The sequence below is a fragment of the Psychrobacter sp. M9-54-1 genome, from assembly GCF_016613355.1.
GTDB lineage: Bacteria > Pseudomonadota > Gammaproteobacteria > Pseudomonadales > Moraxellaceae > Psychrobacter > Psychrobacter faecalis.
Map to the genome: position 1 here is coordinate 173,015 of NZ_JADGFW010000006.1, position 57,671 is coordinate 230,685.

41 protein-coding genes (2 of these 41 running past the window's edge) are annotated in these 57,671 nt (G+C 44.7%); 26 read left to right on the top strand and 15 right to left on the bottom strand.

Annotation, left to right across the window (positions count from 1 at the left end; translation table 11 throughout):
* From lysS to IQ457_RS04200, 4 genes are all read left to right on the top strand, one after another.
* Positions 1 to 1,395, top strand: partial view of a lysine--tRNA ligase gene (gene lysS, locus IQ457_RS04185; protein ID WP_200662197.1) — the 3' portion only. The gene continues 144 nt to the left of window position 1, outside the view; only the last 1,395 of its 1,539 coding nucleotides appear in the window; its start codon lies off the left edge, out of view; the stop codon is at positions 1,393 to 1,395.
* A 113-nt stretch (positions 1,396 to 1,508) separates the two neighbouring features.
* Positions 1,509 to 2,900 carry a hypothetical protein gene (locus IQ457_RS04190; RefSeq protein ID WP_200662198.1) on the top strand — a complete coding sequence of 464 codons (1,392 nt, stop codon included), beginning with the start codon at positions 1,509 to 1,511 and terminating at the stop codon, positions 2,898 to 2,900.
* 116 nt (positions 2,901 to 3,016) lie between these two features.
* A complete protein-coding gene (dnaX, locus tag IQ457_RS04195; protein ID WP_200662199.1) occupies positions 3,017 to 5,194 on the top strand; it encodes a DNA polymerase III subunit gamma/tau in 2,178 nt (725 codons plus the stop codon).
* A gap of 252 nt (positions 5,195 to 5,446) precedes the next feature.
* Positions 5,447 to 6,346: a LysR family transcriptional regulator gene (locus IQ457_RS04200; protein WP_144296197.1), complete on the top strand. Its 900-nt coding sequence runs from the start codon at positions 5,447 to 5,449 to the stop codon at positions 6,344 to 6,346.
* 116 nt (positions 6,347 to 6,462) lie between these two features.
* Here the strand turns inward: IQ457_RS04200 and IQ457_RS04205 are convergent, their stop codons facing one another.
* Together IQ457_RS04205 and IQ457_RS04210 are read right to left on the bottom strand one after the other, a co-directional pair.
* On the bottom strand, positions 6,463 to 7,644 hold the full coding sequence (locus tag IQ457_RS04205) for an aspartate aminotransferase family protein (protein ID WP_200662200.1): 1,182 nt from the start codon (positions 7,642 to 7,644) through the stop codon (positions 6,463 to 6,465).
* A gap of 64 nt (positions 7,645 to 7,708) precedes the next feature.
* Positions 7,709 to 7,921, bottom strand: coding sequence for a DNA gyrase inhibitor YacG (locus tag IQ457_RS04210; RefSeq protein ID WP_068405332.1), 213 nt, complete (start codon positions 7,919 to 7,921; stop codon positions 7,709 to 7,711).
* A 234-nt stretch (positions 7,922 to 8,155) separates the two neighbouring features.
* Between IQ457_RS04210 and IQ457_RS04215 the strand changes: the two genes are divergently transcribed.
* Positions 8,156 to 8,824 (top strand): DUF938 domain-containing protein, encoded by a 669-nt coding sequence (locus IQ457_RS04215; RefSeq protein ID WP_200662201.1) that lies wholly within the window; start codon positions 8,156 to 8,158, stop codon positions 8,822 to 8,824.
* A gap of 177 nt (positions 8,825 to 9,001) precedes the next feature.
* Here IQ457_RS04215 and IQ457_RS04220 read toward each other — a convergent pair whose 3' ends face one another.
* Positions 9,002 to 10,411: an ABC1 kinase family protein gene (locus IQ457_RS04220; protein WP_200662202.1), complete on the bottom strand. Its 1,410-nt coding sequence runs from the start codon at positions 10,409 to 10,411 to the stop codon at positions 9,002 to 9,004.
* Between the two features lie 394 nt (positions 10,412 to 10,805).
* Positions 10,806 to 12,140, bottom strand: a complete 1,335-nt coding sequence (gene purD, locus IQ457_RS04225; RefSeq protein ID WP_200662280.1) for a phosphoribosylamine--glycine ligase — start codon at positions 12,138 to 12,140, stop codon at positions 10,806 to 10,808.
* A gap of 377 nt (positions 12,141 to 12,517) precedes the next feature.
* Between purD and IQ457_RS04230 the strand changes: the two genes are divergently transcribed.
* Positions 12,518 to 17,326: an NAD-glutamate dehydrogenase gene (locus IQ457_RS04230; RefSeq protein WP_200662203.1), complete on the top strand. Its 4,809-nt coding sequence runs from the start codon at positions 12,518 to 12,520 to the stop codon at positions 17,324 to 17,326.
* A gap of 126 nt (positions 17,327 to 17,452) precedes the next feature.
* Here IQ457_RS04230 and IQ457_RS04235 read toward each other — a convergent pair whose 3' ends face one another.
* The 3 genes from IQ457_RS04235 to IQ457_RS04245 all read right to left on the bottom strand — a co-directional run bounded on the left by IQ457_RS04235 (position 17,453) and on the right by IQ457_RS04245 (position 24,155).
* A complete protein-coding gene (locus tag IQ457_RS04235) occupies positions 17,453 to 18,520 on the bottom strand; it encodes a WG repeat-containing protein (RefSeq protein ID WP_200662204.1) in 1,068 nt (355 codons plus the stop codon).
* 30 nt (positions 18,521 to 18,550) lie between these two features.
* A complete protein-coding gene (locus tag IQ457_RS04240; protein ID WP_200662205.1) occupies positions 18,551 to 22,558 on the bottom strand; it encodes an AAA family ATPase in 4,008 nt (1,335 codons plus the stop codon).
* Between the two features lie 79 nt (positions 22,559 to 22,637).
* Complete coding sequence (locus tag IQ457_RS04245) at positions 22,638 to 24,155, bottom strand: exonuclease SbcCD subunit D C-terminal domain-containing protein (RefSeq protein ID WP_200662206.1); 1,518 nt, start codon at positions 24,153 to 24,155, stop codon at positions 22,638 to 22,640.
* A 413-nt stretch (positions 24,156 to 24,568) separates the two neighbouring features.
* Between IQ457_RS04245 and IQ457_RS04250 the strand changes: the two genes are divergently transcribed.
* Entirely contained in the window at positions 24,569 to 25,207 is a 639-nt protein-coding gene (locus tag IQ457_RS04250; RefSeq protein ID WP_200662207.1) for a hypothetical protein, read from the top strand.
* A gap of 320 nt (positions 25,208 to 25,527) precedes the next feature.
* Here IQ457_RS04250 and cysG read toward each other — a convergent pair whose 3' ends face one another.
* Positions 25,528 to 27,138, bottom strand: coding sequence for a siroheme synthase CysG (cysG, locus tag IQ457_RS04255; protein WP_200662208.1), 1,611 nt, complete (start codon positions 27,136 to 27,138; stop codon positions 25,528 to 25,530).
* Positions 27,139 to 27,397: 259 nt separating this feature from the next.
* Positions 27,398 to 28,348 carry an acyltransferase gene (locus IQ457_RS04260; protein ID WP_200662209.1) on the bottom strand — a complete coding sequence of 317 codons (951 nt, stop codon included), beginning with the start codon at positions 28,346 to 28,348 and terminating at the stop codon, positions 27,398 to 27,400.
* Between the two features lie 356 nt (positions 28,349 to 28,704).
* On the opposite strand from IQ457_RS04260, the gene IQ457_RS04265 reads away from it, so the two are divergent.
* Positions 28,705 to 29,361 carry an SDR family NAD(P)-dependent oxidoreductase gene (locus IQ457_RS04265; RefSeq protein WP_200662210.1) on the top strand — a complete coding sequence of 219 codons (657 nt, stop codon included), beginning with the start codon at positions 28,705 to 28,707 and terminating at the stop codon, positions 29,359 to 29,361.
* Between the two features lie 94 nt (positions 29,362 to 29,455).
* Here IQ457_RS04265 and IQ457_RS04270 read toward each other — a convergent pair whose 3' ends face one another.
* The 3 genes from IQ457_RS04270 to IQ457_RS04280 form a co-directional block, all read right to left on the bottom strand.
* A complete protein-coding gene (locus IQ457_RS04270; protein WP_068405362.1) occupies positions 29,456 to 30,094 on the bottom strand; it encodes a phosphoadenosine phosphosulfate reductase domain-containing protein in 639 nt (212 codons plus the stop codon).
* A gap of 66 nt (positions 30,095 to 30,160) precedes the next feature.
* On the bottom strand, positions 30,161 to 30,757 hold the full coding sequence (locus IQ457_RS04275; protein ID WP_200662211.1) for a DUF934 domain-containing protein: 597 nt from the start codon (positions 30,755 to 30,757) through the stop codon (positions 30,161 to 30,163).
* Positions 30,750 to 32,435, bottom strand: a complete 1,686-nt coding sequence (locus tag IQ457_RS04280; RefSeq protein ID WP_193030465.1) for a nitrite/sulfite reductase — start codon at positions 32,433 to 32,435, stop codon at positions 30,750 to 30,752. The genes IQ457_RS04275 and IQ457_RS04280 overlap by 8 nt, the downstream gene beginning before the upstream one ends.
* A 266-nt stretch (positions 32,436 to 32,701) precedes the next feature.
* On the opposite strand from IQ457_RS04280, the gene sat reads away from it, so the two are divergent.
* On the top strand, positions 32,702 to 33,949 hold the full coding sequence (gene sat / locus IQ457_RS04285) for a sulfate adenylyltransferase (protein ID WP_200662212.1): 1,248 nt from the start codon (positions 32,702 to 32,704) through the stop codon (positions 33,947 to 33,949).
* Between the two features lie 110 nt (positions 33,950 to 34,059).
* Here sat and IQ457_RS04290 read toward each other — a convergent pair whose 3' ends face one another.
* The gene (locus IQ457_RS04290; protein WP_200662213.1) at positions 34,060 to 34,593 is read right to left on the bottom strand and encodes a hypothetical protein; all 534 of its coding nucleotides are present in this window, start codon (positions 34,591 to 34,593) and stop codon (positions 34,060 to 34,062) included.
* 573 nt (positions 34,594 to 35,166) lie between these two features.
* Here IQ457_RS04290 and IQ457_RS04295 point away from each other — a divergent pair.
* From IQ457_RS04295 to IQ457_RS04315, 5 genes are all read left to right on the top strand, one after another.
* Positions 35,167 to 36,189 (top strand): sulfate ABC transporter substrate-binding protein, encoded by a 1,023-nt coding sequence (locus IQ457_RS04295; protein ID WP_200662281.1) that lies wholly within the window; start codon positions 35,167 to 35,169, stop codon positions 36,187 to 36,189.
* 236 nt (positions 36,190 to 36,425) lie between these two features.
* Entirely contained in the window at positions 36,426 to 37,526 is a 1,101-nt protein-coding gene (locus IQ457_RS04300; protein ID WP_200662214.1) for a sulfate ABC transporter substrate-binding protein, read from the top strand.
* A gap of 213 nt (positions 37,527 to 37,739) precedes the next feature.
* Positions 37,740 to 38,621: a sulfate ABC transporter permease subunit CysT gene (cysT, locus tag IQ457_RS04305; RefSeq protein ID WP_144296177.1), complete on the top strand. Its 882-nt coding sequence runs from the start codon at positions 37,740 to 37,742 to the stop codon at positions 38,619 to 38,621.
* The gene (gene cysW / locus IQ457_RS04310) at positions 38,621 to 39,622 is read left to right on the top strand and encodes a sulfate ABC transporter permease subunit CysW (RefSeq protein WP_200662215.1); all 1,002 of its coding nucleotides are present in this window, start codon (positions 38,621 to 38,623) and stop codon (positions 39,620 to 39,622) included. Before cysT ends, cysW begins: the two co-directional genes overlap by 1 nt.
* Before the next feature lie 69 nt (positions 39,623 to 39,691).
* The gene (locus IQ457_RS04315; RefSeq protein ID WP_082894303.1) at positions 39,692 to 40,414 is read left to right on the top strand and encodes a sulfate/molybdate ABC transporter ATP-binding protein; all 723 of its coding nucleotides are present in this window, start codon (positions 39,692 to 39,694) and stop codon (positions 40,412 to 40,414) included.
* Positions 40,415 to 40,552: 138 nt separating this feature from the next.
* Here IQ457_RS04315 and IQ457_RS04320 read toward each other — a convergent pair whose 3' ends face one another.
* Positions 40,553 to 40,876, bottom strand: a complete 324-nt coding sequence (locus tag IQ457_RS04320) for an ArsR/SmtB family transcription factor (protein ID WP_068405491.1) — start codon at positions 40,874 to 40,876, stop codon at positions 40,553 to 40,555.
* A 286-nt stretch (positions 40,877 to 41,162) separates the two neighbouring features.
* On the opposite strand from IQ457_RS04320, the gene IQ457_RS04325 reads away from it, so the two are divergent.
* From IQ457_RS04325 to bfr (IQ457_RS04335), 3 genes are all read left to right on the top strand, one after another.
* Entirely contained in the window at positions 41,163 to 41,354 is a 192-nt protein-coding gene (locus tag IQ457_RS04325) for a (2Fe-2S)-binding protein (protein WP_068405488.1), read from the top strand.
* Positions 41,355 to 41,824: 470 nt separating this feature from the next.
* On the top strand, positions 41,825 to 42,313 hold the full coding sequence (gene bfr / locus IQ457_RS04330; RefSeq protein WP_200662216.1) for a bacterioferritin: 489 nt from the start codon (positions 41,825 to 41,827) through the stop codon (positions 42,311 to 42,313).
* Positions 42,314 to 42,391: 78 nt separating this feature from the next.
* Entirely contained in the window at positions 42,392 to 42,874 is a 483-nt protein-coding gene (gene bfr / locus IQ457_RS04335) for a bacterioferritin (RefSeq protein ID WP_102076432.1), read from the top strand.
* A 144-nt stretch (positions 42,875 to 43,018) separates the two neighbouring features.
* On the opposite strand, the gene IQ457_RS04340 is transcribed toward bfr (IQ457_RS04335), so the two are convergent.
* On the bottom strand, positions 43,019 to 44,395 hold the full coding sequence (locus IQ457_RS04340) for a DHA2 family efflux MFS transporter permease subunit (RefSeq protein WP_068405478.1): 1,377 nt from the start codon (positions 44,393 to 44,395) through the stop codon (positions 43,019 to 43,021).
* A gap of 318 nt (positions 44,396 to 44,713) precedes the next feature.
* Here IQ457_RS04340 and yghU point away from each other — a divergent pair, with 318 nt between their 5' ends.
* From yghU to rhuM, 9 genes are all read left to right on the top strand, one after another.
* Entirely contained in the window at positions 44,714 to 45,595 is an 882-nt protein-coding gene (gene yghU, locus IQ457_RS04345; RefSeq protein WP_144296173.1) for a glutathione-dependent disulfide-bond oxidoreductase, read from the top strand.
* A 454-nt stretch (positions 45,596 to 46,049) separates the two neighbouring features.
* Complete coding sequence (locus tag IQ457_RS04350; protein ID WP_242465349.1) at positions 46,050 to 47,126, top strand: DUF1176 domain-containing protein; 1,077 nt, start codon at positions 46,050 to 46,052, stop codon at positions 47,124 to 47,126.
* Between the two features lie 618 nt (positions 47,127 to 47,744).
* The gene (locus IQ457_RS04355; RefSeq protein WP_191689842.1) at positions 47,745 to 49,409 is read left to right on the top strand and encodes a DEAD/DEAH box helicase; all 1,665 of its coding nucleotides are present in this window, start codon (positions 47,745 to 47,747) and stop codon (positions 49,407 to 49,409) included.
* A gap of 224 nt (positions 49,410 to 49,633) precedes the next feature.
* Complete coding sequence (locus tag IQ457_RS04360; RefSeq protein WP_200662217.1) at positions 49,634 to 50,878, top strand: DUF819 family protein; 1,245 nt, start codon at positions 49,634 to 49,636, stop codon at positions 50,876 to 50,878.
* A gap of 142 nt (positions 50,879 to 51,020) precedes the next feature.
* Positions 51,021 to 51,968 carry an EamA family transporter gene (locus IQ457_RS04365; protein WP_200662218.1) on the top strand — a complete coding sequence of 316 codons (948 nt, stop codon included), beginning with the start codon at positions 51,021 to 51,023 and terminating at the stop codon, positions 51,966 to 51,968.
* Between the two features lie 362 nt (positions 51,969 to 52,330).
* Entirely contained in the window at positions 52,331 to 54,094 is a 1,764-nt protein-coding gene (gene capB / locus IQ457_RS04370) for a caprolactamase subunit beta (protein WP_200662219.1), read from the top strand.
* Between the two features lie 40 nt (positions 54,095 to 54,134).
* Complete coding sequence (gene capA, locus IQ457_RS04375) at positions 54,135 to 56,216, top strand: caprolactamase subunit alpha (RefSeq protein ID WP_200662220.1); 2,082 nt, start codon at positions 54,135 to 54,137, stop codon at positions 56,214 to 56,216.
* Between the two features lie 225 nt (positions 56,217 to 56,441).
* A complete protein-coding gene (locus tag IQ457_RS04380; RefSeq protein WP_200662221.1) occupies positions 56,442 to 57,455 on the top strand; it encodes a helix-turn-helix transcriptional regulator in 1,014 nt (337 codons plus the stop codon).
* Positions 57,456 to 57,561: 106 nt separating this feature from the next.
* A protein-coding gene (gene rhuM, locus IQ457_RS04385; RefSeq protein ID WP_200662222.1) for a RhuM family protein crosses the window boundary here: on the top strand, positions 57,562 to 57,671 show its 5' portion. 883 nt of this gene lie beyond the right edge of the window; the window shows 110 of its 993 coding nt (coding positions 1-110); its start codon is at positions 57,562 to 57,564; its stop codon lies beyond the right edge, outside the window.

A 57,671-nucleotide genomic window follows, 5' to 3' on the forward strand; every position in this document is an offset into this window, starting at 1 on the left:
TATGCTCAGGATTTACAAACGGCTTTTGATGGTATCTCAAAGCAAGAAATCGAAGATAAAATTGCCAATGGTGAAAAAACTCAAGTAAATGTTGCTGGTCGCGTGATGCTAAACCGCGGCGCGTTTATCGTGATTCAAGATATGACCGGTCGTATTCAGTTATATGTGGCACGCAAACAGCTAGACCCAGAGACGCTTGCGACGATTAAATCGCTAGATTTGGGCGATATCATTGGGGTATCTGGTTATATCGGTCGTTCTGGCAAAGGCGACTTATATGTCCATATCGAAGCGTTGAGCTTATTGACCAAAGCCCTACGTCCGATACCAAATAAGTTCCATGGCTTGGCCGATGTCGAAGCACGCTATCGCAATCGTCACCTTGATTTGATGACCAATGAGACCACGCGCGATACTTTTGTGATTCGCAGTCAGGTTATCAGCGGTATTCGCAAATTTATGCTAAACGAGCGTTTTATGGAAGTTGAAACGCCGATGATGCATCCTATTCCAGGCGGCGCGGTTGCGCGTCCGTTTGTGACCCATCATAACGCCTTAGATATGCCGTTATATCTGCGTATCGCGCCTGAGCTGTATCTAAAACGCCTAGTGGTTGGTGGTTTTGAAAAAGTATTTGAGATTAACCGCAGTTTCCGTAATGAAGGCGTCTCAACCCGTCATAATCCTGAATTCACCATGATTGAGTTTTATCAGGCATATGCCGATTATCATGACTTGATGGATTTGACCGAGCGCTTGTTCAATGAGCTGGCGATGGATATTTTGGGCACCACGGAGCTGACTTATCAAGGGGAAGCGATTAGCCTAAAAGCCCCATTTATCCGCTTGTCGATGTCTGATGCCATCGCTAAATATGCCGAAAACTTCGATATATCGCGTATCAACGACCGTGATTATCTTGCAGAATACGCCTCAACGACGCTTAAACAACAAGTCAAAGACGTCTTTGGCGTGGGTAAATTGCAGACCATTATCTTTGAAGAAACCGCTGAGCATCAGTTACGTCAGCCGACTTTTATCACCGAATACCCAGCTGAAACTTCACCGCTGGCACGCCGTAGCGATGACAATCCTGACATTACCGATCGCTTTGAGCTATTTATCGGTGGTCGTGAACTGGCAAATGGCTTTAGTGAGCTCAATGACCCTGCCGATCAAGCTGAGCGTTTCCATGGCCAAGTCGCTGAAAAAGACGCTGGCGATGATGAAGCGATGCATTTTGATGAAGAATATATCGAAGCCTTGTCTTATGGTTTACCGCCGACTGCAGGTGAGGGTATCGGTATCGATCGTTTAGTGATGCTATTTACTGACTCGGCCAGTATTCGCGATGTAATTTTATTCCCACATATGCGCCGCAAGTTCGAAAGCTAGACTGCTTTACTTGCCATAAATCGATGCTGGGACTAAACTGAACATAAGAAGGTTTTTTGTACTTTTAATGGAATGGTCTCAAGTTTTTATGAGACCTTATGGATAGGGATGTTATGGACACTCAGCAAGTACCAGCGTCGATTTGGCAGCAGATGATTCAGCAAAACTTTTTATCTTTGTACGATTTAACTCCAGACAAAATCACTGCCTCTGAATATCTTCAGGGGTATGATTTTGTCTTTGAGTTTTCTAATGCTGTGGTCTACCTTATCGTCAATGATGTGACGATACAGGCTGATAGACATGATATCGATAGCACTCAGGTGCGTACGTGGAGAAAAGACGTTGTCAATCAGCTGATTAAGCAACACGCTCAGTTGTATCTTAAGAATGATCAGGCGCTTGCCTATCAAAATGTTTCTAAAAACCAGTCTAAAAATAAGTTGGCATCTGGCCAAAGGCAAACAGTAGACAAGGCGATTTATTTTATTGGTTTGACCGCACTTTCGGTTCAGCATCAAGAGATTGCTGAGATAAATGCTGAAAAGAATAATGCTCAAAACCTTTATCAAAACCGCTATCAGAATAGTTATCGTAATAGCCAACAGAGTAAACCTGTAGAAACCGCTTCATATGCGGTTGGCTATGAATATGGTAGTCAGTTTTTTGCAGAAGACTGTGTGTTAGATTTGGATGATGAAGAAAGCGTCTTGCAAGTCTTTAGCTATCAGAATTTCACTGAGATACTCAAGCAATTGGTAACGCCCAGTGATTTGACGGCATTTCTAGACTTTCACCGCCGTAAGCTTGCCGGATTTGAAGCCTTTCAAGACGAATCAACCTTGCTTGCCCAGTTTTTACAGTCGCCAGATTTTCACCGAAGGGCGATTGAGGTTCAAAAACAACTGGTCAGCCATAATTTGATAGCAGAGATTGAACCAAGATTGCTAAAAGCGGCAGAGCCTGAGCAGGCAGAGTTTGCTCAAGCGTTGATGGCAGAGATTCAAAAAAACACGCGCATGTGGTACAAGCTGTTTAATAGCTTAGTCAAAGAGTGTTATGCCGCCGGTACGCCATTGCCAAAAGAGCAGGTTGATATTTTGGTCGATGAGTCCATGTATACCTATGCTTGTTTGGTAGAGAAAATATTGGCGCATAGAACGATTGACCAAGATTCACGCTGGAGTGGCTACGTGCGTCATGAGCACTCTTATAATGTCTTTGGGCGTCATTATCTGCTGGTTTTTTATGCGCAAGATGACAGCAGCTCGTTAAGTGCGGACAAAGTGCGTGCCGGTCATCAAGATTTATTATTTGAGCTCAATGCACAAATGCAGCAGCCAGTCATGCAAGATCTGTTTTTAATCGGTGTCGATGTCAGACCCTGTGACGACAGCGTAAATACCGAGGTGCATCTTGACGCATTTCATCAGCAAGGCTCGCTTATCGATGCTAATACCCAACGTTTGTATGAACAGCTGGCTGAGTTACGGGCGCAATCCTAACTTGTGCTAGAACCCAGTTTCGACGTTTGGTTTCAATACCTACTTTGGTCGTTAGTTTTAAGCTAAATCGCTGATTTGAAGCTTTATTTACATTATTACTCACGTTGGCATTCATTATGACGCAGCAATATCAAGTTTTAGCGCGCAAATACCGTCCAAAAAACTTTCACGAGTTGATTGGGCAATCGCACGTCTCGCAAGCACTGATTAACGCGATTGATTATAATCGCCTGCATCATGCTTATTTATTTACGGGTACACGCGGCGTTGGTAAAACGACCATCGCCCGTATTTTGTCTAAATGTTTAAACTGCGAGACGGGTATTACCAGTACTCCATGTGGCGTCTGTGATAATTGCGTGGCGATTGATCAAGGACGTTTTATTGATTTAATCGAGATTGATGCCGCCTCGCGCACCAAAGTTGAAGACACCCGCGAGCTACTTGATAATGTGCCATATGCGCCAAGCCAAGGTCGCTACAAGGTATACCTGATTGATGAGGTGCATATGCTGTCGACACACAGCTTTAATGCGCTGCTCAAAACCTTGGAAGAGCCACCTGAGCATGTAAAATTCTTACTAGCCACCACCGACCCACAAAAGCTGCCCATCACGATTATCTCGCGCTGTTTGCAGTTTGTGTTGCGTCCTTTATCGCAAAGCCTGCTTAGTGAGCATCTAGCCAATATCTTAAATCAAGAGCAGGTGGATTATACCCAGCCTGCACTTTGGCAATTGGCCAGTGCTGCCAAAGGCTCGGTGCGTGATGCGTTGTCATTGACCGATCAAGCGATTGCATTTGGACAAGGCGCGCTCGATGATGTAACAGTTAATGCCATGCTTGGCTTAATTGATGCCGCTGATTTGGTGCGCTTAATTACAGATATTTATAATCATGATAAATCAGCAGTCGCCACACATATCGAGCAGATGCGTGCACAAATGGTCGATGCCACTAGCATGTTTGATGGCTTGGCTGAGCTGTTACATCAATTGGCATTGACGCAACTGCTGCCTGAGGTTGCGCTTAACGTAAACGAAGCACAAGCGCAGCAGATTAATCAGCTTGCGCAGCACATGAGTCCTGACGTTTTACAGCTATATTACGAAATCGTCGTGCAGGCGCGTGAAGGCGTAAAGCTGGCTAGTACACCGATGCAGGCGCTTGAGATGTGTATTTTACGTCTATTGGCGTTTCGACCTTTACCCGTCGATGAGATTTTAGTAAACGTACCGGATACTACTATATCTTCTGTCCCTAGAGCATCTAGCTCTGTATCATCTGTTTCTAGAGGCTCGATAGAAACTAACACTGCCGATAATGCTAAGGCTGAACTCAATACAGTATCAATAAGTGCCAGTACTGCTGATGCAGCAAACACCACTGCGCTTTTAAATACAGCTGAAAATATAGCGCCTTCATTAGAGCAGACCTTAGCAGTAGTAGAAGCGCTATCAGAATCGCAGCTAGAACCACACTTAGAGCCAGCAGCGGACTCAATACTGCCCCTACCAGGCTATGATACTGATTATCAGACCTCAAGTCAAAATGAGGTCGAGCCATACAATACAAGTTATGATGATGCTGAATTTGACCAATATAATAGCTACGGTAATGATGAAGGATTGGATTTATTAAGCAGCAATGTTATCTCTGAGCCTGTTGTTGAGCCTGAGCCTGTTGTTGAGCCTGAGCCTGTTGTTGAGCCTGAGCCTGTTGTTGAGCCTGAGCCTGTTGTTGAGCCTGAGCCTGTTATTGAGCCTGAACCTGTTATTGAGCCTGAACCTGTTATTGAGCCTGAACCTGTTATTGAGCCTAGCGCAAATGATTCTCAATTAACTGCGCAAGTGGATGATCCGCGTACTTTATTACGCTGTGCGCCGCAAGAATTAACGGGCGAGTGGACGCCAGAAAAATGGGACTACTGGCTACAATGCGCCCGTGAAGCTGGGAGTTTGGCGCCCGATGAATTGGCACTGGCACGTCAAGGAATGATGACCGGGCACTGTAACGCTAAAGCGGTCTTTGTTACGGCGGTGGATAGTAAGCATCTGCAAGCTACTTTTCAGCAGCTGGCGGCAAAATTACAAGAACAGTTTACGCAAGCAGACATTAGCTTGCAGATAAATGGCAGTATTATGCAAGCCGATGATAAGACGCCTGAACGTCGTCAACAAAAACGCCTTATTGAAGCGCGTACAGTGGCAGAGTCTAGATTGCTTAATACGCCCGTTATGCAGTATTTGACGGAGCGCGGTGAAGGAAAAATGGGTAAGGTTCAGTTATATTAAAGCGTTCAGTTATATTAAACAATGTTCAATTTTATGATTGGCAATCTTTAATCAGTAAACCTTTATATATTTTATTATAATTCTCCAAATATCAAGGCGACATTAATTTATCGCCTTGATATTTTTCGTTTTATTAATGACTAAATAGCTTTAGATGACTAACAGAGTTATAGTAAAAAACTGTAAGATTTATTATAATCCGCTATAATGGTTAAGTTATATTAAAAACTAAAAAGCAGCTTAGGTGGGAATATGTTAGATAATTTACGTGGTATGGCTGTGTTTGCCAGTGTGGTCGGACACGGCTCTTTTAGTGGTTCAGCTCGCGAATTGGGTATCACAACCAGTGCGGTCAGCCAGCAGATACGCGCTCTAGAAAACGAGCTTGGCGTAGTACTCCTACATCGCTCAACTCGTAAGCTTAGCTTAACAGAAGCGGGCGCAAGCTTTTATGAAGCGGCAAAAGACGTGGTTAGCGCTGCTGAACAAGGGCGTATTAAAGTCAATCAATTACGCGATGAGCTCGCTGGTAGTTTGCGTATTGCAACGACGCCTGAGCTGGGCGTTCACCATATTTTGCCCGCTCTATCGACTTGGATGTCGGCGCACGATGACCTTAGCATTACTTATTTTGCCGACAATCATTATATCGATATGATTGATGAGCGTATCGATATTGCGGTACGTATGAGCCCTAATATCAACGACTCAACCTTGAGCAATTACCCATTATCTGATGTGCGTCAACTGTTGGTCGCCTCACCGCAGTATTTACGTCAGCATAAAAAGATTGAAACGCCAAAAGATTTGGCAGACCATCAGCTGATTTGCATCGATATTATGAAAGACGCAAGTCATGTCGAGCTTACTCAGACCGAAACAGGCAAGAAAACACGCATCAAAATGAATTCGCGTATCCACACCAACAACGTCTTTATGGCGATGACTTTAGCAAAGGAAGGTCACGGCATCATTCGTATCATGGAGATGGACGTCAAAAGAGAGCTTGAAAATGGCAATTTGGTCGAAGTGTTGACCGGTTATCAGCTGCCAAGTTTTGTGCTATATGCTGTCACCTTAAACCGTGATCAGCAACCAGCAAAAATCACCCGTTGCTTAGAAGTATTAAAAAAGTACTTTCACGCCAATTAAGTTAAGTATTTAGTAATATCTGATTAAAATGCTTTTAAAGTGTTAAAAGGCAAAAAGCCTATAGATAATGTATCTATAGGCTTTTTCTAGTTTTAAACTTTGATTAATTCAACCGTTTAAAACGAAGGTTTCAATAAATTAACCAAACGCTCAACCACTTGTGAGCTTTCATCACGGCTCATATTAAGCGGCGGCAATAGACGAATCACATGCCCGCCTGTGACATTAATGATTAATTTTTGCTCATCACGGGCACGGTCAACCAATTTGTTACAATCCATCTCTTCTGGTAGCGCGATACCAATCATCATCCCTGCGCCGCGAGTGCTAACGCCATATCGTCCAAGCGCATTAATCACGCCTTCACGGATGAACTGTCCTTCGGTGACGGCATTGTCCATGATACTGTCATCAGCAAGCACTTCATAAACGCTATGTACTACGCGACTGGCTAGCGGCGTGCCACCATAGGTTGAGCCGTGACTACCGGCGCCAAACAAGCCATTGGCACGCCCGCGTACCATGCAAGCACCTACAGGGAAACCATTACCTAAGCCTTTGGCCGTGGTTAAGACATCAGGGCGCGCATTGCTATGCTGATACGCAAAGTACTTGCCCGTACGACCGTTACCGGTTTGTACTTCATCGAGCATAAATAACCAATCATGACTATCGCATATAGCTTGTAGTTGCTCAAGATACGTAAAGCCATTGGCTGCGGTATTTAAACCACCTTCGCCTTGGATAGGCTCGACAAATACCGCACAGATATCATCATGGTCATGAGCGGCTTGTTCAATCGCGGCGATATCACCAAAGGGCACACGAATAAAGTCTTCATCCAAGGTATAAAAACCTTCACGGGCTTTAGGGTTGGCAGTTGCTGATAACGATAGCAAGGTACGACCATGAAAAGACTGTTCCATAACGATAACTTTTGGGCGTTTAAAACCTTGCTGATGCGCATAGAGTCGTGCCAGTTTTAATGCCGCTTCATTGGCTTCAGCACCACTATTAGCAAAAAATACGCTGTCCATTTGCGCGGCATTACATAGAGCTTCGCCAGCTCGCTCTTGCCAATCAATGCCAAATAAATTACTGGTATGCACTAAGGTTGCTGTTTGCTGCTGAATAGCCTCAGTTACTTCTGGATGACAATGCCCCAAGCCGCATACTGCGATACCCGTCAAGGCATCTAAGTAGGGCGTCTCATCTTTGGTATAAAGCCAGCTTCCTGAGCCGCGGGTAAAACTGATAGGTTGACGAAGATAAGTGGGCATCAGGTAAGTAGCAGACATGTAAAACATCCTTGGCATAATAAAGAGTTAGAGGGTAAAAAGTTTAATGGGAGTGAATAGATAATTAGAGTTCATCAGAAAACGGCGTCGATTCGGCAGGTAAGGTATATTCTTCACTTGCCCATGCGCCTAAGTCAATAAGCTTGCAGTGATGACTACAAAATGGCTTATATTTATTGTCCTGCCACGCAGTTTGGTTGCCGCATTCTGGACAAGGATAGGTTTTGGGTAAGGGGTTGGTATTGTGGTCGCTGTTGCTAGAAGTAGATTCAGTCATAATAAAAGTAGGTATATCCTATGGGCTATCAATAAATGCTGTCATTTAAGACAGCGCTTCTAATCAATAGCAAGTATGAATAATGTGAGTTTTTTGGCTTTATAAGCAATCGCCCTGCGGCATTAATAATTGTCGCTCGATAAGCATGGACGTTGTATTACTATTAGGCTGGATTGACTATATAATAGCATGCGACCGGATAATGACAAATGACAAATCCCTTAAGGATAGTAGATGACTGACAATCTTGAGCTTTCGCATAAGCAGCAGCGTGCCTTTCAACCCCAAAAACTTTCAGCACCGCGCGATTTTATGACTCCAGAAGTATTGATGAATAGACAGCTGCCTTTGGTATTGGAGATTGGCGCAGGGAAGGGCAAGCATGCGCTTAGCTTTGTACTGCAGTATCCTGATAAGCATCTAATAGCCATCGAGCGTACGCGTAATAAGTTCGATGCTTTTGCTAAATTGGTCGGGCAGCAGAAATCAAGCAATCTCAGCGCGATTCATGCGGATGCCATCGCTTGGACTGTTCATGCTGTCGCGCCAAACAGTATCGAGCGTATCTTTATCTTATATCCCAATCCTGAGCAACATAACCCCAACCAACAGTGGTTAAACATGCCTTTTTTTGAGTTTTTGCTTTCTCGTTTGCAAGTAGATGGAGAAGTGGTGCTGGCGACTAATATAGAAGCGTATATGGATAATGCAGAGCAGCAAGCCAATGAGGTCTGGTGCTTACCGAATATGCGTCATAAAGTCGCTAGTGATAGTCAGCGTACACACTTTGAAGTCAAGTATCTAGCGCGCGGTGAAACTTGTTGGCAGCTAAACATGCGTAAGCCTGACGGTTATCAAACCAGATTCGACAATTGGCAAGCAAGTAATAAACATAAGGAATAGCCTAAGCAAAAAAACGCATCATACTCAAAATTACCGAATAAAAAATTAAGGACAAAGAGCATGAAACAAAAATGTATTATCAAGAAGATAATTATATAAAATAGCCTAAGCAAAAAAAAATAAACCATAAAAAGACCGCCACAAAAAGGCGGTCCAAAAAATATCAACCTTCCTATATCACAAAAAAGGCTTCACCAATTTATTAGAATCGGTATGAGCATCTAACACCGTCAAAAAGGTATAGGCACCGATAAATTTTCTACTGATAAACATAAACTCTTTAGGCGGCAGGTTAAACTCAAAAGACTGCATCGCTTGCGTGGCGTTATTTGAGAGGCGAGTATGCAACTTACTGTTCGCCCAGATATAACGCTGCTGTTCATCTAAGCAATTTTTGGGAATATCAGGGTTTAAAGTAGGGTTGCTAAAGGGTTCTGTCGCTAATAAAAACAATGAAGCAATATCGGAGCGTACTTTATCACTCATGCTATCAAAAAAATCATAACCGGTCATGGCGCGTTTCATTGCTTGATGGTCATGATGATAGCCAGCTCGCAATAGCCCGTGCGCAATGGTTAGTAAGTTATCATCGAATTGGCGAATGGCACCAAAATCTAGCAATACCAGCTTATCGATTTCGTTTTCATCAGCAGCGACACGAACGAGGTAATTACCAAAATTGGGATCAGTTTGCATCTCGCCCCATACAAAAATCTCTTGCATCATTATTTCGATAGCCGCTTGACCGATTGCGTTGCGGCGCTCATGAGACAATAACTGTAGCGCTTCCGAGACCACCGTAATGCCTGGCTCATAAGACATGCATAACAAGCGTTTGGTTGAGTAAGTACGATTGATTTTAGGTACGATATAACGTGGGTCGCCCAGTAAGCGCTCATAAAAACGCTCCGTGGTCGCTGCTTCCGCTTCGTAGTCAACCTCATGATGGAGGAGGTCGCGTATCTCTTCAAACCACGCATCGAGGGCGCGTGTTTGCGGTACGATATTACTGACTTTTAATAAACGCTTAAATAAAGCCAAGTCAGAGTTGATGGCATCGGCCACACCGGGATATTGGATTTTTAACACCACTTGCTCGCCCGTTGCCAATACCGTTGCGCGATGAACTTGGGCGAGGGAAGCGGTACCAATAGGAACGGGATCAACTTTTAGCTCATTTAACTTCGCGCCCAATAATTGGCGTAATGTGACCTCGATTTTTGGCCATGCTAAGGTGGCGGTATCGTCATTGAGTGTTTGCAGGGCGCGTGTGATTTCAGGCGGTAATATATGTTCGCCATAAATTGCTAGCATTTGACCAATTTTTACCACCGACCCTTTTAATTTACCTAGCTCTTCTGCTAGATAGTGCGCCTGTTCTTCCATAAAAATTTGGTTGCGCGCCGTACGTGCTTCTTTATTCAAAAACATACCAGACACACTATTACCTGCCCAACGACGACCGATATTTAAGGAAGTTTTCGCAATAGACATCCGACGCTCAAACCCTGAGGTCTTCAGGTTGTCGATGGATTGCTTATTATTAGACGGTTTATTATTAGAGGGTCTAGAGGTATCATTTGCCATAAATATAATCATTCATCCGGTTGCTATTGATGTGCGGGCGTAAACCGACAATACAAGGAGATGCGACGTACTGGTACAAAATTGTATCATATAACGGGCGGTAGATTGAGATGCCCATGCTTAGCATGAACCGTTACTTTGTAAATTAACGTATGCTTATTAAAAGTAAATCTATGAATTGCTATGTTACATGCTACGACCGAGCATTAAAGCGCTCAAAATCAAGCGCCACAATAAATAGCCTTATTCTAACACTAAGCCGCCAAAGATAATTTTTAAAATACGCTCATAAAAAATGAGCAAATGAAAAATCCGACCTAGCATTACACTAGATCGGATTGCTATAAAAACAATATAAGAAAAACAATATAAGTTTTAAATTGGCTTAACCATATTAAATGTTTTCACGAGCAATCGCCTGGTGACCGATATCACGGCGATAATGAGCGCCATCAAAGCTAATCGCGCCTGTCACTACCAATGCGGCTTGCTGTGCACCAGAAATGCTATCAGCCAATGCCGTCACGCACAATACGCGCCCGCCATTGGTCACCACTTCTTTCTCATCATTATCATCACTAAGCGTATCGTCATTAGAGAAAGCCGTGCCAGCATGAAAAACTTTGACTGACTTTTGATTTTCATTATCCAACTCTGGCAAACCAGTAATCACATCACCTTTGGATGAGGTTTCAGGATAGCCTTTTGAAGCAACGACAATACCTAGAGCAGGGCGCTCATCCCAATTGGCGGCGCTTGGTAATTTACCATTTAAGCCTTGGGCTACCAAGTCAACCATCGATGATTGTAAACGCATCAAAATCGGCTGCGTTTCTGGGTCACCAAAGCGGCAGTTAAACTCAATCACATACGGGTCGCCCGTCTCATCAATCATCAGCCCAGCATATAAAAAGCCGGTATAAGGATGGCCGGCAGCTTTCATGGCATCAACAACAGGTTGGATAACTTGCGCCATTACCTTATCGTGAACGTCTTGGGTGACGACTGGCGCAGGGGAGTAAGCACCCATGCCGCCAGTATTTGGTCCCGCATCGCCTTCAAACGCACGCTTATGATCTTGGCTGGTTGCCATCGGCAAGATATTGTTACCATCTACCATGCAAATAAAGCTGGCTTCTTCCCCTTGCAAGAATTGCTCGATAACCACACGGCTACCAGCATCGCCAAATTTATTGTCCGCAAGCATATCGTCAATTGCTTCGTGCGCCTGCTCGATGGTTTCGGCGACGATAACGCCTTTACCCGCAGCAAGGCCGTCGGCTTTAATTACAATCGGTGCGCCTTGCTCATCGATATAGGCTTTGGCAGCAGTAGCGTCCGTAAAGCCTTGATAGGCAGCGGTTGGTATGTTGTTTTGCGCCATAAATTCTTTGGCAAAGGTTTTTGAGCCTTCGAGCTGCGCACAATAAGCGGTTGGCCCCCATGCTTTGATACCGGCTGCACGACAAGCATCAACGATACCGGTTACCAACGGCGCTTCTGGACCGACAATCACCATATCAATGGCGTTATTTTGGCAAAATTCGATGACCGCACGGTGTTCGTCAGCATCGGCTGTATCTTCTAAGGTGACGTTTTGGCATTTGGGCTCAAGGGCGGTGCCAGCATTACCGGGAGCGACATAGATGTTTTGTACCTTGTCGTCTTTTGCACACTGCCATGCGAGTGCGTGTTCGCGACCACCTGAGCCAATCACCAAAATATTCATCATACGTCTGCCCTTAGCATCAAAATTCATTGTGAGTTGTTTGTGAGTTAGTTTTTTGGGAGTTAATAGCGAGCCAGCAAAATCAGCTGCAATATACTGCGGTATTCTAACAAAAAAACGCCATGATTGTCATGAGTATCCACCTGCTAGCAAGTTTTAGATGAGGTTAGGGTGTTATTGTCTTAATTACTAAATACTCTATCTTTAACTGTCTCATTATCAAAGGTTATCGACATCTTAGTGATTCATGAAATGATGTTGTACGCTTTTGCTAGACACCGCAGTGGGTTACACTTTGATAGGTTGGCACTAGTAGATACCAATGATTGGTTATTGAAAAAACGAGAACGACAAACCTATAACAAAGGACAATGGATATGCCTCACAACTTAAATATCGCAAAAGAGCGGATCAGCCAGATAAGCGATATTGCCACCAGTTATGTACAAAAAGACAAATCGCTATTTGACCATTTTATTCATAGCTATTATCAGACGCTGCATCAAGAAGTGGCAAAAGATATCAGTAATATGGATTTGGCTGGTATGGCGCTGCATCATTTTACTTTGCTTAAAGCCTATGACGGCAGTCAGCCGCAGCTTGCTATTTTAAACCCCATCGCCGAAGAGCAGCATTTTCATAGCTCGCATACGGTTATCCAAATAGTCGCTTACGATAGACCATTTTTGGTCGATACCATTTTAATGAGCTTGGAAGCAGAAGGTATCGATGTCCATCGTACCTATAATATTATTATTGGGGTCGAGCGCGATGAAAATGGCGATATCACTCATGTCGAAAGTGCTCATGAAAGCGACACGTCAAAAATGTCTTTGATTCATTGCGAAATCGCTTATCAAAACAATGATGAGTTGGCGGCATTAAAGCAGATGCTGCTGGCAAAAATCGATACCCTCGATATCGTCGTTGATGACTGGCAGCAGATACGCGGCAAGCTGACCGATATAAAAGCGGAGCTGGCTGGTCAGAATCTACCCGAAGTGTATTATTCGCCGCAAGAAATTCAAGCGTTTTTGGATTGGGTATTAGATGAGCATTTTATCTTTTTAGGCTATCGCGAGTACCGCTTAGAAGATGATGACAATTTAGACTTATTTGCCATTGGTAATAGTGGGCTTGGCCTGTTGCGCGGCGGTAGTGAGGATACGCTCTCAAAAAGCTTTGATGAGCTGCCTCAAAATCTAAAAAAATTATTAACCGAGCCACGCGTATTGATGTTGTCTAAATCAAGCCGTGTGTCACCTGTCCATCGTCCGGTATACATGGATTTTTTAGGCATTCATAAGTTTGATGACCATGGCAAGCTGATTGGCGAATATCGCTTTATTGGTCTATTTACCGCGCAAGCCTATCAGCTAAGCGTACAACAGATTCCGTTGCTACGTGAAAAAGCCAATAAAATCATGGCGATGGCGGATTTACCACGTGACGGTCATGCGTATCATAAAATGATGCATGTGATTAACTCTCTGCCGCGCGATGATTTGTTTCAAGCCAGCGTTGAAGAGTTATATCCTATCGTCTCTGGTATTAGCCAATTGCAAGATAAAAAAAGCTTGCGCTTATTTAGCCGAGTCGATCATTATCAGCGCTTTGTATCCTGCTTGGTCTATATTCCACGTGATAAATTCAATACCGAGCTGCGTATTAAAGTACAAAACGTCTTAAAAGACGCTTACGGCGGTACGTCATCTGGCTTTACCACGGAATTTAACGAATCAGAACACGCCCGCGTCCACGTCCATGTGCGTACGATACCCGGTCAAGTAAATGACGTGGATACGGCGGCGCTACAAGATAAGCTGTCGGCTCTCATGCAATCATGGCGCGATAATTATCAAAAAATGCTGCTCGATAATGTCGGTGAACAACAAGCAAATGCCTTAATGCGCCGCTTCTTAAGCTATATTCCAGCAGCCTATCAAGAACGCTTTGATGCGCGGACGGCGGTCGAAGATACCAAACGTCTGGCGAGTTTAAATGACGAGCAGCCAATGATTTGGCATTTATATCAGTCAACGGGCGGCGCCAGCAATCAGCTGCACCTAAAACTATATGGTCGCCAAAACCCTGTGATTCTCTCAAAAGTCTTGCCGGTACTAGAAAACTTTGGCGTATCGGTCATTTCTGCCCAAACTTATGAGTTCGATTTGCCAGAGCAGCCGATTTGGATGCAAGAGTATGAGCTGGTATTGGAACATGTTGACACCATCGATATGCAAGTAGTACGCGCGCAGTTTGAAGATAGCCTTAAGCAAATATGGGCAGGGCGCGTTGAGAGTGATTCCTTTAATGAGCTGGTATTAACCACCAAACTCGACACGTATGATGTGGTGGTACTGCGTGCCTTATCGCGTTATATGATACAAGCAAAAGCGCCGTTCTCTAGTGCTTATATTCAGCAAACTGTGGTAAAAAATAGTGCCATTAGCATTGCCTTAAGCGAGCTATTCGATGCGCGCATGAATCCTAAATATAGTGAAGAGGAACGCGCCAGCAAAACCAGTCAAACTCGAGAGCAAATCAACAGCACCTTGGCTGGCGTCAGTAGTTTAGATGAAGATCGTATCCTGCGTTGGTATTTAGATTTGATTAATGCCATGGTGCGTACCAACTTCTATCAAAAAGAAGCAGATGGTCAACGTAAAGACCGTTTATCGTTTAAGTTTCTGGCGGCAGATATTCCAAACTTACCCAAACCTAAGCCTATGTTTGAGATATTTGTTTATTCACCGCGCGTTGAAGCGGTGCATTTACGCGGCGGTAAAGTCGCTCGCGGCGGGCTGCGCTGGTCGGACCGTATGGAAGATTTCCGTACCGAAGTACTTGGTCTAGTCAAAGCGCAAATGGTCAAAAACGCGGTCATTGTCCCGGTTGGCTCCAAAGGCGGTTTTATCGTCAAGACCAAAACCATGGCTGATGGCCGTGAAGCCTTCCAAGCAGAAGGGATTGCCTGTTATCAAGCGTTCCTGCGCGGTATGCTGGATGTGACCGACAATATTGTCGATGGCAAAATTGTCCCGCCAGCCAATACGGTGCGTCACGACGAAGATGACCCGTACTTAGTCGTTGCTGCTGATAAAGGTACCGCTACCTTCTCAGATATCGCCAATGCCTTATCAAGCGAGTATAACTTTTGGCTCGATGATGCCTTTGCTTCAGGCGGCTCGGTCGGTTATGACCATAAAGCGATGGGTATCACCGCTCGCGGTGGTTGGGAATCGGTCAAACGCCACTTCCGTATGCGCGGTATGGACATTCAAAACCGTGATGATTTCACCGTTGTTGGTATTGGTGATATGAGTGGCGACGTTTTTGGTAACGGCATGCTCAGATCGACGCACACCAAGTTGGTCGCAGCCTTTAACCATCTACATATCTTTATCGATCCAAACCCAGATACCGCCGCGTCTTATACCGAGCGTGAGCGTTTATTTAATCTGCCGCGTTCAACGTGGGACGACTATGAAAAATCGCTCATCAGCCAAGGTGGTGGCGTGTTCTCACGTCAAGATAAAACCATTGTTATTAGCCCTGAGATGAAAGCATTATTTGAGATCAGTGAAGACAGCCTTGCGCCCAACGAGTTAATCAGTGCGCTGCTAAAATCGCCAGTTGATTTGATTTGGAATGGCGGTATCGGTACTTACGTGAAAAGTGCCAATGAAAGTCATGCCGATGTCGGTGATCGCGCCAATGATGCCGTACGCGTCAACGGTGGTGAGCTACGCACGGCAGTCGTCGGCGAAGGCGGTAACTTAGGCTTTACCCAGCAAGGACGTATCGAATACGCACAGACGGGCGGGCGCATTTATACCGACGCTATCGACAACTCGGGCGGCGTTAATTGCTCAGATCATGAAGTTAATATTAAGATTTTACTGGGTAAAGTGGTCGAGCAAGGCGATATGACGCTCAAGCAGCGTAATGAGCTCTTAGAGTCTATGACCGATACGGTCGCTGAATTGGTGCTGCGCCAAAATTATCTACAACCGCAGGCGCTTGAGCTTAGCCATCTACGTGCCGCGGCAAATTTAAGTGACCATCAACGCTTTATTCAAATGCTAGAAAGCGAAGGACGTCTTGATCGCGCCATTGAGTATCTGCCATCAGATGAAGAAATCGCCAAACGTCAAAAAGCGGGCACAGGTCTTACCAATCCTGAGCTGGCAGTTGTGATGGCTTACGGCAAAATGTGGGTGTACGATAATTTATTGGCGTCAGATTTACCTGATGCACCGTATTTCGTTAATGAGCTGCGTCAATACTTCCCTGATGAGCTGGCAGCAAACTTCTTTGATGAGATGAAAGAACATCGCCTGCACCGTGAAATCATCAGTACTTATTTGACCAATAGCATCGTCAACCGTTTGGGTATCGAAGCCTTATTTCGTTTATTTGAGGAAACGGGGCAAACGCTTGCTACGATCGCGCGCGGCTATGCGATTGCTCGTGATGTCTTCCATGTATCAAAAGCTTGGGAAAAACTTGAGTCACTAGACAACCAAGTTGATGCGACCTTGCTACTTGAGCTTGAGCTACGTTTGCGTGATGCGCTTGAAAATGGCGTAGTGTGGTTTATCAATGCCTTTGGTCAGGATTTACAAGTTGCCGATATGATCGAGCGCTTTGAAGACAGTGTGGAAAAATTGACCAAAGCAGGCGGTTTTATCGAGCAGCAATTCTCAGAGTATTTGCAAGAAGACATCACAAGCTTAACGGAAGACGAGCTGTCTGCGGATGATGCGGCGATGTTCGCGATGTTGCCGTACCATGTCGATGCCCTAGATGCCGCGCTGTTGGCTGAGCAGTATGAACGCCCAGTCGATGAGATTGCCGCTTTATACTTTGAGGCCTATCACGTTTTACAGCTAGATTGGATGATGGACAATATCGCCACCTTACCGCAGCAAGACCACTGGGATCGCCGTGCGCGTCACGCCCTTGTCAACGAAGTTTCGCGCAGTCTGCGTATGCTGATGGATACTTTATTAAAGCAGCCTGATGCCAAACAAACCTTTAATGACTGGAAATCGCGTCATGAAAGTCAGCTTGAGTCCATCACTACAGAGATGCAAAAGATTGATAGCAATGATGAAAATGCTATGAGTTTATCAACGTTATCGGTATTGATGAGTGAGCTTAGTGGGCTGGTAAGTAAATAATAAGCTAAAAAATAAGCCGGATAGCAAATTACAGAAAATCCAGATTATATGTTTATAGAAAAAAATCACCGTTATGAGTTAACGGTGATTTTTTGTTTTTCAATAATAAAAAGAAAACTAAAAAGGCTAATTTAAGGTTATAAAGGTATTTAAACGGCGCATTTTGCCGTTCTTCTCAACCCACACTTTCTCACCATCGTCACGATAACTAGCAAATTGTGGTTTTAGTATTACACTGCCTTTATTATTTATAATGCCAAACTTGCCCGCTTGCTTATAAGTATAAAGCTGATGGTATAGCAGCTTTCTGATGGGGTCGTCTGATGCAAGGATTAACTTACCATTAGCATCGATAATCTGCGCGCTAACAATCTCGTCTTGGATATCTTCGCTCATACCCTTAGCGGTGCTACCATCGACTAACGTACTACGCAAAAATAGCGGCGGCTTAGCAGAAGTATTAAACGCTTCGATATGTTGATGGGCGGCAAAAGGAATAATAACGTCATTGTTTTGGTCAATGAGCGCGGTCTCGTCGTTTAAGCTTACTTGTAAATATAAAAGCTGACCTGTACAAGCATTTAACGGATGAATCGCCTCATACTTTGGCACGATTGCCCAGTAGCCTTTATCATCAAGCAGTCCTGTACGCCCTTGATCACTAGTCATTTTAAAATAATCTTGGTCATGATCAGAATCGTAGTGCGCATGCTCGATACGCGCCGCAGTGAGTGGAAAAATCCAGTCGCCATGACGATTAATAATACCTTGTCTGGTTGTCGCATCTGATGGTTTGACGCTGACAATAAAGCTGGTTGCGATATCCGGCTCGGTTTGAATAGCGTCATAGTCAAAAGGGACAATGATCTTGCCAGCAGCATTGATAACGCCGTATTTACCATCCTGCTTAGCAAGCACATAGCTGTCCATTACGATATAAGCATCGGACAGATTATCCATGACGATCTGACCACTTAGGTCTTGCAGCTGCTGCGACCCGTCAGCTTGTTCGATCAACTTGCCAGCAAACGGCGTATTATTTTCAATACGCTCAAAGTAGCTACTGGGTAGAGTTCCGGCGCAATTAATCGTCGCCTGCGCAGTCGTCAAACTTAAAGTAGAAGCAGTAATAGTAAATATAAAAGCAATAAGCAAACGCGCATTAATATAAATAATTTTAAATAGAGTATGCATAAATGTGCCACCTTAAAATTACTTTAGCCATTAACTGGCAATATGATAACAGCCTTGTCCAGTGATTTTACTAAAGCCACCTGAGAGCTTAGTGACTTGAATTTGGGTCAAAATACGCTCTTTTAGCGCCTGCACGTGCGAGATGACGCCAATCAATTTGCCTTCTTGCTGTAAGCTGGTCAAGGTATCGAGGGCGATATCCAGTGATTCCTCATCAAGGGTGCCAAAGCCTTCGTCCAAAAATAACGAATCGACGCGAATATTATGACTGGCCATCTGCGACAGTCCGAGCGCTAATGCTAGGCTGATAATAAAGCCTTCACCGCCAGAGAGATTTTTAGTGCTGCGTCTCTCGCCACCTTGATAGTTGTCAATGACATTGAGCTCGAGCGGACTATTGTCGTCACGCGCCAGCAAATAGCGATCGCTCATTTTATGCAGCTGGGCATTGGCATGGGTCACCATGATATCAAAGGTCAGACCTTGGGCAAAGGTACGATACTTTTTGCCACTGCTTGAGCCTATCAGTTCATTGAGCTGTCGCCAGACTTGCAAGGTGTCTTTTTGATGAGCAATGGCTTGGCGCTGAGCCTGCTGGTTGCCTTTTTTCTCTTCATTGTCTTTGAGCTGTTGGCTCATGGCGCCGATTGCTTCAATCAAGCGCTGCAATTCATTTTGTGCCAATTGCTGCTGCTCAGCCAGCGACTCTCTATCTTCAGTGGTTAAAGGGTTGGCTTTTTTCTCCGCCAGTGCTTGCAAGGTTTGAGTCAATAGGGATTGCGCTTGCTTGAGCGTATCGTTGATTTGCTGCTGCTGCTCGGTTAAGTGATGACGCTCGGCAGCTGGCAGGCGCGCGCGCATGAATTCTGCTTCATCGCTAAAGTCAGAGCTGGCGAGCGCGGTTTTAAAAATATCTTCTTGCGTCGTCAGAGCAGTGCTAGCGGTCGTTAATTGCTCGGCAAGCAACTGCTGCTGTCGTTGTAATTGTTTGAGAGTGAGCTCAGCACTATCTAACTGCCGCTGCGCTACTGCTTGTTCGCTATGCGCCTGTTCAAGGACAGTGCGTAACCTTGCTTCTTCTGCATCAGGATTGATATTCATGTTGCTATTATCATTATCAGTGTTTGGCACATTACCTGCAAAAATATTGTCTGCAAAAATATCGCGCCGCTCAGCCGTTAATTGCGCCAGTGTCTTAGTTTTTGTATTAATTGCTTGCAGCAAATCATCAAGCTCAGTCTCTTCTTTATCTAACTGAGCTTGTTTAGTTTCGATTTGCACGGTCATGCTGCCAAGCGCAGTGATTAGGTTTTGTTGGGCATTTTTATAAGCAGTAAACTGCTGCTTTAGTTGCACCAAACTACTACGCTGCTGACGCAGCGTATCAAGATGAACCTCGTAGTCAGCTTTATTTAACACAACTTGCTGGTCAATACTCGCCAGCAGCGGCTGTAAAACAGCAGGTTTGGTAACGGCATCTAGCTCATACTTGCCCGCAAGATATTTATTTAATATCGCCAATATAGCGTCTTTAAGCTGCGTTAATTCGGCAAAATTCGTCGAGATTTTTTTCTCGATAGCATCCAAAGCCAGCGTGCTTATTTGACTATTGCTCTTAATCTCATGAATATCAGTGACAAGCTGATACTGCTGCTTTTCAAACGTCTCAATGGTTTTATTCGTTTTAGCAAGCTCATCGCTTAGTGCTTCATGTTGTGTAAGCGTGTCTTTTAAAGACTGCTTGCGCTCGCTAAGTTGGTCTTTAATCGTCTCTAGCAATAACAAACCATCTTTTATTAAACTCTCTTTTATCAGGGCGGAATCGGTCGAATCATCAGCTCGCTTAGTCAACAAATCTATATCTATGCCAATTTGGCCAAGCTGAGTCATGCTTGCAGTCACGGCGTTAGAATAGGTTTTAGCCAAAAGCGGCTGTATTAAGTCATTGCTGTCCGCGCCCAGTTTTTTGATCTGCTCATAGAGTGGGGTTTTTTGCTCGTGCAACTGCTTAATCTGATTTTGTGTGGTGGCATATTCAATACGCTGCTTGGAGATGGTTTGTTCTAGCGCATTGATCGTCGTATCCAGCTCGCTTATTTGCTGCTGCGTTTGAGCCACTTCGGATGGCTCTTTGTTCAATACAGGATGATGGGCGCCATAAGGATGCTCGCGCGCACCGCAAAGCGGGCAAGGATCGCCCTCTTTTAGTTGGGTAATATAACGCTCTAAACTGGCAACCTGTTGCCATGAATCGAGCAGCTTTTGCTTATCTTGACGTCGGTCTTTAGCGTCTGCCATAAGCGCTTCGTTGTCAGTAATGCTCGCCGCCAGTTTGGTCAAGGTATCATTAATGGTCGGCAGGGCAGTGTTTATCTTATTGATTTGGCTAGCAAGCGCTTCAATTTGCTGTGCCTTAGAGCTCACTTGCTCTATCTGGCTGTGCGTGTGCTCAATCTGCTCTTGCTCATCACGTATATCAGCCAATGACTGCGTTTGGGTTAATGCTGCCTGCTGTTTTTGCAAAGCGGCTAGCGCTTCACGCGCCTTGGCAATCAAAGCGTTGGTCGCATCTTGCTGCTGCTGACATTGATCAAGATTGGTTTGATATTGGATAGATTGCTGATGATGAGCAATTTTTTCGTTTGCCAAAGCGGCATTGTCTTGCAGCAGCGCTTTTAGGCGGCCGCCATGACTATCAAAATTTGCCGCATCGGTATCTATATCGTGCAAAGCGGCGGCGTCAATCAAATATTTTTCTATCGTTGCTAACTGGGCCTTGTCCTGATTGAATTGGACGGTATGATTTTCTATCTCTTGGCGTAAGCCTTGCGTATTGGTCGCTAGGCGTTGTTTTCTTTGCTGCTGATCATCTAACGCCTGCGTTTTCTGGGCGATTGCGCCATCGAGCTTACGAGCGTGAGCAATTTTTGGTAACGTGATTTGCAGCTCGTCATAGGCGCTCTGCGTATCAGTGTCAGCTGCTTTTAGCGCATTCACTGCGTGCGAAAAGCGCTCTTGTTGCTGCGGCAACTGATGGTTTAGTGCCTGCTGATCATTTTGCAAGCGTTTAACGTCATTACGATTATGGGCAAGTTGACTGTATTGGCTGTCAATCTCCAAGGCTTTATTGGCGGCGTTAAGACGCTTAGCGTCAGGAGCGAAATCTGCCTGCGCTTGCTTGGCAACCGTAACCTCGTTTTGATGATTATCGACGTTCTTTTTTAATTCTGCCACCGTATCGAGCCAATTGATTTGCGCTTGCAGACGTTGATACTGTTGTTGCTGCTTGGTTTGCGCGGTCTGGTGTGAGGTCAGCGTTTCATTAATTAGCGCTTCTTCATCGGCGTCTAACAAAGTTAAACCCTCCAAGCCAAACTGTAGTTTATTTAAAATTTCTTCTTCCGCGCGTTTTTTTTCAAAAACATGGGTCGATATCGTCGCGTAGATATCTGTACCCGTGATTTTTTCTAAGATATCGGCGCGCTCATCGGCCTTAGCCTTTAAAAACGCGGAAAAACTGCCCTGCGCCAGTAAGATTGAACGCGTGAACTGCTGAAAATCCATTCGTGTCAGCTCAACAATTTTTTCTTTGGTGCGTGAGAGTTTGCTTTCTAGTATTTCATCGCCTTTAAGCTTGTCATCTTTGCTATCGGCATTACTGTCATCGTCAGTTTTGGGCGTTACCAAAGCAATCTCATGGGTAGCATCTTGCAAGTTACCATCCGCCTTGCCATAAGCGCGGCGCTGCCCCCAGCGGCAGCGATATTGCGTGCCATTTAAATCAATGACCACTTCCGCGAAACACTCTGCCGTTTGCCGCGTCATGACCTCGTTGCTACTTTTACTGATGTTATTGATCCGCGGCGTCTCACCATATAGCGCCAGACAAATCGCATCCAAAATCGTGGTCTTGCCAGCGCCAGTCTGCCCAGTAATGGCAAATATGCCTTCATTGATAAACGCGGAATCAGCGAAATCGATATGCCATTCGCCCTTTAAAGAGTTTAAGTTTTTGAGTCGCAGTTCGATTAGGCGCATGTGTCGGTCTTTGTCGTTTGAATGGATGGTTGTGCTTGGGCTTTGGAACTTATGTTTTGATGCCGCGCTCATTGCTCATTTATTCAGCTTGAACGTCATCATGGTAGATATTATGGAGTATCTGCTGATAGGCGCTGCGTAATGAGGCTTTTTGGGTATCGGCAATGCCATTGATTTCTAAGCATTTATCAAACACATCAAGCTCATTTAAATCTTGTAAGGTTACAGAAGATTGCTGCTGATTGAGGACTTTATTGTAGGTGCGCGTATTTTTGATTTTTAACACTTCGCAAGTTAAACCCTCAATCATGGCATTCACTTCTTCACGCAGCTCATTGACGATTTCATAACCGTCATAAATCACTTCTAGCCAAATAGACTCTGAGGACTTTAATGATTTTATCGTAGCAGCGATGGTCGTCAAATCACCCGTTATCTGCGCCAATTTTTGAAAACAAGGAATCGGCAGCGAGATTACCTGCATTTGCCGTAACTCATCATGATGCAGTCGTTGGGAAGTTAAATCAGACGTTGTAAAAGTGGAATCAAGCTGCATCGCCTTTGACTGAGTAAAGGGTTCTTCATTGACGTTAATTGCGGCGCTTTCTTCTTGCTCAACAAAGCCAAATAAATCATCCATAAATTCAGGCGTTTGAATGACTGCTTTTTTCGCGACTTTTTCAACCTTACTTGTAGTATTGGCAGGCTGAAGAATAGTACTCTCATCAGACAAAGATTTTTCTACTTCGCCAAACTCTACCAACAACACTTGTTTTTGCTGCTTTGCTTCGCCAAAACCCATGGCGATAGGCGAGCCTGAATAGCGGATATGCTCACAGCCGCCGACGCGCTGCGGCACATGTAAATGCCCCAGTGCCACATAATCAAAGCCATCATCAAACATGTCAGCGGAGATTTGACCGAGGGAGCCGACGTAGAGATCGCGCACGCCATCATCTTCTGTAGTCTTACTACCTGCGGCGAATAAATGCCCCGTCGCAATAATAGGAATATGGCGCTGATGAGCGTCGCTTAAATGCTCCTGTCTTGCTTTGGCAATGCTAGCCACTTCATCATAATGCGCTCGAATACCCTTGATAACATTGGCGTCTTTGCTATCCATAGACTCGCCAGCATGGCTACCACGCACATCGCGGTCGCGCAGATAGGGCACAGCGGCGATAATACAATGCGGTGTGCCATCAATCGCGTCTAAAACCAACACCTCATCATTTAAATCGTCACAAGCAGTACCGATGACATGGACATTTAGAAACTTTAAGACTTTACTGGGGGCATCTAAAAAAGTCGGGGAGTCGTGGTTGCCCGCGACGATGACTATATGCTCGCAGCACAATTTTGATACTTTACCTAAAAACTCATAATACAGCGCTTGGGCTCTGTTACTTGGGGTCATGGTGTCAAAGATATCACCGGCTACGATAAGTACGTCCACTTTTTGCGCGCTAATGGTCTCTTGTAGCCAACTTAAAAAGGCTTCAAATTCCTCATAACGCATGCGCCCATAAAGTCTGCGTCCCAAATGCCAGTCGGAGGTATGAAGAATAGTAAGCGGTTTAATAGCAAATGCAGGCATAAGTGAACTTAATAATGGTTAGAAGACTGCGATTATTCTAGCAAGAATTGCTGTGGTTTGCTGTGCTTATAAACTTGTGATTGATTCACTGTGAAAAAGACGGAAAGACTTATTCAGCATTGATGAGTAAATTGAACTTTGGTCAGTAAAATGCTCATCAAATGCAAGAAAATGGGTATCGGTGATGTCATAAGAGTAAGAGTTAAAAAAGTCTAGCGGTCTATTATTAGTAGTTCCATTATACCAGTCTGTTTTAAGTGGTCTGTTAATAGGTTTTAAGGGTGAAATTACTGGTTCCGTTGGGGTATACTCTCTATTGAAAAGCCTTGAATCAAAGGCTATCACTGGCTATTTAGAGAGCTCAAATTACCCTTTTCCTCATCCACTTACAAAATAGCATACAAGCCATAAATATGATGAATAAAAAACCAGCTCTGCTTGTATCAGACAAAAACCTAAAGTTAGTAACTCAATTTTTGATGATAACTTATGTTCTTTGTTTATTATTGCCTGCTTACAAACTAAGTATAATGGTAGGAGATGGTCAAGACGGTGGAGGTATGGGTACTCTAATATTGGGTACGTTATACTTACCTTTTGGTCTGATGTATGGAGACTACGGGATATTAGCTATTTGTGGTAACTATATATTCTTCTACCTTGTTATTCGGTTACTTACCATACCAAACTATTCGACCAAATTTTCAGTCATTTTAGCGATCTTGTTGTTATGTTCGATAGCTTTAAGTTTCTATGATGTTTATCCCGTTGGCTACACTTCAAACGGGCATATAGTGGCATGGGGATATGGTGCTTTTGCTTGGTATTTTAGTTTGTGTGCCATGTCTTTTTTAATACTTTATCGTTTTTTTGTTAAAAAAACACCGCATATTTCATGGTTTATATTGGTATTGGTAGTAAGCTTCTTGTGCTCTCTAGGTTTGCGATATTATCAATATCACTATTGGGCCGATGAATACCACAAAAAGTATTTCTTTGACGCTGTATGGTTGATGCGTATGCGTATGCTGAGCCACATTGGGATTGTTTAAGATTCAACAATCTAAGAGAGTATGGAAATTCCGAGGTGCTTCATACATCTGCCAGATCGATTCCTGTATAGCGCACCGATCATGATTAGAATATGTATGATAAGTACACCATGAAGTACACTGTGACTGTTTCAACCAGTTAAAACGTTGATACCATTAGCCTACAGCCAAATATTCTAGTCCTCACTAGGGTACCGAATTAGTTAAAGCACCTAATTGGTTCCTCGTAGGTATACCTTTAACAAACTATTATTATGTCAACGTCATAGAGGTTTTTGATGCTCTCTACAATCTCGATAGTCGCTTGACCTTAATCGCACTTAACCAATTACTAGTTGCTCCACATCATCAGCGGTCGCCAAATTAGTGACCATTGATAGCGCATGTGCTTGCTGGCTAGTAGGGGCTTTTGCCGCCGCTGTCTTGCCACCGCGCAACCAATTATCATCGGTATCAGCAGCATTTTGGTTGTTTTGCTCATTGTCTACATGATACCAAGCCAAGTCATGATGTAGGGCGACCACATCTCCCATAATCAGCAGAGCAGGCGTGGGTAGCTGATTTTTTTCTTGCAATTCAACAATATTGGCAAGCGTACCAGTCAATACTTGCTGATTGGGCATACTGGCATTAGAGACAATGGCGATTGGGGTATCGCTACTACGTCCAGCATCAATTAAACCTGTCGTCAAACGTGCCAGTGAATGCAGCCCCATATAAAACACCACAGTTTCGTCGGTATTTAAAAAGCTTTTAAAGTTACTGTTTGGCGTGCCAGCCTTCAAAAACCCCGTGACAAAACGTACCGACTGCGAGTGATCGCGGTGTGTGAGCGGAATACCAGCATAACTGGCAGCGGCATTGGCAGCGGTAATACCGGGTACGACCTGATAAGGGACGCCATGCGCACGCAAGCTTTCAATCTCTTCACCGCCGCGTCCAAAGATGAAAGGATCGCCGCCTTTTAAACGCACCACACGGCGACCATCTTTTGCGCTATTGATTAATAGCTCATTGATGCCAAGCTGAGCGACGGCATGGTTGCTACGTTTTTTACCGACAAATACTTTGTCAGCATCGCGGCGGCATAAATCCAATACTTGCGGTGATACTAACGCATCATAATAGACGATATCGGCTTGCTGCATAAGACGTAGGGCTTTAAAGGTCAGCAGCTCTGGATCACCGGGGCCTGCACCGACGATATAAACTTCACCCATTGGATTTTTTACGGTGTGAGATTCTGTAGATGTATTACCTGCTGTACTTTTTTCATTGATAGCAGGTGCAGTGTTATCTAAATCCGCTTGCAGTCGCGCCGCTGCTGCATCTTCATTGCCAGCAAACATCAGCTGACTGACTTCACCTTCAAAAGTGCGCTCCCAGAACTGACGACGTCCTGTCAGCGTTGGGATTTTGGTTTTTACCTCATCCCGAAAGTCACCAGCCAGCTTGGCCAATTTGCCATAACCTTGCGGGATTAACGTCTCTAGACGTGCGCGCAGTAAACGTGCCAGCACCGGCGCTTTGCCATTGGATGAAATGCCAATCACAATTGGATTACGATCGACGATGGCTGGGAAAATAAAGTCGCATAAATGCGGCGTATCAACGACGTTGACGGGAATATTCAGCTCGCTGGCATCAGCATGAATTTGATGATTGAGCGCTTCATCATCCGTTGCGGCGATAATGACGCGTGCGCCAGTCATATAAGCTTTATTGTAGTTTTCATAAATCAGTTCGTGCTTGGCTTTGTCCTTAGTATGGCTGAGCAAAGCTTGTATTTCAGCACTGATAGTTGGTGCAAGAATCGTGATCGCAGCACCAGCGCGCCTGAGTAAGTCAGCTTTACGTAGCGCGACATCACCGCCACCAACGATCAGTACTTTGCGGTCTTCTAATTTAAAAAATAGCGGAAAGGTGTTCATAGCATCACCAATGATTCAGTCAATATAAAATATGTCATCATTATGCGGTATCACGCGCTACGTCTCATGCAGTGAATTGGCATTAACATATTCGTTTTTGTCATGTTGCTGATGGTTTTTTGCTAAGATGTGGAATAGCTGGGGAATAAAAACGTAGAAACGTGGCAGAAAAAAACCACAAGCTCACTTTTAAGCTTGTGGCTGATGTGGATTCTAAGTCTTATATTTACATGGATAGTGTTTAACGTACTGCCAAAGTCTACTCAAACTCACTTAGCATCTTAGTAATGCGGGCATCTTTTTGTTGCCAAATGTCCTCGAGCCAATCAAACATCATTTCTTTAGTGGCTTCATCACGGTCATAGCCGCCATCCATAATGGCCGCAAATAACTCGTCCGGTATGGTTAAGCGCGTCACATCGACGCCCAAGCGACGAATATTACCTTTCCATAAATCATCATAGTCAGGCGCACCGTCGGGATAGACGATAGTCACGTCTAAAATCGAATCCAATTCATTGCCTAACGCATTAAGCGCCAATGACAACCCGCCAGCGCGTGGTTTTAATAAATGCTCATAAGGTGAGCCTTGCTTATCATGTTTTTCTTTAGTAAAGCGCGTGCCTTCTAAATAGTTTAATAACGCGAAAGGTTTGTTTTTTAATTGACGACAGGCGCGCTTTGCTTCTTCGATATCCTTACCTTTGAGGGCAGGATTTTTGGCAATCGCTTCTTTAGAGTGACGACGCATCATTGGGAAGTCTAAAAAGTAAAAGGCTTGACCGATAACGGGAATATAAATCAAATTAAACTTGGTGAAAAACCTTGTTAGAGGCAGGGTGTCTTGGCTGATATATTGCACGATACTGGTATCGACCCACGACTGATGGTTACTGACCAAGAGATACTGCTTATCTTCGCTTAGACCATCGGGCAGGTTGATGTGCCAGTCTTTATGAGGTAGGGCGTGGTCGATAACGGCATTATTAGTATTAATCCAATACTTAGTAATTGCAATTAAGGCATCATCAGTCAGTTTTGACCCAGTCAATACTTTCGCCGCGCCCATAGTCCAGACCGGTAGACCAACCAACGCACTATTGGCGGTGAGGACGCCAGTACCCGTCAAAAAAGAGGCAGCCTTGCCGACAGCTGGCAATTTATCATGCAGTTTTTCATAGAATGAATCGATTTTTTTTATTAAAGGCATATCAAATGTCCGTATTGATGAGTGTGGCAAAGCCATGATCGAGCTTGATGATAAAAAGGCGCACAAGTAGCCGCAGCGATGGGCAGCTTCGTCCATAGTTTAGCGTTAAAAGAGTGGCTTAACGTTTAATGTGAGGTTGCGCCAGCTTTGAAGCCATAGAATACCTTAATGTTAGCCGATAAAACGTTAAGAAAACGTTATTTATGCAACTAAAAGGCTAGATATGTGCCAGTTATTAGCTGATTAAAAATGTCTAACATAGCCTAACATTCACAGTTCGATGACTATGTTAATCCAACCTAGATGTGATCAGATAGAAAAAAGTTTTATTTACAATATAAAAAACAAGGATGAACATGATGAAATTACAAGACAGGGTGGCTATTATATTTGGCGGTACCTCAGGACTAGGCGAAGCGACTGCAAAAGCGTATGCCGATGAAGGGGCAAAGGTCGTCGTCACGGGTCGCGATGAAGAAGACGGCAAACGTATTGTCAAAGACATAACCGATAAAGGTCAAGACGCTCTCTTTGTGCATGGCGATGTGACCAAAAAAGCAGAGATTCAAGCGGTGGTTGATAAAGACTTATACGATAAATTGATGGCAATTAATGTCAAAGCGCCATACCTCGCCTCAAAAGCGGTGATTCCGCACTTTATCAAGCAAGGACGTGGAGTTATCATCAATGTTGGCTCACAAGCCACGCAAATGGCAGGCCCCGGCGGTTCCGCTTATGTGACTTCCAAGCATGCGGTGTTAGGATTTACCAAACAATTGGCATTTGATTTTGGCAGTCAAGGGATCAAAGTAAATATTCTATCGCCGGGCTTTATCGAAACGCCTATGACCGATGGTATTGATGATGAGCGCTTAAATCGTATCCCAGCCCAGCGCGCTGGCAAGCCCGAAGAGATTGCAGCGCTCGCGGTATTTTTGGCGTCTGATGACTCAAACTATATGCATGGCTCGAACGTCTTTATGGATGGTGGTTGGATTCTCGGTCGTAAATAACGTTCTAAAAAGCTATAATCTTAAGCTATCTAAGTGTAAAAAGCCCTCTTAAATGATAAGAGGGCTTTTTAATTTCACAGGTTAAGAATAAAGCTTAAAGCTGCGTATGCAAACCACATTCACGGCTTTCTTCAACTTTGGTTGGATCAAAGTAATCAAACTCGTTAGGCAAGTTATGCTCTTCAAGATAGACGTCTAAATCCGCGTCTGTTTTTTCAAATAATGGTGCAACTTTTAACACGCCGTCTTTTGATAAACTCAGCACATCAAGACCTTGGCGAAATTCCGTTTGATCTTTACGAATGGCGTTAAACCAGACATCAGGTTTCAGCTCATCTAGCGCACGGCGGAATGGCTCAAGTTTTACTTGGTCCGTGAATTCATCATGCTGCGGATTATCAATGCCTGGGATACCGTTCATGGTTGCGTCACGATAGGCAGCCGTTTGCTTAGGAATATAAGTGATGACGTTTAAATTCAAATCACGGATGACTTTATTGGCAAATTGATAGGTCGCATCAGTATTGTAGCCAGAATCTACCCACAATACCGTGATATCAGGGCGCTGTTTAGCAACCAAATGCAAAATCGCGGACTCATACGGGCGGAAATTGGTGGTGATAATGGGGTTTTTTGCTTGGCTAAGCGCCCATGCGACGATTTCTTCTGGTGATTTACCTTTTAATTCTTGGTTGGCTTGATCGATATCTAGATTTGGGTGTAATTGGCTCATGATGGATTCCTTAGGGGTAAAAAATATATAAATGATTGATAATAAGTAAGGTGGTGAATATGAATATTAAGCACCAGCAAACATCGGTAGGTCGGCGGCGTTACGACCGTCATAACTACTGGCAAGCGCATTAAATGCTTGACTGATATCAGAGATAGAGTGCAAATCATGCGCGCTTATCACAAAACTGTCGGCGCCTGCGCGTAGCAGATAGGCGATTTGATCGCGGCCAAACTTGCCAGCCATACGAATCTCGCCTCGATAGCCCATTTGGCGTAAGGTTTGGGCGTAACTAAAACCACGTCCGTCCGTGAAAGCGGGGACGTGAATCACAATCAAATCTTGCTGTAATAAAAACTCTGGAATACGCGTCAGCACCTCGGTATCGCTATCGGATGTCACCCAGACACCAGTACGGCTGATATGCTCGGCTAACAATTCACGTACTTGTAATAGTAGTCCGCCTGCAATATTGCCTTTAGCATCTAATAAATCAGCAAGCGGTAAAACGACTTCGAGTTTTTCTTGTTTTTGCAGCAGCTCTAGCAGTGATATATGAGTGAGTGCAATGCCGTCTGGTAGCTCATTGGTGCTAAGCGCAAGCCAAGTGTCAGTCTCACTGATATCGGTGCCATCGCTATTGAACACATGGTGATTAGCCATAGACCTTCTCCTTAAAAGGAGCAATACCAATACGGTCAACTAAGTCGCCAAAGCCTTCGACATCATTGTCATTACTGACGCGCTGCTCAAGGTAGACGTCGATTATCTTTTGTATCGTTGTCGCTACGGCATCGGTTGGTACAGCCTTGCCCAATATCTTACCGAGTTTGGCGTCGTTGCTAGAGTTACCGCCGAGGCTGATTTGATACCAGTATTCGCCTTTTTTATCGACCCCAAGGATACCGATATCGCCGGTATGGTGATGGGCGCAGGCATTCATACAGCCAGACATATTGAGGCGAATCTCACCTAAGTCATAAAGGTAGTCAAGATCATCAAACTGCTTTTCGATTTGCTCAGCGATATTGTGGGTTGTGGCATTGGCAAGCGAGCAAAAATCCCAGCCTGGACAGACGATCATATCGGTTAGGGTATTGATATTTGGACGAGCCAAATGTAGCGCCGCCAGCTGCTGCCATAATTCGTACAAGCGGTTGGTTTGTACATCGGCAAAGACCAGATTTTGCTGATAAGTGCCGCGCAGCTCGCCAAAGCTATGTTCATCAGCGAGGTCGGCGAGGGCGTCCATTTGCGACTCAGTAATATCACCTGACGGTACGTAGCGTCCGTCGACCAAGCCTGCTTTTAACGAAATGACCACCGCGCGGTAGCCTGCGATTTTATGCGCCACGGTATTTTGCTGATACCAATTGGCAAAGTCTTTATCAGCCTCTAGTTGCTGCTGCAAGTCCGACTGCACTTGTAGCGCATCAAAACTTAAGTAATCAGGCTCGGTAAAATAGCTGCTGGCCTTGTCAAAGTTGGCATCGGTCAAGGTCAACGGCCCATCTTTGATATTGGCTTCCCATTCAGCATCGACCAATTTGGCAAACGCAGGGCCGCCCATGCTATCGACCAATATCTTGATACGCGCTTTGAATTTATTGTCGCGGCGACCATGCAGATTATAGACACGCAAAATAGCATCTAAATAGCTGAGCAGATGCTGGCGCGGTAAAAATGTATTGATGGTTTTGCCAATCACTGGCGTACGTCCAAGTCCGCCCCCGACAATCACCTCAAAGCCAAGCTCGCCTGCGTCATTTTTCTTTAAATGTAGACCAATATCGTGGACTTGCGTCGCCGCGCGGTCTTTTGCCGTTCCAATCACGGCAATCTTAAATTTACGCGGTAAAAAAGCAAACTCCGGATGAAAGGTTGACCACTGGCGAATAATCTCGCAATAAGGACGCGGATCGGCGATTTCTTCCTTATGAATACCCGCATAAGGGTCGGTGGTGGTATTACGGATACAGTTGCCCGAGGTTTGGATCGAGTGCATTTGCACCGATGCCAATTCGGCCAAAATATCTGGCACTTCTTCAAGTTTTGGCCAGTTCAGCTGCATATTGGTACGCGTGGTAAAGTGGCCGTAACCTTTATCATATTTACGAGTAATCTCAGCCAATTTGCGTAATTGATAGGTTGCCAGCAAGCCATAAGGCACGGCTATACGTAGCATCGGTGCGTAGCGCTGGATATACAGCCCGTTTTGTAAACGCAGCGGTAAAAACTGCTCTTCTGGCAGCTCACCTGCCAAAAACCGCTCGGTTTGGTCGCGAAACTGGGCGACTCGTTCCTCTACCAAGGTTTGGTCAGCGTAATTATATTGATACATGACGTAATCTCAATTTTGTTTTTAACTTAAAAAGCCGCGACGAAAATGATCTGCGTGTGATCGCTTGTATTGCCAATCGCAAGGTAAACAATTCAGAGTCACATCATATAAGCTTAAATCTATAAACATAAATTCCTTTAAGACATATCCATATCCAAACACAGCATAAATTTTCATAACCAAAGTTAGGTAGCCTATGTTTATCAAATTTAAGCGCTCATTCTCCTGACCAACTATCTCTCAATTTCATTATTAAGGTTTTAAAAATGACATCTACCAATCCCTCTTCCTCAAAACTTGTTCCGCCGCACGGCAGCAGCGAGCTAAAACCATTACTATTAAAAGGTGAGGCGCGCAAGCAAGCATTAAAGCTTGCCAGCACGTTGCCGACGATTACCTTAAGCTCTCGTGAGCGTGGCGATTTGATTATGCTTGGGATTGGCGGCTTTACCCCGTTAAATGGTTTTATGAATCAGGCAGATTGGCAAGGCGTGGTGGATAATATGCGATTGCAAAGTGGGATCAACGCTGGCTTGTTTTGGCCGATTCCTATTACCTTATCAGCGCCAAAAGCAACCGCCGACAGCCTAAACCAAGGTGATAAAGTCGCATTGGTTGCGAAAGATGGCGAGATTATGGGTATTTTGACGGTAGAAGAGACTTATACCATCGATAAAGCCCATGAGTGTCAGCAAGTCTTTACCACTACGGACAGCGAGCATCCGGGCGTACAGCAAGTACTTAACCAAGGTGAGGTAAACATCGCAGGTAGTGTTGAAGTACTAAGCGAAGGTGAGTTCCCAACCTTATACCCAGAGATTTATAAGACGCCTGCTGAAACTCGCGCTATTTTGGATGCCAAAGGCTGGAAAACGGTTGCTGCCTTCCAAACGCGTAATCCAATGCACCGCTCGCACGAATACCTTGCCAAGATTGCTATCGAGATTTGCGACGGCGTATTGATTCATTCACTACTCGGCGCGCTAAAACCGGGCGACATCCCAGCCGAAGTGCGTCAAGAAGCTATCAAGACCTTGATTGATAATTACTTTAGAGCAGACACTGTTATCCAAGCTGGGTATCCGCTCGATATGCGTTATGCTGGACCACGCGAGGCGCTACTACATGCGGTATTCCGCCAAAACTACGGCTGTAGTCATCTGATTGTTGGTCGTGACCATGCGGGCGTCGGTGATTATTATGGCGCGTTTGATGCGCAAACCATCTTTGAATATGTTGGTAAAGATGACTTGATTACCCAGCCGTTAAAAATTGGCTGGACGTTTTGGTGTAATGCTTGTAATGCCATGGCTTCTGATAAAACCTGCCCGCATGAAGCATCTGAGCATGTCAAAGTATCAGGCACCAAGCTACGTAAAGCGCTATCAGAAGACCTCGATGTACCAGAGAACTTTAGCCGTCCTGAAGTGCTAGAAATTTTGCGTGACTACTACGCCGGTATCGCAAAAGAGGAGCGTGCTGAGGTGAAGTTGGTCGGTGCCTCTGCAGTATAAGAACCTTAATATTTAAAGAAGATAATGCGCAAGAAAAAAGGTGTCAGAGTAACTATCTGGCACCTTTTTTATCATCTCATTTTATTATCTAAAATAGGCAATTAAAACTATTAATTGAGCGCTAAATCACCCTCAAGCTTTTGATACTCGCCAACGAATGAGGCTCCACCCGAACAAAAATAATTCAGCGCGTACTTATCTTGGCTATCAATGGTCAACGCATCATCCTTAAACTGGAAAAAGGCGGTACTGTCATTGACCTTAGTTTGAAAAATGACACCGTGCGCCTCGTCTTGTCCCATTAATGTCGCTTTACCATCGAAGTGACAAGTTGGTTTTTTCACATCACCACGCGCTCGCACCTTAATATCAATTTGCTCGCCATTGTCTGCGCCGTCAGCTCTTATCATCACACCCACCCAATCATAGCCTTGGGCACGCTTGGCATAACCGTCAGAGGCGTAATCGCCAACGACCGTCTGCACCGCTGGTGTGACAGCAGCGTTTGGTTGCTGAATCGTTTGGTTATTAACGCTTGGCGTTACGCTATTACAGCCACTTAAGGCCAATAAAGCGATAGAGGTCGTTAAAATACCAACAAAAAAGCGTGAGTGACAGGCATAACGAGGTGGAGACTTGATCATTGCATTACCTTTAATAAAGGGGTTAGTAAACAGGAAATAAGTGAAAGCGGATGAGCTAAGTTTTATCAGTACGTCGCCTGATATACAACAAGCTAAGGGATAATATCGACTCTATAAAGGCTCGTCTAGAGCCTAAGCAATACCGTAACTTACTCAAAAGTGTCTGCTTATCACAAAACTACAAAAATACCGAGGAAAAACAAGCGCTTTAGAATAACTAATAAAATTACTTATGCCAAGTTAATAACTCGATAAGCGTATTTGTCACTAAGCAATTGTCTCACAGGCTGTTAACATATTGCTCATTATCCATAGAACCGAATTTCGAAACGCAAGGTTTTTATCCCTATTATTAAAGAACAACGTTCCTATTCATTAGAGAAAACTTATTAGAGAACAACGTTCCTATCGAGAGCGAATATGCAGCCAAATAAAAAGAGCGGTCAAAAAATATCTCACAAGCATATCAATGCGCGTGCTCCTTTCGCCATTCAACCTAAAATTATCGGCACAGCGCTCACCAATCGCTTTAGTTTTACCGTCAATCTTGCCAGCAGTTTTGGTCTTGGTATTATGCTCGCAGCGGCGGTACTGATCACAGGCTGCAACCCTACCGAAGCCAACCAAAATGACACCGCCAATGAGGCAAAAAATATTGATTTATTAAATGTGTCTTATGATGTGTCACGCGACTTTTATAAAGACTACAACCCGTTGTTTAATGCAAATTATCAGCAAAAACACCCAAGTATCAAGGTGAATATCAACCAATCGCACGGCGGATCGAGCAAACAAGCGCTAGCGGTTGCCAATGGCTTGCAGGCAGACGTCGTTACTTTAAACCAAGAAAGCGATATGAATTTGCTGGTTGAAAAAGGCTTGGTTGCTAGCGATTGGCAGCAGGCGTTGCCAAACAATGCCGTGCCTTATACCAGTACTATGGTACTCCTAGTTCGTGCGGGCAACCCAAAAGGTATCAAAGATTGGTCAGACTTAGCCCGTGACAATATTGCCGTAGTATTGCCAAATCCCAAGACCAGTGGCACGGCGCGTTATGCCTTTTTGGGCGCTTATGGCTATGGCTTACATCATTTTAAAGAAAAGGTGCAAAGCCCCGCCAAAACCAATACTTTTATCAAAAAACTACTGGCAAACGTCGTCACCTATGACAATGGCGCGCGCGCTGCCACCACGACCTTTACCCAGCGCGGTCTTGGTGATGTTTTAATCACCACCGAAAACGAAGCGCATCTGGCTGCTAAGCAGTTTGCCAAAGGTCAGGTCGATATCGTGTATCCAAGTTACTCTATTGTGATTGCCAACCCTGTGGCTGTCGTTAAAACCGTAACCGATAAAAAAGGCACCACCGCCGCGGCAAATGACTATTTAACAGGCCTATGGTCGACGCCCGCACAAGAGCTGATGGCACAGATGTATATGCGCCCTAGTAATGCCAAGGTGCTTGCCGCACACAGCAAGACCTTACCTGAAATTGCAACCTTTGAGCCTGTGACGGTATTTGGCGATTGGGACAGTATCATGGCGACGTTCTTTGTCGATGGCGGGCGTTTTGATCAGTTAGCGAAAGCGAAGTAGAGCAGAGTTTTGAATAGTTATAAGCAATTTTTATTAGCAAATAATACAAGTGTAAAGGCTATTTAAGAGATTGCTCGTTTAAGTGCTTGATAAGGCTGTATTTTAATCACTATTACTTCATTATTCCATTTTGGCAATAACATACGCATATTCATCATTAAACATAATAAGCTGGCGCTGTTAGCATACTTGCATCATTTAATAAATATCATCTAACAGACACCTTTGAGGGATTTATGAAAGACGCAGCAGGCTATCAACAAAGAAGTAAAACACTTAACGTCTTGAGCATTGCAGGCGTTGCATTGACCTTGGGTCTTGCGGGCTGTAGCAATAACGAAAAGACAGAAACGACTGCTAATGCAGAAGGCACGCCAGCTGCCGCAGAAGGACAAAACATCGAACTGCTAAACGTCTCTTATGATGTGGCACGTGATTTTTATAAAGACTACAACCCATTATTCGTTGAGCACTATAAAAGCGAGAATCCTAACAGCAATATCTTAATCAAGCAATCGCACGGCGGCTCAAGTAAGCAAGCCCTGTCGGTGGCTAATGGTTTACAAGCCGATGTGGCGACCATGAACCAAGGCTCTGATATCGAATTACTTGAGGAAAAAGGCTTGGTTGAGGCTGATTGGGAAAGCAAATTCCCAGACAACGCCGTACCTTTCACCAGTACTATCGTATTTTTGGTGCGTAAAGACAATCCAAAAGGTATTAATGATTGGCAAGATTTGACCAAAGAAGGCGTTGAGATTGTCATGGCCAATCCAAAAGTCACGGGTAATGGTCGTTATGCCTTCTTAGGCGCTTATGGTTATGGTTTGCATGCCTTTAATAAAGATGAAACTAAGGCCAAAAACTACGTCAAAGACATGCTGAAAAACGTCAAAGTCTATGAGAATGGCGGACGTGCAGCGACGACGACGTTTGTTCAGCGTGGTATCGGTGATGTCTTGGTCACCTTTGAAAATGAAGCCAACTTGGCCGCCAAAGATTTTGGTGCAGGGCAAGTCGATATTGTTTATCCAAAATACTCTATCAAGTCTGAGAGCCCAGTCGCTGTTGTGAAAACCGTGACTGACAAAAAGGGCACCACCGATGCGGCAAAAGCCTATCTTGATTACTTATGGAGCGAGCCTGCACAGCAATTGGCCGCTAACTTATACTTGCGCCCAAGCGTGAAGAGTGTGCTTGATAAAAACAGCGATAAATTGCCACCTATCGATACTTTCCGTCCAAACGATGCCTTTGGTACGTGGGATGAAATCATGAGCACTTACTTTAGCGATGGCGGCGTATTTGATCAATTGGCCGTTAATGCGCCAAAGTAAGCCGCTAGTACGCTGACTGATTGCGCCATTTATAAATTTTCTTAAATAACGTTTGAATAGTCAGTTTTACCGTAACGTCCAAGCACCTAAAGGACATGGCTACCCACGCTATGTCCTTTATCGCTTACACAGACCCCTAATAAATACATCTGATAGCACGTGGTGCTTACAAGCAGCAAATAAGCGCCAGCAGTTAGGCAATAGGACATCACTATGAGTGCAACAACTTCTCCTGCCAGCAAACCCATCAAGAAAGGGTGGCTGACGCGCTTGCGTCAACGCAATGTGCTACCAGGGTTTGGACTAAGCATGGGCATCACCGTCTTTAGCTTATCGTTACTGGTGGTGCTACCGTTTGCCATGATGGCCTATACCACGACACAGATGGGCTGGACGGGTTTTTGGGAAACCATTACCCAGCCGCAAGTCACTGCTGCTATCAAACTCAGTTTATGGATGTCGTTTTTGGCGATGCTCACCAATATGGTGTTTGGTACGCTGGTCGCTTGGGTGCTGGTACGTTATGAGTTTTGGGGTAAGTCGTTGATTAATGCCTTGGTTGATTTGCCATTCGCACTACCGACAGCCGTTACCGGTATCTCGCTTGCGACCCTTTATGCCCCCAATGGTTTAATCGGCCAATGGTTTGCCAAATTTGATATTCAAGTGGCCTTTACGCCGCTCGGTATTTGGCTCGCTTTAGTGGTCGTCAGCTTCCCGTTTATCGTCCGTGCGGTGCAGCCAGTGCTTGCAGAATTGTCCGTTGAATTCGAAGAAGCGGCGGCGGTATTGGGTGCCAATCGATTTACGACCTTTCGTAAGGTAATTTTGCCAGAGCTATTGCCGGCTTTACTGATGGGCGCTGGCATGATGTTTGCCCGCGCCACTGGCGAGTATGGCTCGGTGATTTTTATTGCTGGTAATATTCCGATGCAGTCTGAGATTTTACCTTTAATCATTATTAGTAAGCTTGAGCAGTTTGATGTGCAAGGCGCATCCGCTGTCGCACTCTTTATGCTACTGATTTCGTTTGTGATTTTATTGACCATTAATATCGTACAGTGGAAGCTGTCGCGCCGTGTAGGAGCCCGCTAATGCAAATCTCTAATAGCTACGACTACCAAAGCAATCCAGCGACCAAAGACACGCCGTGGATACGCCGTACTTTTATTGGTATCGCTGTGTTGTTTATGGTGGCGATGTTGGTGGTGCCACTTTTAGCAGTGTTCTATGAAGCCTTTAAAAACGGTTGGCAGTTGTATATTGCTTCACTGGTTGACCCTGAAGCTTTGCAGGCAATTAAGCTAACTTTAATTACTGCCGCTATCGTGTTGCCGATTAATATGGTGATGGGTATTGCAATAGCTTGGCTAGTGACCCGTTATCAGTTTAAAGGTAAGCAGCTGGTGACCACCTTGCTTGATTTACCGTTTTCGGTATCTCCGGTGGTGGCAGGTTTGATGTTTGTGCTGCTATTTGGTCTAAACTCTAGCATTGGCGACTGGCTTGAGAGCATGGGCTTTCAGGTGATTTATGCCGTACCAGGAATTATTTTAGCGACGTTATTTGTGACCTTTCCATTTGTCGCCCGTGAGCTAATTCCTCTGATGCAGACCCAAGGTGATAGTGAAGAGCAAGCAGCTTTAACCTTAGGCGCTAGCGGTTGGCAGACCTTTTGGCATGTGACACTGCCCAATATCAAATGGGCGCTACTGTATGGTTTGATTTTGACCAATGCGCGCGCGATGGGCGAGTTTGGCGCAGTAAGCGTGGTATCTGGTCATATCCGCGGCGAAACCAACACCATGCCACTATTGGTTGAGATTGCTTATAACGATTATAACTTTACTGCCGCCTTTGCCTTGTCTAGTTTACTGGCTGCCTTGGCGCTGTTAACGCTATTGATACAACAAGTGATGACCAAGCTGCAAGAGCGCAAATTCGCCAAGTCTGAGCGTCTAGCAAGTGCGCCTGAATTGCCAGTGAGTGCCAACGCTCACAACGCTGGCAATGCTAGCAATACGTCAAACACTAAAGGTGCTAAGAAAGCGCAGGATACAGATGCCACTTTAGCAAAAAGCACAGGCAATTTATAAGCGCTATTTTACAAATCTATCAGCATTAAAGGCATCTGCTAAGCCAAAAATATAATAAGAGAACCCATTATGAGTATCGAGATTCGCAACGTTAATAAAAAATTTGGTAACTTTACCGCCTTAGATGATATCAATATAACCGTGCCAACAGGCAAGTTGACGACGTTGCTTGGTCCGTCAGGCTGCGGTAAAACCACCTTGCTGCGTATCATTGCAGGTTTAGAATATGCGGACTCTGGGCAAATATTATTTGATGAGCTCGATGTCACCAATACGCCGGTGCAAAAGCGCCATATTGGTTTTATGTTTCAGCACTATGCGTTATTTCGCCATAAAAACATCGCCGATAATGTCGGCTTTGGCTTAACCTTGCTACCGAAGAATGAGCGTCCGAGTAAAGCGGATATCAATAAGCGCGTTGCTGAATTGCTAGACCTAGTACAGCTGCCGCAAGTTGCCAATGCCTACCCGCATCAATTATCAGGTGGTCAGCGTCAGCGTATCGCGCTGGCACGAGCCTTGGCAGTAAAGCCAAAACTATTATTACTCGATGAGCCGTTTGGCGCGCTAGATGCCAAAGTCCGTAAAGAGCTGCGCACTTGGCTAAAAAATATCCACCACGAGCTGGGTATTACGAGCATTATGGTAACCCATGACCAAGAAGAGGCGCGGGCGGTATCGGATGAGATTGTGGTGATGAATCAGGGCCGCGTCGAGCAAGTAGGGACGTCAGAGGAGCTGATTCACCAGCCAGCAAACGCCTTTGTCAGTGATTTTTTAGACCTAGTCTAATTTAGGCTCAAAGGCGTATTTATATTAAGGGCGTATTTTAAAACAACGCTTAAAAACAAAAAAGACCTATCAATGATAGGTCTTTTTTATGTGCTCAATTATTTGTCGTTAGACTTTCTCAATCTGCTTTTTTTGACATTAAGCAGGCTTTGGCATATTGATGTCTTTAGTTGATATTTGCTTATAGGTGATTTCTAAAATATCTTGGCACCATTCTGGCAAATCATCAGACACCTCATACCACATCCACGTCCCATCACGAACACAGCTTAAAATGCCCAGTTTTTTCAAATGATTTAAGTGGCGCGAGATAGTCGGCTGCGGCTGATCGAGTATTTCTACCAATTCACCAACACAGCGCGACTCTTTGTTAAATAAGATTTGAAAAATCTTTAAGCGCGTTGGGTCAGACAAGACTTTAAATAACTCAAGCGGCTGTATCGTAGAATTATTATTAGACATAGAACAATTCCAATATAGATTTAGTTAATAGGGGGTCAATATAACAGCAGTTAACGGTAAAATCGATTAAAAAATGAGCAGATTTACAGTTCGTCGCTATTTTACTACCTTTGGTACTTTGTGGTTACACCTAAGACTGTATTCAGTTACATGGATAAAGTTAGGGTAATATATCTTTTAGCCGTACCTAATATGACGGATAAATATACCAAACACTATTGTAAATGGTAATAATTATCGTTATTATAAAGCATAACCAGCTAGATATTCATAGTAGGAGCCGCACATGTACGTATGTATCTGTAACGACGTCAAAGATAAACAAATCAAAGCTGCCATTGCTTCAGGCATTGACACATTAGAGGGGTTAAAAGACACCCTTGATGTAGCGACGTGCTGTGGCTGCTGCGAACCTATGGTCAACGACTTTCTTGACGAACATCATGCCAAGCTTGATGCGTTGGCCTACGCAGTTTAAGAGACAGCTTAAGTATTTGCCTGTTTCCACTTCTATTGCCAATCCGTTCAAATCACGTTTCTGCTTTCCCTCTATCTGTAGTGTTTTAGCCGCCAATTCGCCTTTATCCGCGTTCAAATCGTCTTTTTAGGGTTGTTTATGGTTAAAAGCCATCACCATAAAAGACGATAAGTAACTCAAAAGGCTAGTGCGGCTATCCCTTATCTCTGTTTGCCTTTATAGATGGTCTCTTAAGATTACTCGCTAAACGCTATTGGTGTAAGCGAGTTAATTATAATTCTCAATTAGCATCTTATTCTTAGTTCATATCGTTACAAGCGCTACGGCGTGCCTATGCTACTATATCTGCCTAACTTTGTAAGACGTTTGATGGGTTTTAATCTTTACTGATTAGTTTACGAATGGTACTTTAACTATATCTATTATTATGAATGTATTGTTAGGTAAATAAAAACATAGGAGTATGAATCATGATAGGCAGCCAAAAGGTCATTGATTATTTAAATTTTTTATTAGGTGGCGAGCTTGCGGCTCGTGATCAGTACTTCATTCATTCTGAGATGTATGCAGAATGGCATTACGGTAAATTATACGACCGTATCCACCATGAGATGCAAGATGAAACGCAGCACGCGCAGGCGATTATCCGCCGTATCTTGATGTTAAGCGGTACGCCGAAGATGCGCGTCAATGAGATTAATATTGGCGCAACGGTACCTGAAATGCTGCAATTGGACCTGGACTTAGAATATCAAGTACAGCAGCATCTAAAAGACGGTATTGCGCTTTGTGAAGCAGAGCATGACTATGTGACGCGTGAGATGTTGGTTGAGCAGCTAAAAGACACCGAAGAAGACCACGCTCATTGGTTAGAGCAGCAGCTGCGCCTGATTGACATGATTGGTCTACCCAATTATTTACAAAGTCAGATGGCAGAAGTGTCTCCTGATATTGTTTAGTATTTTATTAACTAAGCACTTTTAACTAGCGTTATTATTAACATTAATAAAATCAGTAAGCAAGACAGGGAGAACCGCATGAAAGGGGATAAAGAAGTTATTCGCGCACTCAATCAAGTGCTCGGTCAGTCATTGATAGCCATCAATCAGTACTTTTTGCACGCCCGTATCGCACGCCATTGGGGTTTAGAGGCATTAAACGAAAATTTCTATAAGCAATCTATTGCAGAGATGAAATGGTCAGATGATCTTATTGCGCGTATTTTATTGTTAGGTGGTCTGCCAAACCTGCAAGATTACGGCAAAATGTTCATCGCAGAAGATGTGCCTGAAATGATTGACTGCAACTTGCGCTTAGAAAAGCAGAAATTTTCTATCATAACTGATGCAATTACCTTGTGCGAGAGCAAGCATGACTATGTCTCGCGTCATTTATTGGTTATCCTAAAAGATGGCAATGAAGAGTATCAAGACTGGCTTGAAACCCAAGAGGACTTGATTAAAGACGTTGGCATTGAAAATTATATTCAGTCACAAATGGATGATGACCACACGCCTTAAAGTTATAAGAATTGCCGTTACTTGCCAGCGTATCCTAAGATAAGTTTTAGATTAACTGATTTTAGGTTACGCTGGCGTTTTTATATTTAATGCTTTTTTAATGTTTGTTACTTTTAGAGATAAGTATCTTTCAATACCAATAACTTAATATAAGCCACGACCGTCTTCAGGTTTGAGGCGTAAAAAGTATAAACCTGAAAGGATGGTTAAAATACCCAGTATCCAATAGGTGGTCTGAAAGGCGACCAAGGTATCAAGCTCGAAGCGTTCCCGCAGTAGATTCAAGACCGCCGCCCCAAAAGCGATGCCAAAGCTAATCGCCAATTGCTGATTGACCGCCATTAAGCTGTTACCGCTACTGGTCTGCGCGCCCTCTAAATCACCGATAGTAATGGTATTCATGGCACTAAACTGCATGGAATTACAGGCACCCATGACGGTCAAAATAGGGATAAACCAAATCCAATTTGCCGCATCATTAAACTGCGCTAAGACAATAATAAGCAGGCCTATCAAAAAGGTATTGGCCACCAACACCTTGCGGTAGCTAAAACGCTGAATAATTTTACTGACCCAAGGCTTAATACCGATTGCACCAACGGCAATAGGTGCAAGCAGCCAACCCGCTTGTGACGGTGAGTATTCAAACACCACCTGTAGTAATAGCGGCAATAAAAAAGGCACGGCGCTGATGCCTAAACGGGTGAATAAGTTGCCAGTAATACCGATACGAAAAGTGCGAATATTAAATAAACTTAGTGGAAATAATGGCGCTGCACGGCGTTTGGCATGCCACACATACGCGCCTATCAAGATACTAGCGCCGAGTGCGAGTAGCAAACCGTAAAACCCACGCCCAGTCTGTGAGCCAAACTCGACCGCCAAAGTAAATCCGCAAGCGGCGGCAGCAAATAAAGCAAAACCCGTCCAGTCTAAACGCTTGGTGTCCTCAAACAAAGCAGGTACCAGCTTTTTACCCATGATAAAACCAAATATTCCCATCGGGATATTGATGAGAAATATCCAATGCCAGCTGGTATATTGCACGATATAACCGCCCAATACTGGTCCAACTAGGGGCGCGATTAACGCGGGTATCACCGCAAAGTTCATCACGGTTAATAGCTTATTACGCGGATAAGATTTGACCAATATGAGACGCGCCACAGGGGTCATCATCGCGCCGCCAATACCTTGGATGACGCGCGAACCAATCAATAAATTCAACGTTGGGGAGGCGGCACACAATAGTGAGCCGATACAAAAGATGATTACAGCATATAAAAACACCCGCCGCGTGCCATATTTATCAGCCAAAAAGCCGCTTATAGGAATAAAAATCGCCAAGGTTAGCGCATAGCTAATAACCGCCCACTGCATTTTTAATGGTGACTCGCCAAGGGCTTGCGCCATTTGCGGCAAAGAGGTGTTTAAGATGGTAGCATCTAAAATCTGCATAAATAGCGCCACCGCCAAGACATAGGGTAGGTATTTATCTTGCGTTGGGGTTAGGGTTACCATATTGTCATCACCATGTCTTTTGACTTCTGTTGTTAAGCCTATCTTTAAAAAGCTGTTAAGTTGGGCTAGTATAAAAATAACCGCCTATGAGTTAAAGAGTAGCAAAGTAACGGTGTAAGCTCATTCATAAGAAGTGTGTTCTCAAACGCTTTGATACTCGTGCTCGTTACTTTTAAAAATGGGTTACAAGACAGGGCTTTAACTAAAGATTTGCTATAGTAGAATTATCATATAGGACGACGTGAGACTAATATAAATCTTTTGCCGCCTCAGTCTCGCTTTGGCTCTGTTTTATACAAAAAAAAAATAGGAATTATTATGAGTAGTGACAATCATCAATCAAACAATGACGAAAATAATGACACTCAAAACAACCATACCAAAGCCTATACGCCGCCTAAAGTATGGAAAAACGACAGCGAAAATGGTGGTAAGTTCGCCAGTATCAATCGCCCAACAGCTGGCGCGCGCCATGAGCAAAAATTACCGGTCGGCGATGCACCTTTACAGCTGTATTCACTAAATACCCCGAATGGCGTCAAGGTAAATATCTTGTTAGAGGAGCTTGCCGAGCTGAATGTTAAAGGCGCTGAGTACGACGCCTACAAAATAGATATCTCTGCGGGCGATCAATTTGGCTCAGGGTTTGTCGCTATCAACCCCAATTCTAAAATCCCGGCGCTGGTTGATTATACTGATGCTTTAAATGATAAAAATGCTGGCGAGCCTATTGCGCTTTTTGAGTCGGGGGCTATTTTATTATATTTAGCGGAAAAGTTTGGCAAATTTATCCCGATGCAGCAAGGTAAAGCGCGCGCAGATTGTCTGTCTTGGCTGATGTGGCAGATGGGTAGTGCGCCGTTTTTAGGTGGCGGTTTTGGGCATTTCTACGCCTATGCGCCCGAACCGCTAGAGTATCCTATCAATCGCTATACGATGGAGACCAAACGCCAGCTTGATGTGCTAGATAAGCACCTCAAAGACCACGAGTATATGTGCGGTAATGATGAGGCGGACTATAATATCGCTGATATGATTATCTGGGCGTGGTACGGTCAGCTGGTGCTTGGCAAGCTTTATGATGCGGCAGAATTTTTACAAGTAGATGATTACAAAAACATCAAACGTTGGGCACAAAAAATCGCCGACCGTCCAGCGGTAAAACGCGCCGTAGATTTAGAATTAAAGCCTATTGTTTAAAGATTTAACTTTATCAGTTTATATTTAAATAGTCGTAGCAGAACATAAGTTTTCATAAAAAGGTTAATAAGCCATTGCTTGTTAACCTTTTGCTTTTTCAATATTCGATATTCGATATTCCAAATATATTTATCAATATATCGCTTTTTGACTATACTTTCGTCTTTACATAATGGTACATTAGTATAACAGATAGAAACATTAGTACGTTAAAATAGCAGCCACCGCCTTCTTGGGCAGGTGTTGATATTTCTTCTATTAATGAGTAATGACTATGAAGAATAATAAAACTCAGCCTATACCACTATATCTATTCAACGAGATGGTTTTTCTACCTTTACCATTCACTCGTCAATCCCATCGCGCATGTAGTCTGCTAATAGACAATGCTCCTAGCAAAAACAACCCGCATAGAAAAAACATTTCGATAAAAATAAAAAAGTTGCCTTTATTCATGACAAAAAAAATGATATTACCGTTATTTGCTGCCCTTAGCGCCGCTTTATTGAGTTCCGTGACGCAGGCTGCCACGCCTGTAAGCTTTAGTAATCAAGATTGGGAAGTCGCTTGCGACAATACGCGTACTTGCCGGTTGGCAGGTTACCAAGCGGAGAATAATAGCGATTTACCTGTGTCTTTATTATTGGTACGCCGCGCAGGAGCAAATGCTACCGTCGACGGCAAAGTAAAGCTTGGCGGCGCTAAAGAAAGCTCTGCTAAAGCGCTGATGCAGCTTGGTAATCGCCATCGTATCTCACTGTTTATTAATGATAGAGATTATGGAGAAACCAAGCCTTACTCAGTAGCCGCAGGTCATGCCGAGCTAACCTCAGCGCAGGTGAGTGCGCTGCTTGATGCCTTGACCAAATCGAGCAAAATTGAGCTGGTGATTCGCAACACGCGCTGGCAGTTATCGGATAAAGGGGCCAGTGCCGTGATGCTCAAAGCCGATGAGGCTCAAGGCCGGGTAGGGACCTCAAGCGCTTTTATTAGCAATAACACCAGTAAATCTAATAGCGGCATCTTGTCGCCGCAAGCCGCTCCTTCATTACGACTGGTCACTCCTAATCCTAACGCCCTCTCTAGTAGTAAGAAAAAATTTGCCATGCGCTCATCGCAGTTGGCAGAGATGATGAAAACCACCATGAAAGATGTCAACACTGAATGTCCAAACTTAGCGGATAAGACAGCGTGGCGCGTCAGCCGTTTAAACAGTAAGCAGCTGCTCGCCCAGCATGATTGTTGGACGGGCGCTTATAACACGGGTACGGGTGTTTGGGTATTCAATGACACTAAGCCTTATAAGCCGAGCTTGGTGACGACAAGCGCGACCGATTATAGCGATGGTAAAATAACCTCGGTGCAAAAAGGCCGCGGGCTTGGGGACTGCCTAACTAAAAGTGAGTGGATCTGGACAGGCAGAGCGTTTGAGAAAAGTCATGAAAGCACCACAGGTATGTGCCGGCTGATAGAGGCGGGCGGCGCTTGGCAATTGCCAACCTATGTGACGGAAGTGAAAATGTCGCGTTAATAGCGCGTATGTTAGAAATTATTGTATTAAAGATAAAAGCGTTGAAGCGGCTGTATTAAAGACTGGCGCAGCGGCTTTTTAGCCTAAATTGTTTGAGATATGACCTATTTTTACCATGAACAGAAAAATAGGTACTGTTTGCGCTAATGTTGTGCTATACTGCGTCGCCACGTTAGCATAGACTAGCGTGAATTATGAGATTGATAACATCGCCTGCGATTTTGGGTCTAGGATGACCATAAGTAATTGTTGCCGATGATTTTGTGTACTTAAATAACCTTTTCTATTAATAGTGAAAAATCCGTTATTTTTGACTCATATCTTATCTACTGACCGCTATATCGGTTAGATTGGTTGTTACCAGCCTTTATCTGCTTTGGACAAAGCATTGATAATGCGCTTTTAGCAAACAAGGATAAGACACTCGGCACTACCACCAAAATACGTCAGACAGCACGAACGCCTTTATAATATTGACAAGCTTTATGGCTTGGCTTTTGATTGTTAAGCCTTTTAAGGTGAGACAATAATTTTATAAATGCGGCGTGATGAACGGTTATCAGTGGTATGCATCAAGCTTGCTGAATTTACAGCAGCTTATACTTACCAAGGATTACTATGACTGACATCTTATCTGCTATCGCCGCTGAAAACGGCATCATCGACAGCACTGATACCCCAAACACCACTGCAACTGCTGATACCAATAATCAAGCGGCTACTACTGACGCTGCTGAAGAAAATAAAATCACTTTTAGCGACCTTGATATTGCCAAGCCAATTTTGACCGCGCTTGACCGCGTTGGCTATACCAACCCAACACCTATTCAAGAACAAGCCATTCCTTTTGCTCTAGCGGGTCGCGACTTATTATTGTCAGCGCAAACCGGTAGTGGTAAAACTGCGGCATTTGTTATCCCAGTACTTGACCGTTTAAGCCGTGCCACTAGCTTTGACAAATTAACCAAAGCCCTTATCTTAACGCCAACGCGTGAGCTTGCTCAGCAAGTACATGACAGCGTTCGTACCTATTCAAAAGACATGCGCGGTCTGTTCTGTGTGCCATTAGTCGGCGGCGCACCGTACAACGGTCAGATTACTGCGCTAAGAAAAGGCGTTCAAGTGATTGTTGCGACGCCTGGTCGTTTACTTGACCATATCAAAGCCGGTCGCGTTGATTTATCAAACCTTGAAGTGTTGGTACTTGACGAAGCTGACCGTATGCTAGACATGGGTTTTGCTGATGATATCAACGATATCTTGAAAGCGGCACCTGATAATCGTCAAACGATTATGTGTTCAGCGACTTGGGATGGCCCTGTTGGCAAGATTGCGGCGAGCTTCACCAAAAATCCTGAGCGCGTTTCAATCAAAGTTGAATCGGCGCATATCGAAGAAAAAGTATACTACTGTGATGATTTTGATCACAAAAACCGTTTGCTTGATAAAGTTGTTTGTGACAAAGATATGGAACAAATCATTATCTTTGCAGCGACCAAACGTAGTACAGAAAAATTGGCCAAACAGCTGCAAGAAGCGGGTCATAAAGCCAGTTTCCTACATGGCGATTTGCCGCAGAGCAAGCGTAACCGTATCGTACAAGACTTACGTAATGGCAAGGTTAAAATCCTAGTAGCGACCGACGTTGCTGCTCGCGGTCTTGATGTACCAGCGATCTCACACGTTATTAACTATGACTTGCCACGTCAAACCGAAGATTACGTCCACCGTATCGGTCGTTGTGGCCGTGCTGGTCGTACTGGTATTGCTATCAGCTTATGTAGCATGGATGATCGTCCACAGCTAAACGCTATCAATCGTTACTTAGATCGCAAAATGGAAGTCTGTGTTATCGAAGGTATGGAACCTAAGAAGACTTATGTACCGAGCGAAAACAAAGGTAATGGTCGTGGCCGTGGTCGCGGACGCTCTAACGGCGGTGGTCAAGGTCGTGGTCGTTCAGCAGGCGGTTATGCAGGTCGTTCAAACGGCGGCGGCAATGGTCAAGGCCGTGGTCGCTCAAGCGACAGCGCGCCGACTGGTCAACGTGCCAGCAATGACAGCGGTTATCAAGGCAAGCCAAGTGAGCGCTCAGGTGGCAAACCCTATCAAGGCAAACGCACAGGCGCGCCTAGCCGTGGTGACGGTACCAGCGCACCACGCGGCGATCGCGCTGCAACCGGTCGCGGTCGTCCAAGTGGCAGCCAAGGTCGCCCAGCGAATCGCTCTGACAGCCGCGGCCAAGGTCGTCCAACAGGCGGCAACCGTGGTAGAAACTCGTAATAACGTTATAATGAATGGTTAATAATGGCTTAAATAAATGTCATTATTAATCATATAGCGTCATATTAAAAAGCCAGATACTTGTTGTCTGGCTTTTTTGTGCGTCAAAATACTTGTATGTTTCACTAATAAAAAGTCAACAATGCTATATCGTTGCTTGCGCGTCTTTTTCGCCTTGTCTATACTGACATGCTTTTAATCATCGTGTGCTGCGGAGCTGTCTGATGCCCGATATTTCTCATTTAGCCATTGATAATCTGCCGTTAGCCTTTGGCATTATCATGGCTATTATTGGTTTGGTGTTTTATACGCAAGGGCTGCCTGGCAAGTTTTGGCGCCGCTTTTATGCCGTACTGCCGGGTATTGTATTGTGCTGCTTTATTCCTGCAACCCTAAATAGCTTGGGTGTCTTTGCTTATGGCATTGGTTCGCAGATTTATGGCTTTACCGCCACCTATCTGTTGCCAGCCAGTTTGCTATTGATGACCTTGTCGATGGATGTGCCAAAAATATTAGGTTTAGGCTGGAAAGCCATTGCGATGTTTTTTGCGGCTAGTATTGCCATTGTTATTAGTGGGCCGATTAGCTTAGGCATTGCCAAATGGATATCACCTGATATGTTTACCGACGATACCTTATGGCGCGGGTTTTCAGCGGTCGCGGGTAGCTGGATTGGCGGGGCAGCAAACCAAGCGGCGATGAAAGAGCTGTTTGGCGTCAGTGATGATTTATTTGGCATGATGATTTTGGTCGATACCACCAACGCCTCATTATGGCTATTGGCGATTTTGGTCATGGCCAAGCACAGCGCGAAGATAGATAAGTTTTTACGGGCGGACAGCAGTAGTATTGATAAAGTGATTGCTGCGGTGGAAAGCTATGAGCGAGACCATGCGCGTCCTGCCACTATCAATGATTTGATGGTGATGTTTGGCTTGTGTTTTGCCATGGTCGGGGTGGCGCATTTCGCAGGTGGGCAAATAGCAGGCTTCTTTGCACCTTATAGTTGGGCAGTGCAATATAGCTTTGCCAGCTCATTCTTTTGGATGGTGGTGATTATTACCTTAATAGGGGTAGTTTTCTCCTTTACCAAAATCCGCCGCCTTGACCATGTTGGCGCCTCCAAAATCGGTACGGTCTTTATCTTTGTCTTAATCGCGGCTATTGGTATGCAAATCAATCTAGCGGGCATTGTCTCGCAATGGCGCTTACTACTCATTGGTCTGTTATGGATGAGTATTCACGTTGTGATTGTTTTTGCGGTTGCTAGAATGATTCGTGCGCCATTCTTCTTTTTGGCAGTTGGTTCTAATGCCAATACTGGCGGCGCGTCATCAGCACCGATTGTCGCTACGGCATTTCACCCGTCACTGGCGCCAGTTGGCGTGTTCTTGGGTATTTTAGGCTATGCCGTGGGTACTTTTGGCGGTTATATCAGTACGCAAATGATGCGGCTGGTGGTGGGGTGATAGCACTTAACTAAATGCTGGCGTGTTTGGATTTTTCAGGTTTTAATACGCATTACCTCATCGATATCATTATCAGGACAGACCAATATGCCAACACGCCAGCCTGACGCCATTGACTTTAAAAACCCTCTAGGATAGGCACATGACCCCAATCCACATTGCTTTAGCCGTATTGGTTACCTTTATATGGGGCGTGAACTTTACCTTTATTGCCTGGGCGCTTGAAAGCTTTCCGCCACTGATGCTAACCGCGTTACGTTTTTTCTTTACTGCCGTGCCGTTGGTTTTGTTCCTTAAACCGCCTAAGTTCAACCGTACACTATTTATTTATGCTATCGGCACCTTTGTCATGCAATATGCCTTTGTATTTACCGCCATGCATTTAGGCGCTTCGGCAGGGTTGACGGCGTTATTATTACAAGTTCAGATTTTCATCACCGTCTTGCTGGCGTATATCATATTAGGTGAAGCGGTGAGTCGCATGCAGATTATCGGTATGTTGGTCGGTGTACTAGGGCTGGGTGTGATTGCGCTAAATCTCGGCGGTGATATGCCCTTGATTGGCTTTATCTGCATATTGATTGCGGCTATAGGCTGGAGCTTTGGTAATATTGCTTCAAAACAGGCCTCAACGCAGCAAAGTATTGGTAATATTTCTACTACCTCGCCTGCAAATAGCAACAAAGCTTCAAATAAAACATCGGCCCTGTCAGCGCTATCACTAGTCGTATGGGGCGGTCTGATTGCTTGTGTAATTTTGACTTTAACTTCTCTGCTATTTGAAAATGAAGCATGGACGCTTGCGACATTTACGCAAGCGTCTTTCAAGTCTTGGTTATCGCTTGGATTTATCGTCTATGTTTCAACCCTGATTGGCTTTGGACTTTGGGCGCATCTGCTTAGCCAAAATATCGCCTCTAAGGTAATGCCATTTGCCTTACTGGTGCCCGTGTTTGGGATGGCGACTTCAGTGTTGTTTACAGGAGAGGTGGTCACATGGTGGAAGATGCTAGCGATGATGCTTATCTTATCTGGACTGGTATTGGCTAATGTGAAGATAGGTCTAGGCAGGAAGTCTGCTCACGTATAGTAGTAAATAACTTATAGCTTCCTATAGAGTTAGTAAGAATAGACAAAAAGAGCAGTGCCTCACATATGAGGCATTGCTCTTTTTCTATTCTGAACGCTTTATATCCCACTATGATAAAGATGAAAACAGGCTATTTATCGTTACATCTGTACACTCACAGTCAAAAACTCTGCACGCACAGTCCATCTATTTGACCAAAACCTCGCTATAGTGAAAAAGCTTGATCATTAGGATAGATGATAAGCCAGATAAAGCGCACGCTGAAAGGTAAGGATAAATGGTCATATAGACCGGAATATTCTTTTATTTCGCCTATATAAATGCGCTTGTTCTGACCCAAATTTCTCGACAAGGAGTCTTTTATGAGCAACGCTCACCCTTCTATAGATCCCATTACCTTGTCTGTCGTACGTGGCGCCCTAGAAACGGCGCAGCGTGAGATGACAACCACCTTAGAAAAAACCGCTCGTTCGAGTGTCTTTAACTTAGCTCATGACTATAGTAATGCGCTGTTTGATCATTTGCCTGAGATGATTTTGCAAGGGCAAGACATTCCCATTCATTTAGGCTCACTGATGCCCGCCATGAAAGCCGTCGCCGAATATTATGGTGATGACATTCATGAAGGCGATGTCATTTATCATAACGACCCTGTGATGATGGGCAGCCATATCCTAGATTGCTGTATGTATAAGCCGGTGTTTTATAAAGGTGAGCTGGTCTTTTGGACGGTCTGTAAAGGTCATGTCACTGATATCGGTGGCCCTGTACCAGCCGGCTATAACCCTGATGCCAAAGAGATATATGCCGAAGGCTTACGCATTCCGCCCATTAAGCTTTGGGAAAAAGGCGTCAAACGCCATGACGTCATTAATTTGCTGCACAGCAATATGCGCTCACGCCGTAATCAAGAAGGCGATCTCAATGCCCAGTACGGCGCGTGCGCGGTCGGCGAGCGTAATATGATTGCGCTGCTAGACAAATACGGTGTTGAAACGGTGCGCGGCGCGATTGAAGAGCTAAAGAACATGGCTGACCACCATATGCGCTCATTAATCTCCTCTATCCCAGATGGCGATTATCATGGCGAGGCGGTATTAGAAGACTCAGGTCATGGCTTGGGTGATATGACCATCAGCGCCGACATTGTCATCAAAGACAGCGATGTACATATTAAAATCACCAGTCCGCCGCAAGTCCCTTATTTTATCAACTCTTATGCTGGTAACTCGATGTCAGGAGTATTGCTTGGGCTAATGATGTTTGCCCAAGTAGAGCCGCCGTATAACGAAGGCTTATACCGCTGTGTGACCGTTGATCTGGGTGAGCATGGCACTTTATGTAATGCCAAAGAACCGGCGCCGCACGTCAACTGTACGACCACGCCGATGGAAACCTTAACCGATGCGGTACGTATGGCATTTGAAGCAGCGGCACCTGAGCGCGTTACCGCCTCTTGGGGGCATTCTTCAGGGATTAATATCGCTGGTATCGACCCAAAAACTGGCGAGCAATACGTCACCATGATTCTAGCGTCTATTATTTCAGGCGCAGGTGCTACACAACAAATGGATGGCTGGCATGCTTGTGGACCATTAAGCTGCTTTGGGGCGTTAAGCTCGGGAGATATTGAGCTGTTAGAGTACCAGTATCCTATCTTAATTCATAAGTATGGCTTGGCAGAAGACAGTGGCGGCGCAGGCGAGTACCGCGGCGGCTGTGGTACGGTTTGGGAAGTTGAGCCATTAGACCATACTATGACGGTTATTGCCTTTGGCGAAGGTCGTCAGCATCCTACTATGGGCGCCGGCGGCGCAGAACAAATCTCACCTGAGCTAAAAGTTGGGCGTCTAGAGATACTACATAAAGACGGGCAAACGGACTTATATAGAAAAAACACTGTTACGGAAATCACGCCGGGTGAACGCGCGCGCAATATCAATCCGGGTGGCGGCGGCTACGGCAGCTCATTTGATCGCGATATTCAAGCGGTCATCAAGGATGTAAAAGAAAGAATTATCTCAATTGCTGCGGCAAAGATTGAATACGGCGTGGTACTTGACCCAGAAACTCTGGCGCTCAATGAAGCTGAGACTGAGTACTTACGCCGCCAGATAACCGCATAAAACACACATTGAACTTTCATGATTGAGTTAAGGATGACTTATGAACAACGATTTTCGTATTGGCGTTGATGCTGGCGGGACTTTTACAGATTTTGTCTTGGCAGAAAAAACCGGTGATATTCATCTGTTTAAAGCACCATCAACCCCAGAGGATGGCACCCTAGCCATTGCCAATGGTCTCCAGCAAATTGCCAAAAAATTTAACCGTCCTATCGAGGACATCATTCAAACCTGTGACTTGTGTATTAATGGTACGACCGTCGCCCTAAATGCGCTGATTCAGATGACAGGTGTGAAAGTAGGCTTGCTATGTACCAAAGGACATGAAGACAGTATCGAGATACGCTTAGGGCACAAAGAAGAAGGGCACCGCTACGATGCCAGTTACCCGCCAGCGCCGCAGATTGCCACGCGTGACCGCCGCTTTCCTATCCGTGGTCGTATCTTAGCAGACGGCAGCGAACACGAGCCGTTAAATGAGCAAGATATCCTCGATGCGATTGAAGTGTTAAAACAGCAAGACGTGCAAGCGGTTGCCATCTCTTTTGTGTGGTCTATCCGTAATACCGAGCACGAACAGCGTGCCAAAGAGCTGATTGAGCAGCACATGCCGGGGGTGTTTGTCTGCTGCGGTAGTGAAGTATATCCGCAGATTAAGGAATATACGCGTACCTCAACGACATTGGTCAATGCCTATTTAAGCCCCGTTATGGCATCTTATGTACATAAGATTGATGATTACTTTAAGGCGCTCGGCGCTGAGCAGCCTGTTCGTTACTTTCAGTCGAATGGCGGGCTTGCGGTCGGTAACATCATGCGCGAACGGGCGGTTAATGCCATCAACTCAGGACCGGCATCAGCACCGCAAGCAGGACTGTATATTGCCAGCGCCTTTGGCATTGATAACATTATCACCGTTGATATGGGCGGTACGTCTTTTGACATCACGATGGCCAAATCTGGCCGAACCAGCCTAAACCGTGATATTGATTTTTTACGCAATCGTATTGGCGTGCCGATGATTCATGTCGAAACGCTGGGCGCAGGCGGCGGCTCTATTGGTCATGTGAATAATTTTGGTATGTTAGAGGTAGGGCCGCAAAGTGCTGGCGCGACCCCAGGTCCAGCTTCTTATGGTAAAGGCGGTGAGTTGCCAACGGTCACCGATGCCAATCTGGTGTTAGGCTATCTTGAGCCAGATGCGGTGCTAGGCGGCTGCGTGACTTTGGATAAAGACAAAGCGCTGCAAGCGGTACAAAAACATATCGCCGATCCATTAAAGATTGAATTGGCACATGCCGCCTTTGGTATCAGTGCCATCGTCAATCAAAACATGGCAAATGGGATTCGCCGTATTACCATTGAAAAAGGCTATGACCCTCGCGACTTTGCCCTTATCTGTGCCGGCGGCGCAGGTGGCATGCATATTGTTGATTTGGCAGAAGAGATGGGGATTGGTACTATCTTGATACCAAAGATTGCCTCATGTCTCTGCGCCTTTGGTCAAATCATCTCTGATATTAAATATAACTATCTTGCCACGCAGATGATGATTATTGCGCCAGATTCAGAGCTACAGTCGCTTAATGCCACCTTACACGAGCTAGAAAGCCTAGGCGTACAAAAGCTGCTAGAAGATGGCTTTGTAGAAGATGATATCATCATTGAGCGTACTATGGAGATGCGTTACGTCGGGCAGGTGCATGAGTGTAATGTGCTGATACCCAATGGCAAGCTTAATACCGATAGCGTGCAAACGATTTTGGAAGCCTTCCATCACCGTCATAAAGAGCTTTATACTTATGATGAGTGTGACAACAAGGTCGAGCTGGTCAATATCGAAGTCGCTGTCATCGGTAAAATCAGTAAGCCCAAGCTACCAGAGCTTGCTAAGCAACAAGGTGATGTCAGTCAAGCGCAAGTAGGTAGCCGTGAGATGATCATGGATCAAGAATACGAATGGATTGATACGCCTATCTATAATGGTGAAGAGTTTGGGGCAGGGGCAATGATTGCAGGGCCGGCGCTTATTCAAGAACCCACCACCACGATTGTGATTAAAAAAGGCTGGCGAGCAGAATTGCATGAAACGGGCACTTATAAGCTGACCAAAGCGGCTTAGCTTACTGTTCTTTTATCACTATAACCTTATAAACTTCCCATCAGGCATTAAATCTCATTTAATGCCTGATTTTATTTTTGATATCGTATTTAGTACGCATCATATTTAGAAATCCAGTCGTCATACAGGTATGATATAAAGGAGAACGACATTTTATTAGCTGGCATGATACCTAAATGCCTATCAATTTTGTGATAGCTATTTTTACACACAGAGTATTCAAGGATGAATGCAAAATTAACCCCTTCCTTATGGTTACCTTCAACGCCTCCTATAAGCACGGCACAAACATTAGACGCGTTTGATTGGAAGCGCACCATCAATGACACCTATTTTGATCTCAATGTCAGCTTTCGCCAGCCAAGTCAGTTTTCTGGTTACTTGCAACACGCCAAGCTTTTGGATATTGGGGTATCGCATTATCATGCCAATACCGTCCATTATAAGCGCAGCTTAGCAAGCAATCAGTCTAGTCACGGCAATAGTAATAACCGTAGCGACGACAGTATTTTAATCACCTTTCCTGTGACCGGTAGCGTCCGTTTTGCGCAAAAAAACCGCCAATTAACCTCAAACCCGGGTCAGTTTTTTATTGAATTATCAAACTTACCTTATGAGTTTTATCACCTGCAAGAAGTATCGTTATATGTGATTAAGGTGCCTTTAGCGCTATTAAGCCCGCAAATGGGCACCATAGAGCGGCAGTTTGCCCGTAGCCTGTCTATTGATGAAGGGGCTGGCAGGTTGCTGGTTTTTCAAATCAGACAGATATTAGAGCTGATTCAACAACATAGATTGGCGGCTTTAGAGATTAAAATCCTAGAGCAGCAGCTGCTTAACCTTATTATATTGGCATTGAGCGCCCCGAAAGAGGTGGTGATGAGTAGCAGCTCGTCCATACAGTCGGTACACCTAAAGCGCATCGAGCATTACGTCCATCTGCACCTAGAAAGCTCTACTTTAACCCCAGCGATGGTCGCTGCTGCTTGTCATATATCGGTCAGATACTTGCATAAGCTATTTGCTGAGTTGCCCTATAGTTTTTCGGAATGGGTAAAAGAACTGCGCTTAAAGCAAGCCAATCATATTTTAAAAACCAAAAGCTACGTAACCATCGATGAAGTGGCGCATAGAGTCGGTTATAGCGACCAAGGTTACTTTTCACGCATTTATAAGCAGCATTTCGGCTATACGCCGCGAGATACTCCAAGCACAGGCACAGGCACAGGCACAGAATAGTCATTGTTATGTACTCTGTCACGCAGTCGCTGTATGATTTGCTTGTTAAGAATAATAACCACAGCGCAGGCATTTATATTGGGTTTAGGATTGGGGGAGAGCTGAGATGATTAACGTTATGAATGATGACGTGGCAAAAGTAGAGATATATGAAAGCGCTGATGGAGAGGCGCAAGTAGACGTTCGCTTCGAGCAAGAGACTGTCTGGCTTACGCA

Excerpts from the sequence above, each read along its gene's own strand:
- IQ457_RS04190 (WP_200662198.1), top strand. The coding sequence starts at position 1,509 with ATGGACACTCAGCAAGTACCAGCGTCGATTTGGCAGCAGATGATTCAG.
- dnaX (WP_200662199.1), top strand. The coding sequence starts at position 3,017 with ATGACGCAGCAATATCAAGTTTTAGCGCGCAAATACCGTCCAAAAAAC.
- IQ457_RS04200 (WP_144296197.1), top strand. The coding sequence starts at position 5,447 with ATGTTAGATAATTTACGTGGTATGGCTGTGTTTGCCAGTGTGGTCGGA.
- IQ457_RS04205 (WP_200662200.1), bottom strand. The coding sequence starts at position 7,644 with ATGTCTGCTACTTACCTGATGCCCACTTATCTTCGTCAACCTATCAGT.
- IQ457_RS04210 (WP_068405332.1), bottom strand. The coding sequence starts at position 7,921 with ATGACTGAATCTACTTCTAGCAACAGCGACCACAATACCAACCCCTTA.
- IQ457_RS04215 (WP_200662201.1), top strand. The coding sequence starts at position 8,156 with ATGACTGACAATCTTGAGCTTTCGCATAAGCAGCAGCGTGCCTTTCAA.
- IQ457_RS04220 (WP_200662202.1), bottom strand. The coding sequence starts at position 10,411 with ATGGCAAATGATACCTCTAGACCCTCTAATAATAAACCGTCTAATAAT.
- purD (WP_200662280.1), bottom strand. The coding sequence starts at position 12,140 with ATGAATATTTTGGTGATTGGCTCAGGTGGTCGCGAACACGCACTCGCA.
- IQ457_RS04230 (WP_200662203.1), top strand. The coding sequence starts at position 12,518 with ATGCCTCACAACTTAAATATCGCAAAAGAGCGGATCAGCCAGATAAGC.
- IQ457_RS04235 (WP_200662204.1), bottom strand. The coding sequence starts at position 18,520 with ATGCATACTCTATTTAAAATTATTTATATTAATGCGCGTTTGCTTATT.
- IQ457_RS04240 (WP_200662205.1), bottom strand. The coding sequence starts at position 22,558 with ATGCGCCTAATCGAACTGCGACTCAAAAACTTAAACTCTTTAAAGGGC.
- IQ457_RS04245 (WP_200662206.1), bottom strand. The coding sequence starts at position 24,155 with ATGCCTGCATTTGCTATTAAACCGCTTACTATTCTTCATACCTCCGAC.
- IQ457_RS04250 (WP_200662207.1), top strand. The coding sequence starts at position 24,569 with ATGATGAATAAAAAACCAGCTCTGCTTGTATCAGACAAAAACCTAAAG.
- cysG (WP_200662208.1), bottom strand. The coding sequence starts at position 27,138 with ATGAACACCTTTCCGCTATTTTTTAAATTAGAAGACCGCAAAGTACTG.
- IQ457_RS04260 (WP_200662209.1), bottom strand. The coding sequence starts at position 28,348 with ATGCCTTTAATAAAAAAAATCGATTCATTCTATGAAAAACTGCATGAT.
- IQ457_RS04265 (WP_200662210.1), top strand. The coding sequence starts at position 28,705 with ATGATGAAATTACAAGACAGGGTGGCTATTATATTTGGCGGTACCTCA.
- IQ457_RS04270 (WP_068405362.1), bottom strand. The coding sequence starts at position 30,094 with ATGAGCCAATTACACCCAAATCTAGATATCGATCAAGCCAACCAAGAA.
- IQ457_RS04275 (WP_200662211.1), bottom strand. The coding sequence starts at position 30,757 with ATGGCTAATCACCATGTGTTCAATAGCGATGGCACCGATATCAGTGAG.
- IQ457_RS04280 (WP_193030465.1), bottom strand. The coding sequence starts at position 32,435 with ATGTATCAATATAATTACGCTGACCAAACCTTGGTAGAGGAACGAGTC.
- sat (WP_200662212.1), top strand. The coding sequence starts at position 32,702 with ATGACATCTACCAATCCCTCTTCCTCAAAACTTGTTCCGCCGCACGGC.
- IQ457_RS04290 (WP_200662213.1), bottom strand. The coding sequence starts at position 34,593 with ATGATCAAGTCTCCACCTCGTTATGCCTGTCACTCACGCTTTTTTGTT.
- IQ457_RS04295 (WP_200662281.1), top strand. The coding sequence starts at position 35,167 with ATGCTCGCAGCGGCGGTACTGATCACAGGCTGCAACCCTACCGAAGCC.
- IQ457_RS04300 (WP_200662214.1), top strand. The coding sequence starts at position 36,426 with ATGAAAGACGCAGCAGGCTATCAACAAAGAAGTAAAACACTTAACGTC.
- cysT (WP_144296177.1), top strand. The coding sequence starts at position 37,740 with ATGAGTGCAACAACTTCTCCTGCCAGCAAACCCATCAAGAAAGGGTGG.
- cysW (WP_200662215.1), top strand. The coding sequence starts at position 38,621 with ATGCAAATCTCTAATAGCTACGACTACCAAAGCAATCCAGCGACCAAA.
- IQ457_RS04315 (WP_082894303.1), top strand. The coding sequence starts at position 39,692 with ATGAGTATCGAGATTCGCAACGTTAATAAAAAATTTGGTAACTTTACC.
- IQ457_RS04320 (WP_068405491.1), bottom strand. The coding sequence starts at position 40,876 with ATGTCTAATAATAATTCTACGATACAGCCGCTTGAGTTATTTAAAGTC.
- IQ457_RS04325 (WP_068405488.1), top strand. The coding sequence starts at position 41,163 with ATGTACGTATGTATCTGTAACGACGTCAAAGATAAACAAATCAAAGCT.
- bfr (WP_200662216.1), top strand. The coding sequence starts at position 41,825 with ATGATAGGCAGCCAAAAGGTCATTGATTATTTAAATTTTTTATTAGGT.
- bfr (WP_102076432.1), top strand. The coding sequence starts at position 42,392 with ATGAAAGGGGATAAAGAAGTTATTCGCGCACTCAATCAAGTGCTCGGT.
- IQ457_RS04340 (WP_068405478.1), bottom strand. The coding sequence starts at position 44,395 with ATGGTAACCCTAACCCCAACGCAAGATAAATACCTACCCTATGTCTTG.
- yghU (WP_144296173.1), top strand. The coding sequence starts at position 44,714 with ATGAGTAGTGACAATCATCAATCAAACAATGACGAAAATAATGACACT.
- IQ457_RS04350 (WP_242465349.1), top strand. The coding sequence starts at position 46,050 with ATGACAAAAAAAATGATATTACCGTTATTTGCTGCCCTTAGCGCCGCT.
- IQ457_RS04355 (WP_191689842.1), top strand. The coding sequence starts at position 47,745 with ATGACTGACATCTTATCTGCTATCGCCGCTGAAAACGGCATCATCGAC.
- IQ457_RS04360 (WP_200662217.1), top strand. The coding sequence starts at position 49,634 with ATGCCCGATATTTCTCATTTAGCCATTGATAATCTGCCGTTAGCCTTT.
- IQ457_RS04365 (WP_200662218.1), top strand. The coding sequence starts at position 51,021 with ATGACCCCAATCCACATTGCTTTAGCCGTATTGGTTACCTTTATATGG.
- capB (WP_200662219.1), top strand. The coding sequence starts at position 52,331 with ATGAGCAACGCTCACCCTTCTATAGATCCCATTACCTTGTCTGTCGTA.
- capA (WP_200662220.1), top strand. The coding sequence starts at position 54,135 with ATGAACAACGATTTTCGTATTGGCGTTGATGCTGGCGGGACTTTTACA.
- IQ457_RS04380 (WP_200662221.1), top strand. The coding sequence starts at position 56,442 with ATGAATGCAAAATTAACCCCTTCCTTATGGTTACCTTCAACGCCTCCT.